Source organism: Knoellia subterranea KCTC 19937, from assembly GCF_000768685.1.
Taxonomy (GTDB): Bacteria; Actinomycetota; Actinomycetes; order Actinomycetales; family Dermatophilaceae; genus Knoellia; species Knoellia subterranea.
In genome coordinates this window covers 1-56666 of sequence record NZ_AVPK01000012.1, presented here as the reverse complement: position 1 = coordinate 56666, position 56666 = coordinate 1, and the positions used below count along the sequence as shown (strand labels likewise).

The 56666-nt window shown below is 68.1% G+C and carries 55 protein-coding genes and 2 riboswitches (1 of these 57 running past the window's edge); of the genes, 34 read left to right on the top strand and 21 right to left on the bottom strand.

The genetic code is table 11. The annotated features are described in order from the left end of the window. Positions 1–477, top strand: the 3' portion of a protein-coding gene (locus N803_RS15685; RefSeq protein WP_035907048.1) for a hypothetical protein. The gene continues 405 nt to the left of window position 1, outside the view; only the last 477 of its 882 coding nucleotides appear in the window; its start codon lies beyond the left edge, outside the window; it ends in the stop codon at positions 475–477. A 92-nt stretch (positions 478–569) separates the two neighbouring features. On the opposite strand, the gene N803_RS15680 is transcribed toward N803_RS15685, so the two are convergent. Further along, positions 570–923 (bottom strand): VOC family protein, encoded by a 354-nt coding sequence (locus N803_RS15680; protein ID WP_035907046.1) that lies wholly within the window; start codon positions 921–923, stop codon positions 570–572. Positions 924–1366: 443 nt separating this feature from the next. On the opposite strand from N803_RS15680, the gene nrdR reads away from it, so the two are divergent. The 3 genes from nrdR (at position 1367) to N803_RS15665 (ending at position 6060) form a co-directional block, all read left to right on the top strand. Further along, a complete protein-coding gene (gene nrdR, locus N803_RS15675) occupies positions 1367–1882 on the top strand; it encodes a transcriptional regulator NrdR (RefSeq protein WP_035907044.1) in 516 nt (171 codons plus the stop codon). Positions 1883–2015: 133 nt separating this feature from the next. Then, positions 2016–4997 (top strand): vitamin B12-dependent ribonucleotide reductase, encoded by a 2982-nt coding sequence (locus tag N803_RS15670; RefSeq protein ID WP_035907043.1) that lies wholly within the window; start codon positions 2016–2018, stop codon positions 4995–4997. 145 nt (positions 4998–5142) lie between these two features. Next, positions 5143–6060 carry an HNH endonuclease gene (locus N803_RS15665; protein ID WP_245617328.1) on the top strand — a complete coding sequence of 306 codons (918 nt, stop codon included), beginning with the start codon at positions 5143–5145 and terminating at the stop codon, positions 6058–6060. Between the two features lie 7 nt (positions 6061–6067). On the opposite strand, the gene N803_RS15660 is transcribed toward N803_RS15665, so the two are convergent. The 3 genes from N803_RS15660 to N803_RS18625 form a co-directional block, all read right to left on the bottom strand. Continuing rightward, positions 6068–6358: a hypothetical protein gene (locus tag N803_RS15660; protein WP_035907041.1), complete on the bottom strand. Its 291-nt coding sequence runs from the start codon at positions 6356–6358 to the stop codon at positions 6068–6070. A 38-nt stretch (positions 6359–6396) separates the two neighbouring features. Beyond that, positions 6397–7227 (bottom strand): protein NO VEIN domain-containing protein, encoded by an 831-nt coding sequence (locus N803_RS15655; RefSeq protein ID WP_035907040.1) that lies wholly within the window; start codon positions 7225–7227, stop codon positions 6397–6399. A gap of 92 nt (positions 7228–7319) precedes the next feature. Beyond that, entirely contained in the window at positions 7320–7592 is a 273-nt protein-coding gene (locus N803_RS18625) for a hypothetical protein (RefSeq protein WP_052112372.1), read from the bottom strand. A gap of 382 nt (positions 7593–7974) precedes the next feature. Here N803_RS18625 and N803_RS15645 point away from each other — a divergent pair, with 382 nt between their 5' ends. The 6 genes from N803_RS15645 to N803_RS17690 all read left to right on the top strand — a co-directional run bounded on the left by N803_RS15645 (position 7975) and on the right by N803_RS17690 (position 12843). Beyond that, complete coding sequence (locus tag N803_RS15645; RefSeq protein ID WP_052112371.1) at positions 7975–9249, top strand: vWA domain-containing protein; 1275 nt, start codon at positions 7975–7977, stop codon at positions 9247–9249. 358 nt (positions 9250–9607) lie between these two features. Beyond that, positions 9608–9742 carry a hypothetical protein gene (locus tag N803_RS19060; protein ID WP_281175018.1) on the top strand — a complete coding sequence of 45 codons (135 nt, stop codon included), beginning with the start codon at positions 9608–9610 and terminating at the stop codon, positions 9740–9742. Positions 9743–9754: 12 nt separating this feature from the next. Then, complete coding sequence (locus N803_RS15640) at positions 9755–10447, top strand: DUF2306 domain-containing protein (RefSeq protein ID WP_052112370.1); 693 nt, start codon at positions 9755–9757, stop codon at positions 10445–10447. 8 nt (positions 10448–10455) lie between these two features. Beyond that, the gene (locus tag N803_RS15635) at positions 10456–11346 is read left to right on the top strand and encodes a GNAT family N-acetyltransferase (protein ID WP_245617325.1); all 891 of its coding nucleotides are present in this window, start codon (positions 10456–10458) and stop codon (positions 11344–11346) included. A 178-nt stretch (positions 11347–11524) separates the two neighbouring features. Further along, complete coding sequence (locus N803_RS18425) at positions 11525–12271, top strand: hypothetical protein (protein WP_035907038.1); 747 nt, start codon at positions 11525–11527, stop codon at positions 12269–12271. Beyond that, positions 12271–12843, top strand: coding sequence for a class F sortase (locus N803_RS17690; RefSeq protein ID WP_052112369.1), 573 nt, complete (start codon positions 12271–12273; stop codon positions 12841–12843). The genes N803_RS18425 and N803_RS17690 overlap by 1 nt, the downstream gene beginning before the upstream one ends. 163 nt (positions 12844–13006) lie before the next feature. Here the strand turns inward: N803_RS17690 and N803_RS18620 are convergent, their stop codons facing one another. From N803_RS18620 to N803_RS15605, 4 genes are all read right to left on the bottom strand, one after another. Further along, entirely contained in the window at positions 13007–13927 is a 921-nt protein-coding gene (locus tag N803_RS18620; protein WP_169743114.1) for a hypothetical protein, read from the bottom strand. Continuing rightward, on the bottom strand, positions 13897–14562 hold the full coding sequence (locus N803_RS15615; RefSeq protein ID WP_035907034.1) for a DUF6318 family protein: 666 nt from the start codon (positions 14560–14562) through the stop codon (positions 13897–13899). Before N803_RS15615 ends, N803_RS18620 begins: the two co-directional genes overlap by 31 nt. Before the next feature lie 171 nt (positions 14563–14733). Next, positions 14734–15342, bottom strand: a complete 609-nt coding sequence (locus tag N803_RS15610; RefSeq protein ID WP_035907031.1) for a vWA domain-containing protein — start codon at positions 15340–15342, stop codon at positions 14734–14736. A gap of 191 nt (positions 15343–15533) precedes the next feature. Next, a complete protein-coding gene (locus N803_RS15605; RefSeq protein WP_035907028.1) occupies positions 15534–16130 on the bottom strand; it encodes a hypothetical protein in 597 nt (198 codons plus the stop codon). A 188-nt stretch (positions 16131–16318) separates the two neighbouring features. Between N803_RS15605 and N803_RS15600 the strand changes: the two genes are divergently transcribed. The 3 genes from N803_RS15600 to N803_RS17685 all read left to right on the top strand — a co-directional run bounded on the left by N803_RS15600 (position 16319) and on the right by N803_RS17685 (position 20086). After that, positions 16319–17608, top strand: coding sequence for a sensor histidine kinase (locus N803_RS15600; RefSeq protein WP_169743113.1), 1290 nt, complete (start codon positions 16319–16321; stop codon positions 17606–17608). Beyond that, a complete protein-coding gene (locus N803_RS15595) occupies positions 17605–18258 on the top strand; it encodes a response regulator transcription factor (protein WP_035907026.1) in 654 nt (217 codons plus the stop codon). The genes N803_RS15600 and N803_RS15595 overlap by 4 nt, the downstream gene beginning before the upstream one ends. A 214-nt stretch (positions 18259–18472) precedes the next feature. Next, positions 18473–20086 (top strand): HNH endonuclease signature motif containing protein, encoded by a 1614-nt coding sequence (locus tag N803_RS17685; RefSeq protein ID WP_052112367.1) that lies wholly within the window; start codon positions 18473–18475, stop codon positions 20084–20086. A gap of 99 nt (positions 20087–20185) precedes the next feature. On the opposite strand, the gene N803_RS15585 is transcribed toward N803_RS17685, so the two are convergent. Both N803_RS15585 and N803_RS15580 read right to left on the bottom strand, forming a co-directional pair. Next, positions 20186–20836, bottom strand: coding sequence for a DUF6498-containing protein (locus N803_RS15585; RefSeq protein ID WP_035907023.1), 651 nt, complete (start codon positions 20834–20836; stop codon positions 20186–20188). Then, the gene (locus N803_RS15580; protein ID WP_035907022.1) at positions 20833–21630 is read right to left on the bottom strand and encodes a ceramidase domain-containing protein; all 798 of its coding nucleotides are present in this window, start codon (positions 21628–21630) and stop codon (positions 20833–20835) included. The genes N803_RS15585 and N803_RS15580 overlap by 4 nt, the downstream gene beginning before the upstream one ends. A gap of 335 nt (positions 21631–21965) precedes the next feature. Between N803_RS15580 and N803_RS18615 the strand changes: the two genes are divergently transcribed. Then, positions 21966–22463 (top strand): thermonuclease family protein, encoded by a 498-nt coding sequence (locus tag N803_RS18615; protein ID WP_169743112.1) that lies wholly within the window; start codon positions 21966–21968, stop codon positions 22461–22463. 36 nt (positions 22464–22499) lie between these two features. Here the strand turns inward: N803_RS18615 and N803_RS15570 are convergent, their stop codons facing one another. The 3 genes from N803_RS15570 to N803_RS15565 all read right to left on the bottom strand — a co-directional run bounded on the left by N803_RS15570 (position 22500) and on the right by N803_RS15565 (position 23793). Beyond that, complete coding sequence (locus N803_RS15570) at positions 22500–22694, bottom strand: hypothetical protein (RefSeq protein ID WP_156969823.1); 195 nt, start codon at positions 22692–22694, stop codon at positions 22500–22502. Between the two features lie 66 nt (positions 22695–22760). Further along, positions 22761–22937 (bottom strand): hypothetical protein, encoded by a 177-nt coding sequence (locus N803_RS18415; protein ID WP_156969822.1) that lies wholly within the window; start codon positions 22935–22937, stop codon positions 22761–22763. Positions 22938–23223: 286 nt separating this feature from the next. Next, on the bottom strand, positions 23224–23793 hold the full coding sequence (locus tag N803_RS15565; RefSeq protein ID WP_035907017.1) for a PadR family transcriptional regulator: 570 nt from the start codon (positions 23791–23793) through the stop codon (positions 23224–23226). A gap of 16 nt (positions 23794–23809) precedes the next feature. Here N803_RS15565 and N803_RS15560 point away from each other — a divergent pair, with 16 nt between their 5' ends. Both N803_RS15560 and N803_RS15555 read left to right on the top strand, forming a co-directional pair. After that, positions 23810–24628, top strand: a complete 819-nt coding sequence (locus tag N803_RS15560; protein WP_035907015.1) for an alpha/beta hydrolase — start codon at positions 23810–23812, stop codon at positions 24626–24628. 71 nt (positions 24629–24699) lie between these two features. Further along, positions 24700–25428, top strand: coding sequence for a SprT-like domain-containing protein (locus N803_RS15555; protein WP_035907062.1), 729 nt, complete (start codon positions 24700–24702; stop codon positions 25426–25428). An 18-nt stretch (positions 25429–25446) separates the two neighbouring features. On the opposite strand, the gene N803_RS15550 is transcribed toward N803_RS15555, so the two are convergent. Then, positions 25447–26148, bottom strand: coding sequence for a hypothetical protein (locus N803_RS15550; RefSeq protein WP_035907013.1), 702 nt, complete (start codon positions 26146–26148; stop codon positions 25447–25449). 46 nt (positions 26149–26194) lie between these two features. Here N803_RS15550 and pdxH point away from each other — a divergent pair, with 46 nt between their 5' ends. Then, a complete protein-coding gene (gene pdxH, locus N803_RS15545) occupies positions 26195–26875 on the top strand; it encodes a pyridoxamine 5'-phosphate oxidase (RefSeq protein ID WP_035907012.1) in 681 nt (226 codons plus the stop codon). 46 nt (positions 26876–26921) lie between these two features. Here the strand turns inward: pdxH and N803_RS15540 are convergent, their stop codons facing one another. Then, positions 26922–28223 carry a hypothetical protein gene (locus N803_RS15540; RefSeq protein ID WP_035907010.1) on the bottom strand — a complete coding sequence of 434 codons (1302 nt, stop codon included), beginning with the start codon at positions 28221–28223 and terminating at the stop codon, positions 26922–26924. A 189-nt stretch (positions 28224–28412) separates the two neighbouring features. On the opposite strand from N803_RS15540, the gene rocD reads away from it, so the two are divergent. Beyond that, a complete protein-coding gene (gene rocD / locus N803_RS15535) occupies positions 28413–29660 on the top strand; it encodes an ornithine--oxo-acid transaminase (protein WP_211253536.1) in 1248 nt (415 codons plus the stop codon). Positions 29661–29757: 97 nt separating this feature from the next. Here the strand turns inward: rocD and N803_RS15530 are convergent, their stop codons facing one another. After that, positions 29758–31065: an alpha/beta fold hydrolase gene (locus N803_RS15530; protein WP_084764603.1), complete on the bottom strand. Its 1308-nt coding sequence runs from the start codon at positions 31063–31065 to the stop codon at positions 29758–29760. A 41-nt stretch (positions 31066–31106) separates the two neighbouring features. On the opposite strand from N803_RS15530, the gene N803_RS15525 reads away from it, so the two are divergent. Both N803_RS15525 and N803_RS15520 read left to right on the top strand, forming a co-directional pair. Further along, on the top strand, positions 31107–31469 hold the full coding sequence (locus N803_RS15525) for a hypothetical protein (protein ID WP_035907008.1): 363 nt from the start codon (positions 31107–31109) through the stop codon (positions 31467–31469). Further along, positions 31462–31893 (top strand): hypothetical protein, encoded by a 432-nt coding sequence (locus N803_RS15520; protein WP_035907006.1) that lies wholly within the window; start codon positions 31462–31464, stop codon positions 31891–31893. Before N803_RS15525 ends, N803_RS15520 begins: the two co-directional genes overlap by 8 nt. On the opposite strand, the gene mgrA is transcribed toward N803_RS15520, so the two are convergent. Beyond that, on the bottom strand, positions 31882–32952 hold the full coding sequence (mgrA, locus tag N803_RS15515; RefSeq protein WP_156969821.1) for an L-glyceraldehyde 3-phosphate reductase: 1071 nt from the start codon (positions 32950–32952) through the stop codon (positions 31882–31884). The genes N803_RS15520 and mgrA overlap by 12 nt on opposite strands. 84 nt (positions 32953–33036) lie before the next feature. Further along, positions 33037–33151, top strand: a riboswitch (SAM riboswitch). 17 nt (positions 33152–33168) lie between these two features. On the opposite strand from mgrA, the gene N803_RS15510 reads away from it, so the two are divergent. The 5 genes from N803_RS15510 (at position 33169) to N803_RS15490 (ending at position 40945) form a co-directional block, all read left to right on the top strand. After that, entirely contained in the window at positions 33169–34503 is a 1335-nt protein-coding gene (locus tag N803_RS15510) for a bifunctional o-acetylhomoserine/o-acetylserine sulfhydrylase (protein WP_035907002.1), read from the top strand. A gap of 118 nt (positions 34504–34621) precedes the next feature. Further along, positions 34622–34909: a hypothetical protein gene (locus tag N803_RS15505; RefSeq protein WP_156969820.1), complete on the top strand. Its 288-nt coding sequence runs from the start codon at positions 34622–34624 to the stop codon at positions 34907–34909. After that, a complete protein-coding gene (locus tag N803_RS15500; RefSeq protein ID WP_156969819.1) occupies positions 34906–36189 on the top strand; it encodes a putative T7SS-secreted protein in 1284 nt (427 codons plus the stop codon). Before N803_RS15505 ends, N803_RS15500 begins: the two co-directional genes overlap by 4 nt. Continuing rightward, positions 36129–39965, top strand: coding sequence for an ATP-dependent RNA helicase HrpA (hrpA, locus tag N803_RS15495; protein ID WP_052112366.1), 3837 nt, complete (start codon positions 36129–36131; stop codon positions 39963–39965). Before N803_RS15500 ends, hrpA begins: the two co-directional genes overlap by 61 nt. Positions 39966–40036: 71 nt before the next feature. Continuing rightward, a complete protein-coding gene (locus tag N803_RS15490) occupies positions 40037–40945 on the top strand; it encodes a PAC2 family protein (RefSeq protein ID WP_035906997.1) in 909 nt (302 codons plus the stop codon). A gap of 91 nt (positions 40946–41036) precedes the next feature. Here N803_RS15490 and N803_RS15485 read toward each other — a convergent pair whose 3' ends face one another. After that, positions 41037–42734: a DNA polymerase gene (locus N803_RS15485; RefSeq protein ID WP_035906995.1), complete on the bottom strand. Its 1698-nt coding sequence runs from the start codon at positions 42732–42734 to the stop codon at positions 41037–41039. A gap of 131 nt (positions 42735–42865) precedes the next feature. Between N803_RS15485 and N803_RS15480 the strand changes: the two genes are divergently transcribed. From N803_RS15480 to N803_RS15455, 6 genes are all read left to right on the top strand, one after another. Next, positions 42866–43624 carry an EcsC family protein gene (locus tag N803_RS15480; protein WP_035906991.1) on the top strand — a complete coding sequence of 253 codons (759 nt, stop codon included), beginning with the start codon at positions 42866–42868 and terminating at the stop codon, positions 43622–43624. Positions 43625–43628: 4 nt separating this feature from the next. Further along, positions 43629–44042 carry a YkvA family protein gene (locus N803_RS15475; RefSeq protein ID WP_035906990.1) on the top strand — a complete coding sequence of 138 codons (414 nt, stop codon included), beginning with the start codon at positions 43629–43631 and terminating at the stop codon, positions 44040–44042. A 93-nt stretch (positions 44043–44135) separates the two neighbouring features. Next, on the top strand, positions 44136–45182 hold the full coding sequence (locus N803_RS15470) for a DUF4192 family protein (RefSeq protein ID WP_035906988.1): 1047 nt from the start codon (positions 44136–44138) through the stop codon (positions 45180–45182). Between the two features lie 96 nt (positions 45183–45278). Further along, positions 45279–45389, top strand: a riboswitch (SAM riboswitch). Between the two features lie 15 nt (positions 45390–45404). Beyond that, the gene (gene metX / locus N803_RS15465; RefSeq protein ID WP_035906984.1) at positions 45405–46538 is read left to right on the top strand and encodes a homoserine O-acetyltransferase MetX; all 1134 of its coding nucleotides are present in this window, start codon (positions 45405–45407) and stop codon (positions 46536–46538) included. A 136-nt stretch (positions 46539–46674) separates the two neighbouring features. Next, complete coding sequence (locus N803_RS15460; RefSeq protein ID WP_035906983.1) at positions 46675–47049, top strand: universal stress protein; 375 nt, start codon at positions 46675–46677, stop codon at positions 47047–47049. A gap of 297 nt (positions 47050–47346) precedes the next feature. Next, positions 47347–49032: an RNA polymerase sigma factor gene (locus N803_RS15455; protein WP_035907057.1), complete on the top strand. Its 1686-nt coding sequence runs from the start codon at positions 47347–47349 to the stop codon at positions 49030–49032. 183 nt (positions 49033–49215) lie between these two features. On the opposite strand, the gene N803_RS15450 is transcribed toward N803_RS15455, so the two are convergent. From N803_RS15450 to N803_RS15440, 3 genes are read right to left on the bottom strand one after another with little or no spacing between them, the layout of a single operon-like run. Then, on the bottom strand, positions 49216–51525 hold the full coding sequence (locus N803_RS15450; RefSeq protein ID WP_035906979.1) for a transglutaminase TgpA family protein: 2310 nt from the start codon (positions 51523–51525) through the stop codon (positions 49216–49218). Further along, the gene (locus N803_RS15445) at positions 51522–52820 is read right to left on the bottom strand and encodes a DUF58 domain-containing protein (RefSeq protein WP_052112365.1); all 1299 of its coding nucleotides are present in this window, start codon (positions 52818–52820) and stop codon (positions 51522–51524) included. The genes N803_RS15450 and N803_RS15445 overlap by 4 nt, the downstream gene beginning before the upstream one ends. A gap of 8 nt (positions 52821–52828) precedes the next feature. Beyond that, positions 52829–53806 (bottom strand): AAA family ATPase, encoded by a 978-nt coding sequence (locus N803_RS15440; protein ID WP_035907055.1) that lies wholly within the window; start codon positions 53804–53806, stop codon positions 52829–52831. Between the two features lie 396 nt (positions 53807–54202). On the opposite strand from N803_RS15440, the gene mraZ reads away from it, so the two are divergent. The 3 genes from mraZ (at position 54203) to ftsL (ending at position 56601) form a co-directional block, all read left to right on the top strand. Continuing rightward, positions 54203–54634: a division/cell wall cluster transcriptional repressor MraZ gene (mraZ, locus tag N803_RS15435; protein ID WP_035906976.1), complete on the top strand. Its 432-nt coding sequence runs from the start codon at positions 54203–54205 to the stop codon at positions 54632–54634. Between the two features lie 192 nt (positions 54635–54826). Next, positions 54827–55807 carry a 16S rRNA (cytosine(1402)-N(4))-methyltransferase RsmH gene (rsmH, locus tag N803_RS15430; protein ID WP_035906972.1) on the top strand — a complete coding sequence of 327 codons (981 nt, stop codon included), beginning with the start codon at positions 54827–54829 and terminating at the stop codon, positions 55805–55807. Then, entirely contained in the window at positions 55804–56601 is a 798-nt protein-coding gene (ftsL, locus tag N803_RS17680; RefSeq protein WP_052112364.1) for a cell division protein FtsL, read from the top strand. Before rsmH ends, ftsL begins: the two co-directional genes overlap by 4 nt. The last annotated feature ends 65 nt before the right edge of the window (positions 56602–56666 follow it).

Here is a 56666-nt window from a genome sequence, read left to right as displayed (position 1 = left end):
CTGGGCAACGCCAGCCTCGCGCTCGCGACCCTCGACGTGTATCGCTATCTCCGCAACCCGGGCATCCAGACCATCATCGAGGGCGGCGTGCGCAAGGCCTTCGATTCGGCGGGGGAGTTCGTTGTCGTGGGTCACTCACTCGGGTCGGTCGTGGCCTACGACGTCCTGCGCCGACGGGCCGCCGCGGAAGGGTGGTCTGCGCCGCACTTCGTCACTGTGGGCAGCCCACTGGCCGTCGGGACGATCGTCGAGGCGCTCGCGCCGATCGGAACGCCCGACGGTGTCAGGACGTGGTTCAACGCCTACGACCCGCAGGACGTGGTGTCACTCCACCCCTTGGACGAGGCCCACTTCCCGGTCACGCCCGCGATCGAGAACGTCACGGTCCACAACGGCACCCCGAACCGGCACGGCATCGTCGGCTACCTCTCCGATCCCACGGTCGCCTCCCGCATCCACGCCGCGTTGACGGACTGATTCGGCGGACGGAACAGCAGCTTCGCCGCCGCGGACCATTGCAGGTATGCCGTCCGCGCGACTCGCGCGGCCGGCATACCGGCGTCCGTGGTTCAGTCGGCAGAGCCAGCGATGCAGAACTCGTTGCCCTGCGGATCCGCCAGCGTGTGCCAGCGGAAGTTCTCGTCGCCTCGGCGTCCGACCAAGGTGGCGCCCCTCGCGAGGAGCTGCTCAGTGGCGCCCTCGAGGTCCTCGGTGGTGAGGTCGAGGTGGATGCGGTTCTTGCCCGGCGTGGGTTCCTCGACCTTCTGGAAGGCCAACAGCACGGGCAGGGAACCGCCCTTGACGATGACGTACCAGCCGTCGTTGGTCTCGGTGATCTCGGCGCCGGTCACCTCCGCCCACCAGGTGGCGAGGCCCTCGGCATCGGTCGTGTCGGTCGTGATCATTCCCAGTTTCAGCGTCATGAGGTGGACCGTACGGGCGGGCACTGACAGGACCTGGTCGCGGGCACGGTGTGCGGCAAACGTCGCCCGGTGAGGGAGTGCTACGCGCAGGCCCGTCGCCTGTGTGGGCGTTTGCCGCACCCGGTGCGCAGGTTGGGCCGGAGAGGAGGAATAGGCGAGTTGGGACGTGCGGTGCGGGTGGTCCTGATACGCCTCTGAGGGGGCAAATCCGGGGAGGTTGGGGGCGACACGCCGGGACACGCCGAGGACACACAGAAGTTCGTGGATGGGGTTGCGAGGCCTGTGTCACAGGCGCATACTGGCTACTACATCTAGTGGTTACACCGATGTAGTTCATCCACATATGGTTCACAGGGGCACGGGGGTTCTCCACACGTTGTCCCCAAGTGGTCCCCAGATTCATCCCCAATCGGCGACCCATCGGCGCGAAAGGAGCCCGGTTCATGCACTGCCCGTTCTGTCGTCACACCGACTCACGCGTCATGGACTCGCGCGCCACCGACGACGGCTCGAGCATTCGCCGCCGCCGTCAGTGCCCCGAGTGCGGCAAGCGCTTCACGACCGTCGAGACCGCGGCACTGTCCGTCGTCAAGCGGTCCGGAGCGACGGAGCCGTTCAGCCGGGCCAAGGTCCTCGTCGGCGTCCGCAAGGCCTGCCAGGGCCGACCGGTCACCGAGGACGAGCTCGCCCTCCTCGCCCACAAGGTGGAGGAGTCGATCCGCGGCCTCGGACAGGCCGAGGTCGACGCCCACGAGGTCGGGCTCGCCATCCTCGAGCCGCTGCGGTGCCTCGACGAGGTCGCCTACCTGCGGTTCGCCAGCGTCTACCAGGCCTTCGACAACCTCGAGGACTTCGAGCAGGCGATCACCCTGCTGCGCGTCGAGCGCGAAGCCCTCGGCCACGAGCCTGAACGTATGCCGTCCGGTCGCGAAGGCGACCCGGCCGCCGGTCCCAGCTGACCGGCATACGCGAAAAGAACGTCGCATCACCAGCACCATTCGATCGCTGGCACGGACTGTCAGTGGTCGCTGATTCACTCAATAACAGGTCACAGAACGCCCGGGTTGAGCCGGGCAGAAGAGGGAGATGGCAATGACCGAGACCGCCGGAGCACGTGCAGGTGCCCGTAAGAATTCGGCCAAGGGGAGCAACGGCATCAAAGTCGAGCGCATCTACACGACCCCCGGAGTCCACCCCTACGACGAGGTGACCTGGGAGAAGCGCGACGTCGTCCAGCAGAACTGGAAGACCGGCGAGACGATCTTCGAGCAGCGCGGCGTCGAGTTCCCTGACTTCTGGAGCGTCAACGCCTCCACGATCGTCACGACGAAGTACTTCCGCGGCGCCGTCGGCACGCCCGAGCGCGAGCAGGGGCTCAAGCAGCTCATCGACCGTGTCGTCCTGACCTACGTCAAGGCCGGCAAGGAGCACGGCTACTTTGCCGCTGACACCGACGCCGAGATCTTCGAGCACGAGCTGACCTACGCCCTGCTGCACCAGGTGTTCAGCTTCAACTCGCCGGTCTGGTTCAACGTCGGCACCAAGTCGCCGCAGCAGGTCTCGGCCTGCTTCATCCTCTCCGTCGACGACTCGATGGACTCGATCCTCAACTGGTACAAGGAAGAGGGCTTCATCTTCAAGGGCGGCTCGGGCGCGGGTCTCAACCTGTCGCGCATCCGCTCCAGCAAGGAGCTCCTGTCTTCCGGTGGCACGGCCTCCGGCCCGGTCTCGTTCATGCGTGGCGCCGACGCGTCCGCCGGAACGATCAAGTCCGGTGGCGCGACCCGTCGTGCAGCCAAGATGGTCGTCCTCGACGTCGACCACCCGGACATCGAGGAGTTCGTCGAGACGAAGGCGCGCGAGGAGGACAAGATCCGCGCGCTGCGTGACGCCGGCTTTGACATGGACCTGGGCGGCAAGGACATCGTGTCCGTGCAGTACCAGAACGCCAACAACTCGGTGCGCGTCAACGACGAGTTCATGCGCGCGGTCGAGGAGGGCACCGAGTTCGGTCTGCGCTCGCGCAAGGACGGCTCCGTCATCGAGACCGTCGACGCTCGCGAGCTCATGGGCAAGATCGCCAAGGCCGCGTGGGAGTGCGCCGACCCGGGCATCCAGTACGACGACACGATCAACGATTGGCACACCAACCCGGAGACGGGTCGCATCACCGCGTCGAACCCGTGCTCGGAGTACATGTCGCTCGACAACTCCTCGTGCAACCTGGCCTCGCTCAACCTGCTGAAGTTCCTCAAGGACGACGACACGTTCGACGTCGCGACCTTCCAGAAGGTGACCGAGCTCGTCATCACGGCGATGGACATCTCGATCTGCTTCGCGGACTTCCCGACCGAAAGCATCGGCGCAACTACTCGTGACTACCGCCAGCTCGGCATCGGCTACGCCAACCTCGGCGCGCTCCTCATGGCGACGGGTCACGGCTACGACTCCGACGGTGGCCGCGCGCTCGCCGCGTCGATCACCTCGCTGCTCACCGGTGCCGCCTACAAGCGCTCCGCCGAGCTCGCCGGTGTCGTCGGTGCGTACAACGGGTACGCCCGCAACGCCGACGCCCACAAGCGCGTCATGCGCAAGCACGCCGCGGCCAACGACGCGATCCGCACCATGCACACCATGGACAAGGACATCCACCGCGCCGCGACGAAGGCGTGGGACGCCGTCGTCAAGGTGGGGGAGAAGAACGGCTACCGCAACGCCCAGGCGTCGGTGCTCGCCCCGACCGGAACCATCGGATTCATGATGGACTGCGACACCACGGGCATCGAGCCGGACTTCTCGCTCGTGAAGTTCAAGAAGCTCGTCGGTGGCGGCTCGATGCAGATCGTCAACCTCACCATCCCGCGGGCCCTGCGCAAGCTCGGCTACACCGAGGAGACGGTCGAGGCGATCGTCGAGTTCATCGCCGACAAGGGTCACGTCATCGACGCCCCCGGCCTCAAGACCGAGCACTACGAGATCTTCGACACCGCCATGGGCGCCCGGGCGATCTCGCCGATGGGTCACGTGCGGATGATGGCGGCGACTCAGCCGTTCCTCTCCGGCGCCATCTCCAAGACGGTCAACCTGCCGGAGACGGCCACGGTCGAGGAGATCGAGGACGTCTACATCCAGGGTTGGAAGATGGGCCTCAAGGCGCTCGCGGTCTACCGCGACGCGTGCAAGGTTGGTCAGCCGCTGTCCGACGGTGGCTCGACCGCCAAGGACGCCGAGGCGGGCAAGGCTGCCGCTGGTGCCGAGGCCGGCGAGACCAAGGTCGTCGAGAAGGTCGTCTACCGTCCGACGCGTGAGCGTCTGCCGAAGCGCCGCAACTCGCAGACGACGTCGTTCGCGATCGGTGGCGCCGAGGGCTACATGACGGCCGGCACCTACGAGGACGGTCGCCTCGGTGAGGTCTTCCTCAAGTTCGGCAAGCAGGGCTCGACCCTCGCCGGAGTCATGGACGCCTTCTCCATCGCGATCTCGGTCGGCCTGCAGTACGGCGTGCCGCTCGAGACGTACGTCGAGAAGTACACGAACATGCGCTTCGAGCCGGCCGGCATGACCGACGACCAGGACATCCGGATGGGCCAGTCGCTCGTCGACTACGTCTTCCGCCGCCTGGCGCTCGACCACCTCGACTTCGAGACCCGGTCGTTCATGGGCATCCACACCGCCGAGGAGCGTCAGCGTCAGCTCGAGACCGGGTCCTACGCCCCGGCCACGGTCGACTCGGATGACGCCGAGGCGATCGAGGACGAGATCGAGTCCTACTCGCAGGGAGTCGGTGCGGCCTCGCCGAAGAAGACGGCTGCGGCTGCTCCGGCCAAGACCGACGAGGTCGCGGCTGACGAGGCGGGCGAGTCCGAGGACCGCGCCGGTGAGGTCAACTTCGGTGCCGGTGCTGCCTCCGCTCGTGAGGTCTCCGGTGACGTGCACTCGTCGGCCGAGCTCCTGGAGAAGTTCCAGGGCAAGTCGGCAGACGCACCGATCTGCATGACCTGCGGAACGAAGATGCGCCCCGCCGGTAGCTGCTACGTCTGCGAAGGCTGCGGATCCACCAGCGGCTGCAGCTGATCGAAAGCATCGAAGGGCCCGAGACGGAACACCGTCTCGGGCCCTTCTTTCGTTGTCGATTCGGCCGGCCCGCGATGTTGAGCACTGACCCGAGATCTTTTGCAGAGCGCCAGGCGTCAATGTCTGAGATGGCAAGCTGTCCGGTATGGCCACGACGTGGAGCGACGACGTTGATATAGCCCTCCGGCGTGAGGCGATGGCTTGGCTGGCTCTGCGGACCAATGACGGACTCGATGCATTGACGACAGAGGAGATCAAGGAGTTTCGATTCCGGGGTCAACCGATGCCTCTCATGGATCCACAGCGGGGTATTCGGAAACCAGCCGTCCTCGATGCGGCACTGTCATTTCGAACCGTCTATAGGCCTGAGGGCGCGGATCGCCCCTATGAGGACTCGCGCGGTGAAGACGGATTGATCCGCTACAAGTACCGCGGCACCGACGCGCAGCACCCGGAGAACCGTGCTCTTCGTGCAGCGATGGATCAGAGGCTCCCGCTGATCTGGTTCTTCGGCGTAGCGCCCGGGGTCTATCACGCGGCATTTCCAGTCTTTATCGTCGGTGAACATGAGGCAGGTCTGGAGTTCCTCGTAGACGCTGTCGCGGGAGGTGCGCTGCAGCCGGACTCCCAGCTTGAGGACATGCTGAAGCGCTACGTCACCGTCGAGACGCGTCGGCGCCTGCATCAACCGATTTTCCGGGCCGCCGTAATGCACGCGTACGGGACGCGTTGTGCCGTCTGCGCGTTAGGGCACAGCCCACTCCTCGATGCCGCCCACTTGGTCCCGGATCGAGATGAGGCCGGCGTCGCTGCCGTGCGAAATGGGTTGGCCCTGTGCAAGATTCACCATGCGGCGCTCGACTCGTACATCCTCGGGATTCGTCCCGATCTGGTAGTCCAGATCCGAGAGGATCTACTTCACGAGATCGACGGGCCCATGCTGAAGCACGGTTTGCAGGATTTGCACGGCGGTCGCCTCATGGTCGTTCCCTCGGCCAGACGCGACCGACCTGACAAAGACCTGCTTGAGGCTGCGTATGAGCGTTTCCACGCTGCGGGCTAGAAACCCCTCAGGCTCCATGTGTTTCGACTTCTTCGATGAAGTCGAAGGCCACGGACTTCATACGGTCGTACCAGATGCCGTCGGCCTCGTCGTCCGTCAAGCAGAGGCTGGAGCTGGACCCTGCCGCTGCGGAAGGATGACTGTTGGCAGTGTTGAACCTCGCTACCCACGAGTCGACCTCACGAGACGTGAGGTTGGGACAGATGATTCGGAGCCGGTCCGGGAGTTCAGGGAGTCCGACGTAGGGGAGGGCCTCGTCGACGAACCGATCCCACAGGTCTGCACGTTGAGATGCCATGCCCTCACCCTGGTGCTCGGTTCCGACAAATGGTCGAGCTACGCGGGTATTGCCTCGTACTGGGCCGGGCGTAGCTGGCAACTCTCGGCCACATCGCCAGCCAACTCATAGAGCCCACGCTTCGGCTCGTCGAAGTCGAAGACACGGTAAAGGTGGAACCGTTCGGACTCTTCCTGACTGAATTTGACCTCGTTGCTTGAAATGAGCATCGGCCACAAGGGCCCTCGCCGCGTCGTCTTGACCTCGATGAACTTCTCTTCACCTTGGAAGTTGAAGGATCTGATGTCGTAGCCCAGCCCATCGCCCTCTTCGACGCTTACGTGCCTGACGCTTCGTGCGAGCTTCCCCAAGCCAGCATCAGCAAGCCGCTGTCGCTCGAGTTCGACGACAGCCCGCTCGCCGGCCAATCCAAGGGCTCGATTCGCGGCGTCGACCTGAACAAAGTCGACCTTGGCGGCCCGCCTTAAGAATCCGTGGTGGGCACTGAACTCCACCTTCGGGGGATCCGTGAGGTTCCACGAGAAGTCGCCTCGTGGCTCTGGCACACGGCCAAACTCTGCCAAGGCCGTTGCGCGCAGCGATGGCGCCGCGTCAACATGCGCCAGAACCGCGTCGCGAAGCGAATCCTGGAAATTGGACGCAGCCTTATAGCCCCGGACATAGGGGTGGCCCAACTCGATGAGGACCGCGGAGACGTTTTGGAACTTGTACTCGACAGAACCGCGAGAGCGACCTATCTGCTGTCGAACACGTTCGTTGATCACGCTCTTAGTGAAGGGTTCGCCACGGAGCTCGCGCTCCAGCATGTCGAGGTAAGCGGCAACGATGACCTCGTTCTCCAAGGAGCTCCATGCCTCGCCCGCAGCCACGTCGTCACTCTATTGCGAAGAGTCCTGCCTGGTTGCGCGATTCGACATTGCCACCGGCAGCTGACGTCGGGGTGCTGAGGGTCCTCCTTGGGTCAGGCAGGCGGCAGTGTTGCCGCGATTCGTCGATGAAGGTCGGCGATCGCGTGCGCTTGTGGTCCGTCCTTAGCCAGCAATGCGTAGAGCCGCTTGGGCCACGTCACCAGCACGCCTCGCGTTGTGAAGTCTCCGTCGATCAGGGGCCAGTCTGACTCGATGAAGCAAAGCACGCCCGTTACGGGGACGGACTCGCCCACGACGCTGCGAACGACCTCGACCTGTTTGAACATCGAGTCAACGAGCTTGTGTTGGCTGCGCCCGCCGACCACCAGCGTCTCCGTGCGGGGTCGGATGAGGCCGCCGCGGTCCGCGCGATGCTGATGACGGGGAGTGCGAGTTCGGGATTCTCTGACTCGCTCCAATTTCCGAAAACTCGACGCCACCGCGAAGTCCCGGTCCTATCCTGAAGGTGGGAAACAGGGGGCACGGGATCGGCTGGAGAGCCATCGCCCTCGGGGGACCTCGGCCAGCCAGGCCGGTACGCAGGCGAAGCCATGGTCGCCACGACAGTCACGACGCGGCGCCGACCTGCCACTCGAGCCCCAGGCCGGGGAGGCTCGTTCGACAGCAACGCACAACAGAGCTGAGGACGATGCAATGTTTGTTCGCGCACGAAAGTCAGTACTTTCCCTCGTCGCCACCGGAGCGCTGGTGGCCCTGCCCGCCTCCGCACTCGCGGCGGGTGTCAGCCCGTCCACGGTCGACCAGTCCGTCGACCCGGGCACGACGATCCACGTCACGAAGACAGTCTCCACACCGGAGATTCCGCCGAAGCCCGACATCGTGCTCGTCGTCGACTCGACGGGTTCGATGGATTCGGCGATCAACAACGTCAAGGCCGCGATGACGTCCATCGTCGGCGACGTCCAGACGGCCCAACCCGAGGCACAGTTCGCCGTCGTCGACTACAAGGACGAGGGCGATGGCGCGGGGGTCTTCACGCGTCGCACGGATCTCACGCCGACGCCGGCGACGGCCCAGGCCGCGATCAACGCGGTCAGCGCGTCCGGTGGTGGCGACACCCCGGAGGCCCAGCTCAACGCGCTCTGGCAGATCGGCAACGGGGGAGACCAGATCTCCTTCCGGCCCGGTTCGTCGCGCATCGTCGTGTGGTTCGGCGACGCGAGCGGTCACGACCCGAGCCTCGGTCACAGCCTCGCCGACGCCACGACCTCGCTGACCGACGTGTCGGCGCGGGTCATCGCCATCAACGTCGACAGCGGATCCGGTGACGGGCTCAACGCCACGGGGCAGGCCACGTCGATCACCGGCGCGACCGGTGGCACGTTCATGCCGAACGTCGACCCGAGCGGCGTCTCCACGGCGATCCTCGACGGCCTGTCGAACCTGCCGGCCGAGGTGACCGCCAACACGACGTGTGACACCGGCCTGTCGGTGGCCTTCACCCCCAGCCTGCCCCAGACCGTGCCGAGCGGCACCGACGTCGTCCTCGACGAGGCCATCACCGTCGCGGCCGACGCCCCGCAGGGATCGACGCTCACCTGCACCACGACGTTCCTCATCAACGGTGCCGAAGCCGGCGACGAGTTCGTCCAGACGGTCAACATCAAGGTCAACGACGTCACGCCGCCCACCATGGCGTGCGGTCCCGGCGTCAACCCCGACGGTGTGACACCTGGTGGTTGGCAGAACGCCGGTTTCTTCCAGATGGTGGCGTCCGACAACCTGCCCGGCGTCACGGTCAGCATCAAGGACAACGTCACCGGAACGACCTTCGGGCCGTACGACCCGGGGACGTACTTCAAGCTGACGCAGGCCCCCGGCATCGCGGCCTCGACGGTCGTTCCCTTCGAAGGTGCGGTCGACTGGCACTTCACCTTCAAGGGTGACGCCACCCTGACGGCCACCGACGCGGCGGGCAACACCGCCACCGCCACCTGCTCGGTCCCACCGAAGAAGAAGTAAGCCACAGCGCTCGTCCAGGGAGCGAGCGCCTCCCCGCCCAGCGGCATACGGAATGAAACCTCCGTATGCCGCTGGGCCACCTTGTGTGGTGGGCCGCGTGTGCGTGGGTCGCCCCTGCCTTGGTCGCCTCTGCCTTGGTCGTCCGGGAATCACCACGGCGGTCACATCATGTGGTGATGTGCGGTCACCCTTCCTTTTCCTAGGTTCGACCTGTCCCGGAAACCGCTGGGACACACCGCAACCCGGAAGGCAGAGGACCCGCCATGCACATCCCGACCACTCGACTCGGACAGGCCGGCGGCATCGCCGCGGCCACGGCCGGCGCGATCTTCGTCGCGTCCAGGTCAACCACCCGCCGATGGAGCTTGCGACCCTGGCGACGACCGACTGGTTCGTGCGCAGCGCCGCCAAGGCCGTCATGGCCGTGCTCGCCCTGGCGGGCATCACCGACATGTATCTGCGCCAGCGCAGCCGAATCGGCGCATGGGGCTAGGCCGGCTGGATCGTGCTGACCCTCGGCTACCTCTCCATGTTCGCGACTGAGGTGATCGCGGGGTTCGTCCTCCCGACCGTTGCGGAGACGTCGCCGGAGTACGCAACGGACGTCGTCGCTGTCGCCTATGGCGGCCAGGCCGTGGGTGACGCGCGGCTCACCGACTCGCCCGTGGCGGTCGTCGTGCACATCGTCTCGGCAGCGGTCTATGCGCTCGTCGGGTCGTTGCAGTTCGTCGGCGCGCTGCGTCGCCGTCACCCGGAGTGGCACCGGCGATCGGGACGCATGTTGGTGGTGGCGGGGCTGGGCGTCGCCGGGTCCGCGTTGTGGTTGACGTTGTTCTTCCCGCCGCAACCCGACTCGGGAGTGCTGCTGTTCGTCCTGCGTGTCCGCTTCGGGTCGGCGATGATCGCGGGGCTGGGGCTCGGCGTGCGGGCCATCCGTCGGGGTGACGTGGCCACGCACCGGGCGTGGATGACGCGGTCCTATGCCATTGCTCTGGCCGCGGGGACACAGGCGTTCACCGAAGGGATCGGCGGGGCAGTGTTCGGCGATGGGGCGCTCGCGCTCGATGTGTCGCGTGGAGCTGCGTGGGTCATCAACCTGGCTGTCGCCGAGTGGATCATCCGGCGCGAGCCCCTCGGTCACGGTCGGTTGTCGAAGCCTCGACCCGGGGCGCGGCTCATCGTGGGGCAGCGGGGGTGAGGGCCACCGTGGCTGCGACGTATGAGTTCCAGGTGGCCGGCCACCTCGACGAACACTGGTCAGGGCGGCTGGGCGGACTCGAGCTCCGTCACGACGGCGACGGCACGTCGGTGCTCAGCGGGGCGCTGGCCGATCAGTCCCAGTTGCACGGCGTGCTCGCGGGCTTGCGTGACGTCGGAGCGCCGCTGTTGGCTGTGCGCATGGTCTCGGAGCCAGCTGGTGCGAAGGACAGCCGTGCCGCCTCCGTCGGCGGTGCCCCGTCCATCGATAGCCCTGTGTTCGTCGACGGCGCTGTGTCCGTCGATGGCGCCGCGGCGGTGGCTGCCGCGGGGACGCCTCTGACTGGGCTCTCATGGCCGAAGCAGACCGAACGGCTGACCCTTCGCCCGGCCCGCCCCGAGGACGCCGATGCGGTGTGGGCCTTCCGGCACCTCGACTCCGTGTGCCAGTGGCAGAGCGACGGCCCCATGGCGATCGAGGCGTTCCGGGCGCGATTCGCCGAAGCCGACCGGATCGCCGTCACGCTGGTCGTCGAGCACGACGGTGAGGTCATCGGTGACCTCATGCTCCGGGTCGAGGACGCCTGGGGCCAGACGGACGTGGTTGACGACGCGAGGGGCACCCAGGCGGAGCTGGCGTGGACTCTGCACCCGGCATACGAGGGGAAGGGTTTCGGCACTGAAGCGGTCCGCGCGATGATTCGGATCTGCCTCTCCGAGTTGGGGATTCGGCGGATCGTGGCATTCTCCTTCGCGGACAACGAGCGGTCATGGCGTCTCATGGAACGGGTCGGGATGCGGCGCGAGCTTCATGCGGTGGCGGATGCCTTGCACCGTTCGGGGGAGTGGCTCGACACGTATGGCTACGCGCTGCTCCGCGACGACGCGGCGGTCGACTGACGGCGTAGTGGCGCCGGGGGCTGTCGCGCCGAGGTGGCGACACGCCGTTGGTGCCGATGTGACAAATGTGACTCATGTGACGTATGTGCTGCTAGCGTCCGCCGTGGAACCGAGAAGGCCTGCAGGGGGCCGACCGGCCCTTGAATTCCCCTTGGGATTGGCACGGAGGAGCACGCACATGGACGACCTCGAGATCACGAAGCTGACGAACACCATCTGGCCGACGGAGGACACCCGCCGTGCCCGCGGAACGCGACGCAGGGTGCTTCGGCGCATCAGCGCAGGCGGCTTCGCGATGACGTTTGCCGGAGCGGGAGCGACGGGCGTCGCCCTGGCCGGCGCGGCGTATGCCGACCCCAACCCGAACATCACGATCTGCCACGCGACGGCCTCGGCGACCAATCCGTTCAACGTGCTGACCATTGATGCTGCGGCCATCACCACCCAGGGGCATGACCAGCACCAGGACCGCCGCGATGTCATCCCGCCGTTCACCTACGTGGCCGAGAACACTGGTGAGACGGTGACCTATCCCGGGCTGAACTGGGAGTCCAACTGGTCCGTCGACTCCGCTGGAGTTGCGCAGCTGCGTGAGGGCGACGAGGTCACCGTGGATCAGTGCAAGGGCAAGACGTCGACGGAGACGCCGACCCCCAGCCCGACGCCCACTGCAACGACGACGCCCACGCCGACTGTGACCGTGACGCCGACGGTGACTGCCACGCCCACGGAAACGCCGAGCGGGACGTCGACGCCGCCCGGAACCTCCACGCCGTCCCAGACGCCGACGAAGCCGGTCGTCGAGACCGACGGTGTCGACCCGGCAGGCATTGACTTCCGGCTTGTCGGCAGCGGAGCGGCCCTCATGCTCGCCGGCGGCTCTGCCCTCGTCCTGGTGAACCGCCGCCGGGGCCTGCACTCCTGATGTCGCGGCGCCCACTGCGGCTGGGTGCCCTGGGAGCCGTTCTCGTCGGAGCGTTCCTCGTCGTCCTCGGTTTCACAGCCGGGGGAGGAGGGGGAGCGTTCGACGAGGCGTCCTCGAAGTTGTCCGGTGCCGTCGGGCCGCGGCTGGAGATTGCGTCCATCGGTGTCGCCGTCGATCTCCGCGGTGGGACGGTCAACGCTGATGGGCGAGTCAACCCTCCGGCGCGCACCGCGATGTGGTTGCAGGGCTATGACCGCGTCCGACCGGGGGCTGTCGGAACGGCGGTCGTCGCCGGGCACCTTGAGCACTCCGGCGCCAAGGACGTCTTTGCCCGACTCCCCGAGCTGCGGGTCGGGGACCGCTTCGCCCTCGTCGCGGGAGATGCGGACCTGACGTTCGAGGTGACGCGCACGGACGTCGTCGACAAGGTCGAACTGACCGGGGACGACACAGTGTGGGGCCCGAACACGTCGAGCCGTCGGATCGTGCTCATCACGTGCGACGACGAACTCGGCTATCGCAAGGACGGGCATCGCGTCGCGAACTACGTCGTGGTCGCGGAAGCCGCCTGAGGGATTTGGGCTTGGCTAGCTGGGCACGCTGGGTCGCCGCGCTCGTCACACGCAGGGGTACTCAGCAAATGACGTGCCTTTGCTCCACCTGGTGAAGCAATTATCGCAACGTAGATAGCCAATCCTGCTCAGACCGTCCGGCAGGCCGGGTGCCTCACCGGACTCAACCGTTGTTGTAGAGGCGCGCCTTGGCCTCGGCGACTTCGAGGTTGGACGCGGTTCCTTCGATCGTGACGGTGTCGGGAATGTCGATCCAGGCTCCGCCGTCGACGCGGAATCGTCCGGAGTAGGTGACGTTGATCTGAACCGGGGCGATCATCCTCTGTCGGTACGTGTGGATCACGTCACCGGTGGGGTAGGGGCCACCCAGGGACTCGACCGGTCCGCTGGCTTCGCCGTCGCCGTAGATGTACGTCGCACTGACGAAGACCGGTTCGATCTCGACGCGGCGACCAACCAGAGTCGTGGTGTCGGCCTCGCCCGGCTCGAAGCCCGCCTCGGGCCACTTCAGCTCGTAATACGTCGGCAGGTTCACGAGAGTCTTGAGTCCGACAGGCTGGATCGACGCCGTCGGCTTGGCGAAGACCGTGTCGTGGAACTCGTTGAGGATCATCTGCATCGTGAGCACGTTGGTTGCCCCGGGGACGAGCGACGACAGACACGTCCAACCAATCTCGCGCCAGGCGGCCCCGGCTATCGGCTGCCCGGTTCGATCGACTTCGCGCTGCCAGACGCGAACGGCCGGACCCGACGCGCCGCCACTGGCACCGGTGGGGTTGCAGACCGCGAACTCGGCCGTGCAGCTCGGATCCGATCCGCCGGATGCGCCCGGGGGAGTGTTCGAGCAGAAGGAGGAGGAGCCGTACTGATACCACGGCGGTGTGGACGACGCGTTGGCTGCGTTATGCGTCTTGCTACCGAGCTTGTTCAGTTCACCTTTGCCCAAGCCACTCGTCTGCAGACCGTCGTCATCGACAGAGCCGAAGATGTCGTCGCCCGTTGCCGCATGCGCTGCACCCGCAGTAAGCACAACGAAGGATGCAACAGCAAAGGCTAGGCCGCGGCGAGCCCATTCATGAACCATTGCCCCTCCTTCCAGACGAGCACCGCGATCTGGCTGCGCTGCTTTCGCTCCTGGGAGTCGACGATGTTGCCGGCCTTGTCGACGACGCTTGTCTTGTTCTGCGTCAGGGTGAACTCGACCATCACGGGGTCGGCAGGCAAAGCAACGCGCATGCGCAATGCGCTCAACGGCGCTGTCGGTGCGGACTCGGCTCGATGGCCCTTTGTCGCGTACTCAAGCGCAGTCGCTTGAAGTGAGGTGCAGCTCTTGCACTCATTCGTCGAGAGCGGGGGCAGGAGGGTCGTGTCAGGCGCACGGTGTGCGGCATTCACCGTCTCGAAGAAGAAGCGGACGAACGCGATGGCGCCCTCGTCGGTATGCGCGCGGGCGGCGGCGGGGATGCTGACTGCCGTGGAAGCGCTGGGCGACGTCGTCGCGCTCGAGCTGGGAGAACCGCTCGGGCTCGCAGATCCCGTCGCAGGACTTGTCCCCGTGGCCGACTTCGTCGGCTCCTTCTCACCGCCGTTGCACCCCGCCAGGGCGAGCGTGGACGCCAGAGCCAAGGCAACGGCATACGTCATCGTCGTGCGTGACTTCATCGTGCGGAACCCCTCCGTGGTGCGGTGCCGGCAGGCCGCAAAGAGGGCGCGCAGCATCGTGACTTGCTACCCAGAGTAGAGAAATCCGGGGAATCCGCCACTTGGCACGGGGCCCGAACCTTCGCAAACACGTCATGTCAGGCAGTGTGCCGCGATTCGCCAAACCGGCCGCGAAGTTATCCCCAGCCCCCTGGCAACCCCGGACGCCGCCTGGCCAAGCCGCCCGCCTCAGCTGCCGGTGACCTCTTCGGGCATCTCGAACGCACCCGCCACGGGCGCCTCGCGATAGACCTTGAGTGACGCGGACATCGACTCGAACACCGCCTTCTTGCCGGCCTTGCTGTTCGCGAAACGTGTCGTCCGGACTCCGAGCTCGCGACCCTGCCATGCGGCATCGTCGGCGCCCAGGAACTGCACCTCCCAGGCGAAGTCCTCGCGCTGGACGCGCAGTAGTTCACGGACCCGCTCCAGCGTGTACTCGTGCGAGGAGTTCTCGTGTCCGTCCGTCACGACGACGAGCAGAACCCTCCCGGGCCGCTCGGACTCAGCGAGGGCAGCGAGGTCCTCACCAGTGCGCACGACCTCCATCCCGACGGCGTCGAGCAGGGCCGTCATGCCGCGCGGCTCGAGCTCGTAGGTGAACGGCGTGTCCCGCATCCGCTCGATCGTGTCGAACTCGCTGTCGAACTGCGACAGCGTCACCGTGAGCTTCCCGTCGAGCGAGAACTGCTCTGCGAGAAGGGAATTGATCCCTGCCTGCGCCTCGTCACGATCGGTCGACATGCTCCCGGAGCGGTCGACCACGAGGGTCAGATGGGTGTAATCGGGTTGGGTCATGACGACCTCCAAATGCTCGGCGCGCACCAGGATGCACGGCGTTGGTGAAGACGACCAGCCCCCTGCGACCGGTCGTTGTCCAGTGTGCCTGCGACCACTGACAGTGGCCGTTTCGGTGAGTCGAGGGGAGGTACGCCGTCCGCTCGAGGCGAGCGGACGGCATACCGAAAAGGGTTGTCCTGAAAGGCTGTTCAGAAGGTGTCGTTGATCGTGATGCGGTCGTATCCGCTCGGCTTCTTCTCCGTCCCGAAGCAGTTCAGCGTCACGGTCTGGCCGGGCAGGATCTGATCGGATGTGCAGTCGATCGTGGCGAGGACTTCAGAGCCCTTCATGTACTTGATCTGCACCAGCGCCCCGTCGCGCTCACCCCGGTTGTTCGTCACCTTGAGGTTCTTGAGCTCCATGCCGAAGTCGTTGCTCGTCACCTTCCAGCCGGCGGCGTAGGCGAACTTGCGGATGTCGAACGCCTTCCCCTCCACGATCGTCACGGGATTCGCCTCGTTGCCGGCGTCATCGGGGTCGACGGCGTTCTCCGCAGGGGCGGTCGCAGGGGTCGCGGCCGCAGGCGCACCTGACGTGGCGGTCGTCGGCTCGGACGAGGCGCTCGGCGTGTCCCCTCCACCGCCGAGAGCTCCCGCCAGCCCACCGACGACGACGAGGCCGAGGATGCCGGTGAGGATCTTGTGCCTCATGAACCAGTTCTTCTCCTTGACCGGCGGCGCCGGCGGGTAGGTCGGCTGCCACTGTCCGGGCTGCGGATTCTGGGGCTGGATCGGCTGCTGGCTCATGCTGTACTCCTTGGCTCGCGGCCGCTGTCCGGCCGGTTCTCGTTGACGGACCGAGTTCATCGCGTATGCCGGGTTGCGGTCTCCCACAGGGCGGCTCGCCTTGCGGAGCCGTTCGGGGGAGATGGGGTATGCCGTGTCGAGCCGTTCGGGGGACGTGGCTGTCGGTGCCGCGCTCTACTTTTCACCCCATGACCACTGTCGCCGCCTCGCAAGCACCGCCACGCGCGGTCACGTGGGCTCCCCGGCTGCTGCGGCCGAGCTGGCGCATGTGGCTCGTGTATTTCCCGCTGTGCCTGTTCACGTCGGTCCTTGCGATCTCGACCTTTGACGTGCGGCACAACGGTCGGCCGATGCCGACGGCGTCGAATCTCGCGATGGGCGTCTGGCTCGTGGGGCTGCTCGCAGCGGCTGCTCTGCACTGGCGACGCCGCTGGCCCGAGGCGTTGGTGGTGGCGACGAGCCTGGTTCCGCTGATCTTCCCGCTCGATCCGGTCCCGTCGCTCATCGCGTTGGGCTCGCTGCTCGTGCGTCGTGTCGACCGCGTCGCAGGTGTCCTGATCGGTTTGGTGACCGTCTCGACGTACGTCGCGATCTGGCGTGACTCACGGGGCACGTCGATCCAGGATTCGTTCTTCCAGACGCTGTGGTCCAGCGACACCGGCGCCCGCTTCGAGCCACTGTCCTGGTGGGTCGTTGCCTTGATCACCGCCGGACTCGTGGTGGTGTGCGTGGGGCTCGCCCTGCTCATCCGGTTCCGGCAGGGCTTCACTCAGGCGTCGGCGCGCGTCGAGGACCAACAGGTCGTGGTGGACGCGCTCAGCGACGAGGTGGGGCGGCAGGCCGAGCGCGAACGCATCGCGCAAGAGGTGCATGACGCTCTGGGACACCGGTTGTCGCTGCTGTCGCTCCACGCCGGTGCGCTCGAGGTGAACGCCGGCGAGGACCAGCGGGTGGCCGACGCGGCCAAGCTGTTGCGGGTGAATGCTCAGCAGTCGATGGTGGACCTGAGATCGCTGCTTGCCGTTCTGCGACAGCCGGATTCACCTGACGTGGCCGCGGTGGTGCCGACGCTGGCCGACATCGCCTCGCTCGTGGATGACACGGTCTCGACCGGGGTGAACCTCGTGTCGACCGTGCAGATCGATGGGCTGGGCGGGCTCGCCGAGACGACGAGCCGCAGTGCCTACCGGATCACCCAGGAACTGCTCACCAACGCCCGCAAGCACGCGCCGGGCATCGGTGTTCGGGTGCTGGTTCGTGCGGCCCCCGAATCGGGCGTACAGATCGAGGTGGCCAACCACCTCCCGGCCGAAGCGGCACTGGAGTTTCGCCCCGGCTCCGGACTGGACGGCATACGCCATCGGGTGCAGGCGCTCGACGGCGATTTCCGGTGCTTCGTCGACCAGCGACGGGTGTTCCGGGTTGCCGTGCGGCTGCCGTGGGTGCCGGAGGGATCGGTTCGGGAGGAGAGAAGATGACGATCCGCGTTCTGGTGGTCGACGACGACGCGCTGACGTGCGGGGCGCTGCGCAGCATCCTCGGATCGGCCGACGACGTCGAGGTCGTGGCCAGCGTGGAGGACGGCGACGAGGTCATGGAGGCCGTGCACCGACACCGGCCCGACGTGATCCTCATGGACGTCCGGATGCGTCGGCAGGACGGCATCAGTGCAACGGCGGCTCTGCAATCGCTGACCGACCCGCCGCGGGTCATCGTGCTGACGACGTATGAACACGACAACGCGGTCATGCGTGCTCTGGAGGCGGGGGCGACGTCGTTCCTGCTCAAGTCGGCCGGTCCACAGGAGATCATCGGGGCGGTGCGCGCCGTCGCGGCCGGGGACAGCGTGTTGTCGCCGGGGCCGGCGCGACAGGTCATCGAGCAGTTGCTGTCGGATCCTGCGCGGGAGCGTCGGGTGGCGGCCGAGGGGTTGGTGGCAACGCTCACTCCTCGCGAGGTGGACGTCGTCCGCGCGGTCGGTCATGGCATGACGAATGCTGAGGCGGCGCGGTCCCTGTTCATGGGCGAGGCGACGGTGAAGTCACACCTGTCGAGCGCGCAGCTCAAGCTGGGTGTGCAGAGCCGCACGCAGGTCGCGGTCCTCGCTGAGCGGGCTGGCCTGCTCTGAAGCCTGATGTGGCAAATTCCGTTGTGGGAGTGGGGATTCGCGGTGCGACTCGGTCGGTGAGGTCGTGCCTTCGGGACTGTCAGTGGTGGATGTCAAAGGTGGATGGCGCGGTGGTTGTCAGAGGTGGATGACACGGTGGGTGTCAGTGGCCGATGCAAGAGTCGTTGTCAGAGGTCGCCGATAGGTTTGAAGCAGTAGCCCAAGGGAGGGAACCATGAGCGAATCAGCAGCTCCGCTCGCGCACCTGCGCGAGGTGCTGACTGCCGCTCATGACGGCCTGGCGGGGGTGGGTTCCGCCCTCTCGTCCCTGTCCTCGGGCGACCTTGCCGAGTTGATGACGCTTGTCGACGGTGTGCGAGCACAGACCGAGGCTGCACAGGTTCGTGTCGTCGCCGAGGGGGCGCACCGGGGGGACTTCACCGCAGCCATGCGGGGCGAGGGCACGGCGCACGGCTGGGTGCGGATGCATGCGCCGTCGCTGAGGCAGGGCGGAGCGGGGCAGCTCGCTCAGTTCGCCCAACTTGTCGCGGCGGCCACTCCTTCGGGCGAGTGGGTCAACGGGGCACCGCGGGCGGGTTCCTTCGCGGATGAGGAGCAGCCCGAGGGGAAGGTGTGGAAGCGGGTTGCCGCCGGCGAGGTGGGAGTCTCCCTGGCGCTGACGACCCTGCGCGAGATCGAGCGGATGAAGGACCTCCTCAAGCCCGAGGCGATCCCGACGGTCACGGACGGCATCCTCGATGTCGGTCAGTTCTGGGGGCAGGGGGAGGCCCGCAAACTCCGGCCGCGCCTGTTGGCGAAGCACGGCCTGGAGGGTGCGTTCGACAAGAAGCAGAAGAAGTTGGCGCCGGGCGCTTTCCTCACGAGCCCCATCGTGGAGGAGGCCGAGCTGACCGAGTATCGGATGGCGATGACCCCCGAACAGGCTGCGCGACTCGAGGCGGCCATCGGGCCACTCTCGAAGCCCGCCCCCAATCCGGACACGGGTGAAGCCGACCTCCGCAGCGCCGGGCAGCGCCGCGTCGAGGCCCTGACCGCGGTCCTTGCCGGCCGCGCTGGTGAGGATGCAGATCACGCCGAACCCGGCGGAGCGCCCACCGTCGTCCACGTCTCCATGACGCTCGCCGAGCTGTTGGCCGGCCTGTCCCAAGGGGATGGTCACGGCAGCGGTGCCGGCAGGGTCATGGGCTCACGAGCTCAGCAGACGATGCTCGCCCCCTCGACGGTGCGGCAGATGGCTTGTGACGCAGATGTGGTGCCGGTCGTGCTCGGTGCGGACGGTGAAGTGGTTGACCTGGGGCGCGTGACCCGACTGTTCACGCGCGGACAGCGCAGGTGGCTGTGGCATCGGGACGGCGGCTGTACGTTCCCGGGATGCACGGCTCCGGCGGCCTGGACTCAGGCGCATCATCTGGTGCACTGGGTCGACGGCGGAGCCTCCGATCTGACCAACGCCGCCCTGTTGTGCCAGCGACACCACACACAGGTCCACCAGCAGAGGCTGATCGCGACAGTCCATCCTCCCGACGCGGATGGCCGGTCCGTGACCTGGGACCTGGGCCCAGACTCGTATGACCGTGAGTTGCCCGAACGTCTCGCCGAATTCGCGCGAGCCAAACGGGACGCCGCTGAGAGGCGACGGCGCCGGAGGAAGCTGGACACCGGTCTGCCCGAGGGCTGGGGGAGTGCCATGTCCGAGGAAGACCTTCTCGAACTCGGTGACGAGCTCCTCGCCGAACACGAACTGTTCGAGGACGCTTTCGACCCGGACGAGCACGACGCGTGGGCGACTTGGGGTGCGCACGACGACCTCTGGGCGCAGCCTGCCTGAAATGCGGCGGTGCTCCATGGGCCGCCCGGGCTCCAGATGGGGTCGGCGCGGGCGCTTGCTCGACTCAGCTGCCTGATGCCCGCAGCCAGGCTGAGCAGTTCAGGCAGCCACGCGGGAGTGGAGCTTCACCGCCCATAGCGCCATGCCCAGGTCAATGACGGTCTGGGCGAGTACGAGACCGACAGCAATGGCGACCAGCTGCCACTCGGACCCGTCACCGAGGTAGGCCGACGCCCCGAGGACGGTCGCGAACAGGAGGGGAGCGAATCGCAGATACCCCGGCAGCACGACCTGGCCTTCGGTGACGACATAGCGGCCGCCTCGAGTGAACCAACCGTCGGCCAGCGACCAGCCGTGTGCCAGGACGAGCGCGATCGCCATGGGCAACAGGCCAATCCATCCACCGCTCGGCCCGGCGTGAACCAGCAGGATGACCGCCCATACCCCGCAGACGAGGCACAGGATGCCGATCATGATCGAGTAGTGGAGCATCAGGAACGTGGTCGCCTTGCTCCGCTTCTTCATCGTGCGGAGCCGAATGAGCGTCCCGGCGATGGACAGCGCCATCCCGAGCACCGTGTACGCCAGTAGGTCCGCGAGGTGGATCGCCCCCGTGAGCAACGGGATGATCGGCAGCAGGGACCCGCCGATGATCAGCGTGAACTGCACCACGGTCGCGGCGAGAGGCGACAGTCGCGACGCGATGGATTCGAGCAGGCCGAGGCCGAGGACACGAAGGATGGGATTCACGGGGACATGCTCGCCCAATAGCGATACAGAAACCACGCAGCCCCGGCATCCATGGCGTGCCACACCGCGTGAGGCTGCAGCCAGGACTCCGGGTCGCACAGCGCGCCACCGTCCTTGCCCATGCTCCAGATGGCGAAGGCCACCGCCAGAGTGACGACGGACGCCACGCCCCAGCGGAGGTCCAGTCGCTCCGTGCCGCGCCGCCGCAGCACCAGCTCCACGAAGAGCCCAGCGAGCAGCATCGACGCGAATACCGCGTTGCCCATCGTCATGAGTACGGGCACGTCGACCGACTGGAACTCAGCCACGGTGCAGACGCCGAGGCCTGCGCCGAAAAGTGCGACGAAACCGGACGTGCCGAGGGTGAGAAGTCGTGAAACGGCATACGCGAGAGCGAAACTCGCGAGGAAGTACATGCTGTAGAGGTCGAGGTGACCGCCGAAGGTGCTCTCCGATGCGTGCATCGCGGCACTTCCCGGGCCGAGGAGGACGACGAGGATTGTGTATGCCGTCGCGAGACTCCTCGGCATCCCTCCGGATCCGTGTCGGGTGACGCGATGGGCGATGGCGAGTCCCGCGATGACGAACCCGAGGTTGCTGAACGTGTTCGCGGGTTGTCGGACGACGGCATCACGGGCGGCCTCGCAGAAGGCACCGCCACGGTCCACGGCAGGACCGAGCCAGCTCTGTGCCAGGGCGATCCCGAGCAGGGCCATGGACACGGCCGCTGCCACGGCGGCAAGAAGCAATGGCGCACGACGTCGTTCCGTGCCGCGGGTGGTGGCCCATGCCATGTCGCCCAAAGTAGCCCCTGGGCTCATTGCTCGGGGTCCTGCTCATGCTGCTGCTGAAGCGTCGTGACGCATGGCGCTGCGCCTACGCTGACGGCATGGGTCGAGGGCGAGCGTGGCTGAGTCTCGTCGCAGGAGTTGCCGTGATCGCCCTGGCCTGGTGGATCCTCAATCGCCCGGTCGGACCCGGAGCCGACTCGACCGCAGCGACGTCGAAACCCTCGTCAACAGCTGCATCGACAACTGCATCGACAACAGCGACAATTCCAGCGAATTCGATTGCGGCGCAGGCGCATTGGACGATCGATGGCGACACCATCGACATTTCAGTGAACGGGGTGGTGGAACGTCTGCGCCTCCTCAACATCAACGCCCCGGAGAAGCGCTCCGGAGCCATCCCGGCCGAGTGTCTCAGTGGTGAGGCAGCAGGGGTCCTCATCGAACTCGCGCCGCGCAACACGCCATTGCGGGTCGTGCGCCACGGCAAGGATCGCTACGGCCGGACGCTGGGCGAGGCCTGGCTCTCCAACGGCACGATGCTCGGCGCGGAGGTCGTGCGACGCGGTCTCGCAGCACCTCTCACGGTCGGTGGTCTCGCGGCGTATCGGCCCGTCATCGATGCTGCGCGCGACGAGGCGGCAGCTGCGCATCGCGGTCTGCACGGCACGGTTCCCGCCTGCACCGTTCCGGCTCGAGTGGCGGAATTGAAGCCTCGGGATCCCGCAGCCGCAGCAGTGCTCGCCGACCTCGAGTCCCGCACGCCGTCGGCCGGGGTCGCTGCGCTCACCGACGCGCACCGCGCCAGCCTCGTGGCGACAGTGATGTCGCGAGGCTGACGCGGCGCACGTTGCGAGCGATGAAACCAGGTGGACTCAGTCGTCGTTCTCGTCGAGCAGTTCGACGTCCTCGGTCGACAGGATCCAGTCGACCGATTCCAGCTCGTCAAGGTTGATCGATGGATGCGCTGCGTTGGGGTCCGTGAGATCGAAGACCACGTCGTTGGCCGGTTCCCACGTCCTGGTGTCGAGATGACCCTCAACCTCCTCGATGGGAACGAATCCGGTCACGAGCCCGCAGGTGCAGACTCGCCCGTTCGGCTTGTTCTCGAACGCCACCCGATGGATGCCACGTTCCTACGCGTCGAGGATGGACAAGTAGTCGAGGAGGAACACGGCGGCGAACTGCGCCCCGACCGACTTGTTGCCGTGGCGGATCTCCCGGTTGAGCATCAGCGTCTCGAGAGGTGCGTTGATGACACGGATGTCGTAGGTGTGGCCGAGGTAGTCGACCGGCTCGAAGTTGACCAGCATGGAGCATCACTCCCTGGGTTGTCCCGTCTTGGTCGCGCACCGCCGGGTCAATCGCGCTGGCGACCCGGGTCTTCTCCGGAGGGCACCGTGTCGGGTGACGCGGTTGCCGGTCGGCCACGTCCGGAGGCGTGTGGCCGACGAACCACCACCGGTGAAGGTGGTGCTCTGGACCCGATCGCGATCGTCTGGATCGCGATGGCAGCAATCTAGACGAGACGTCCGTCAGCGACTGGGCGAGGTCCCCCGCACGGGCCGAGGAGAACCCCGATCACGCTGCCGCTGGGCTTCAACGAGGGGCGGACTCGAGGCGTTGGCGCATCCGGTCGCACCACTCGAGGGCCGCCCGACGGGTCAGGACTCCACCCTCGAGCGTCAGAACGCTGGCGAACTTCGGGTGCGTTGGATCGACGGCTTCCGGGTCACCTTCGAGGTCGGCGAGTTCTTGCTCGTATGCCGTGAGCCGGTCTTCGTGTCCGCGCCGCACCTGGGCCACGAGGTCCAGGGCGGCCTGCCGGTCCACGAGCCAGATGTTCCAGAGCCGGAGTGTCTCGAGGTCGCGAACGGGTTGCGGTTCGAGTTCGGCAACCACCCACTCCCGCAACGCTTTTCGGCCACGGGCGCTGACGGCATACCTCTTGGTTGGTCGTGGACCGGCACCCTCGATGACGGTGTGGCGGACGAAGCCGCGGTCCTCGAGCCGCGCGAGCTCTGGATAGATCTGGCTGTGGTTGGCGCTCCAGAAGTAGCCGACGGGCCGCTCCATGCGCCTGGCCAGTTCGTAACCCGTGCTGGGCTTCCGTGCCAGCAGTCCCAGGAGGGCGAATCCCAAACTGCCCGTGGACTCCTCACGCTGCATATGTCAATGTTGACATATGAAGCGCTGGAGCCTCGTCATACTCGTCCTTACCCTGTCCGTGTCGGGCTGTGGCTCCTCAGCGGACTCGCCCACGGGTGCCGCAGGAACACAGGCGTCCTCACCGAGTGCGGCGAAGGCGTCGACGCGCCCCTGGCCCGCGACGGTCGAGGAGCGCTGCAAGATCCCGGCGCAGGGTGAGATCGCGAAAGTCCCGGCGACCGGCGGGACGCTCAGCGCCGGGGTCCTCGGCAAGGGCACGGTGGGCGCCGTGCTGCTGCACCAGACCTCGGGATCCGGGTTCTGTGGGTGGGCCACCTACGGGCAATGGCTCGGCGCCAAGGGCGTCAATGTGGTCATGCTCGACCTGTGCAACTACGGCCAGTCGACGTGTGACGACGCCCTGGTCAAGGACTGGACGGCGCAGGTCAAGGCCGGCGTCGACTTCGCCCGCGGTCGTGGAGCCACGTCGGTGACGCTCGTCGGCGCCTCGCTCGGCGGAGTCGTCGCGATGGGTGTGGGGGAGGAGGCGGGAGCCGACGCGATCGTCAACCTCTCCGGCCCGTCCGAGTGGGAGGGCGTCCCCGACGCCGTGGATGCCGCGCGGGCGACGACTGTGCCGCTGCTGGTCTCGGCGGCCGAAGCGGACGACGGCATCGACGCAGCCGAACTGCAGGCAGCCGTCCGGGCGAGTCCGTCGGCTCACAAGGCATACGTGCCCATGGACGGGCAGGCCCACGGATGGACGGGGATCAGTGACGGCATGAGTGTGGACCCGGTCTTCACGCCACTCGCGACGACCGTGCTGGGGTGGATCCAGGGGAAGTACGCGAGCTGAGCCCGTCGGCGGACAGACGCTGTGTCCTGACTTCCCGGGGACTGTCAGTGGTGGCTGGCAGCATCGGATCCATGGAGATGACAGCAGCCCTCGCCCTCGGGCGACGTGTGCTGCGCGAGCACGGTCTGGAGCACTGGACCCTGACGACCGATCAGGCCAAGACCCGAGCCGGCGTATGCCGTTTCGCCACCCGCACGATCTCCCTCAGCGCCCCGTTGACTCGCCTTCACGACGAGGCCGACGTTCTCGACACGATCCTGCACGAGGTCGCCCATGCGCTCGTCGGACCCGACCACGGACACGACGAGGTGTGGCGCGCCAAGGCCCAACAGATCGGCTGCTCGGGGGAGCGCACCGTTGACGCCGATGCTCCGCGCGTCGAGGGACCCTGGCGGGGTGAGTGCCCGCAGGGTCACACCTACACGCGGCACCGTCGACCGGGGAGCGTTCTCAGCTGCCTGAGGTGCAGCCCGGAGTTCGACGCCACGGCACTGCTCGCGTGGACCTACCGTGGGAAGCGAGTCGACATGGGTGAGGCCTACCGCGAGGAGCTCGACGGCATCATCGCCCGACACGGCGCCGAGGTCGTCCGACGTGCGCAGCCGGTCCCGGTGGCCGAGCCGGTGATGGCATCGTTCCCGATCGGCTCGATGGTGCGGATCGTGGCCGATGGCGTCATGAACGGTGTCCTCGGTGAGGTCGAGGCGTCGTTCCCGACCCGTAGTCAGGTCCGGGTGGGCGATGACCTGTATGCCGTGCCCAACGAGCTCCTGGCCCTCGCCGAGCGCCTGGCCAGCTGACGCAGTTGCATCGCACGGTCACGGGGTGGGGACGATCCCGTTCCGGCCCTGCCAGAAGCCGTGCTCGGACAGGGGTCGGAAGCGCAGGGTCGTGAACTCGCTGTGGAAGTCCTCGCGTTCGCGTTCGACCATGGCCCGCGCGTGCCGTTCCGGTGCCTGGCCCCCGCCGCGGCCCTCCACCATGTCCCGCATTGCCGAGACCGACTCCCAGACGGAGAACGTCGAGAACGTTCTGGGTGGCCGCACGGCGGCGAGTGCGAGGGTCTGGCCGGGGTGATCGCGCACGAGCCGTTCGACCGGCCGGCCCCAACGGAAGAACCGCGCGAGTTGAGGCAGCTTGAGGTGGGCCAGGGTGACGGCGACGACCGGCTCGTCGTCATCCATCGTGTCCGCGTTGAGGGGCAGTCGGTGCAGTCCGGTGACGGCACCCCAGCGGCGCACGAACTCCAGCCGTACGTGCCAACCGCGAGCGAGGTGCTGCCCGACCGGGTCGCCCGCGAGATAGTCGTCGAGAGCAGCCTCCGACTCCCACTGGGCAAAGACCGCGTGGCGTCGAAGTTGGAGACGCTCGAGTGAGATTGCCGGCGCTCCGAGCGTCATGAGCGACAAGTGCTCGATGTGCTGGAGCCCGGCTGTGCCGGGGTCATTGCGATGTCCGACGAGAACGCGGGCAGCCGTCGTCGGTGGTACTTCGGCGAGGTGGAAGCTGTGGATCCCCATGGTCAGGCCGACGCTACCGCTGGCCGGCGGGCTTAGGCTCGCTGGCGTGAACGACGTGACGCGGGTCGACTACACCGGGACCGGGCTCTCCGAGGAGGACGTGGCCGCGACGCCGTGGCTCCAGGCCCAGCAATGGCTCGACGACGCGGTCGAGCGCTCGCAGGTTCGAGACGATGTCCCCGAACCCCACGCGCTGTCCGTGGCAACCGTCGATGCCCACGGCGTGCCCAACGTCCGCACGGTGCTCATGCGCTTCTTCGACGAGCGCGGTCCGGGATTCCTCACGAACACGTTGTCGGCCAAGGGAACTGAGCTCGCGGGCAACGATGCGATTGCCGCGTCGCTGACGTGGCCGGCCATGTTTCGGGCGATCCGTTTCCGCGGTCGTGCGGTGCTGCTGGACCGCGACGAGGTCGACGACTATTTCGTGACGCGGCCGTGGGGCTCGCGCATCTCGGCGTGGACGTCGAGGCAGTCGCAGCCAGCCACGTCGAGAAGCGAGCTCGAGGCGGCATACGAGAAGTTCGCGGCGCAGTGGCCCGACACCGGAAGCCCCGACGACGTCCCGACGCCGGACTTCTGGGGCGGCTACCGGATCACGTGCGACGAGGTGGAGTTCTGGGGTGGCCGCACGAACCGGTTGCACGACCGGCTGGTGTTCAGCCGGGTCGGCGACGGCTCGCTCGACGACGCGGGTGCGTGGTCGCTGAGCCGCCGCCAACCCTGATCAGCCAGATCATTCAGGCAGTGCAGGTGGTCACGGGTTCAGCGCGTCACGCGTTCGCGAAGTAGAACGCGCCGCTGCCCTCGGCCCGGAGGATGCCTCCGTGCTCGTTGACGACCTCGACGGGCAGTCCGCCGGAGGCGATGTCCTTGCCGGTCTGGCCGTCGATGACGACTCCCGACGGTGAACCGTTATTGTCGACGACGGCATAGACCTGACCGTGGAACTGCGTGACGTGGGAGGGCGCGATGCGGTCCTTGGTGAAGAGGTCCCACACCACGCGCCCGGTGGCGAGGTCGTAGCCGCGCGCACCCGACCCGAGGCACATCGCAACGGCCTTGCCGGGGGTCGTCGTGCACTCGGCGTTGGCGCCCTGGATCTCGCTCGGACTCGTGACGCCGGGGAGCTCCTTGCGGACGGTCCCTGCCTTCGGATCGAGCAGGAAGCCCCTGTCCTCCTCACCAGAACCCCAGTCGTTGGTCGTGGTGAGCACTCCGGCGTCGGTGCTGCCGATGACCTCGAACTTGCCGACGTCGTCCCCGACCGTCGCGAGGGTCTTGCCATCGGTCAGGGACACGACGCGCCCGAACCGTCCCTCGAACTCGACGTCGACGACCGTCCCGATCGCGTCGTTGGCGGCGGTGATGCCACCGTCGCGGTCCAACACGGTCTTGCCCGTCGACGCGTCAAGGATCCACGTGTGTGCCCCTTCGCTGGTGGAGCGGTTCCAGACCACGACCCGGTCACCGACGAGCTGGCGGACGCCGCCGCCGATGCCCTGAGCGCCCAGGTCCGCGGTCCACTTGGCCTTGCCCGTGGCGATGTCGACGGCCACGGCCACACCGCGTTCGCCACCCTTGGTCGTTCCCGAATCCGGTGTGCGAACGCTGTATGCCGCGTAGACGGTCTTCCCGTCCTCGCTCACCACGGGCGGGAGACCGGGGCCCGGGTTGCTCTTGCCCTGAGGGGGAGCTGCCTCCACAGGGGAGTCCAGGACCCATGCCTGGTCCTCCTTCATGACGTCCACGGCAGTGAGCTGCTGGGTCTCGGGGTCGTACGAGATGACGAGAGTCCCGGACAGGGCGACGGGCGTCATGGGCTCGGAAGGGGACGAGGCGTCACCCTTCACTGAGTGGAGGACGATCCCGCCACGAGGCTCGAATGCCTTGGGCGGGTCGAACGTCGGCACCTTCGCGCCACCTCCCTGCGCGTCGCCGCCCTCGCTGGTGGCCGTCCCGGCTCCCGTCGAGCCGCTCGCCCTACCGGAGCCTTCGTCCGAACCCCCTGCCCCGCAACCGGCCACCAACAGCGCGGCCACCCCCACCGTCGCCCACCTGCGTGCGTGCCCCATAACCATCCTTCGCGTGTCGAGTTTCGTGTGTGCGCCCCCAGCCAACCCCGGGACGCCGACCATCCTCAATGGGGAGGACTCCCCGGGAGGGTGAGCGTCCGGCATACGCGACATCCGTGACCGAGTCGGGCACGGCGGAACGCGCCGATACAGTGAACTCAACCACACGACGAAGGAGTGAAACCCGCCATGACGCCCGAGACGACCGGCACCACCCCCGCCGGCAGCACCGCGGTTGGAAGCACCGAGCAGCACATCGAGACGACGGAGCGCTACGCGGCGCACAACTACCACCCGCTCCCCGTCGTCATCGCCAGCGGTGAGGGTGCGTGGGTCACGGACGTCGAGGGCAAGCGCTACCTCGACTGCCTCGCCGGCTACTCCGCGCTGAACTTCGGCCACTCGCACCCGCAGCTCGTCGAGCGCGCCCGCCAGCAGCTCGGCACGCTGACGCTCACGAGCCGCGCGTTCTTCAACGACCAGCTCGGTCCGTTCTCGCAGGTGCTCGCGGAGCTCACGGGCAAGGACATGGTCCTGCCGATGAACTCCGGCGCCGAGGCCGTCGAGACGGCGCTCAAGGTGAGCCGCCGTTGGGGCTACGAGGTCAAGAACGTCCCCGAGGACCAGGCCAACATCATCGTCATGGAGGGCAACTTCCACGGCCGCACGACGACGATCATCAGCTTCAGCGACGACAAGGTCGCGCACGACAACTACGGCCCCTACACGCCGGGCTTCCGGACGGTGCGCTACGGCGACATCGACTCGGTTCGTGCCGCGATGGACGACTTCACCGTCGCTGTGCTCTTCGAGCCCATCCAGGGTGAGGGTGGCGTCGTCGTCCCGCCGGAGGGCTTCCTGCGCGACCTGCGCGACCTCTGTTCGGAGCAGAACGTCCTCATGGTCGCCGACGAGATCCAGTCGGGTCTCGCGCGCACCGGCACGACGTTCGCCTGCGACCTCGAGGAGGTCGTGCCCGACATGTACATCCTGGGCAAGGCCCTCGGCGGCGGTCTCTACCCGGTGTCCGCAGTCGCGGCCAACACCGACGTCCTCGGTGTCATCACGCCGGGTTCGCACGGCTCGACCTTCGGCGGCAACCCGCTCGCTGCCGCCATCGGACACGAGGTATGCCGGCTGCTCGCCACAGGTGAGTATCAGGACCGCGCGCGTCGGCTGGGTGAGCGACTCCTCGCCGGGCTCGAGCCGTTGGTCGGCAAGGGCCTCGACGAGGTCCGCGTCCGCGGTCTGTGGGCCGGCCTCGACGTCACGCCCGGTGGCCCGACGGGTCGCGAGCTGTGCGAGCGGCTCATGGAGCGCGGCATCCTCGCCAAGGACACGCACGGCATGACGATCCGTCTCGCCCCGCCGCTCGTGATCACCGAGGACGAGGTCGATCAGATCGTCGCCGCGGTCACGGAGTCGCTCTCCGCCTGAACCATCTCGGGGCCGTGCCTCCGTCCGGCCACGCCGGGCGCGTCGCACGTGACGCGCCCGGCGTGGACGTTTCAGCTACCGTCGGAGTTCTCCCCGGTCAGGCTGTCGGCTCGTCGTCCCAGGCGGCGGCGGCGATGAGCCAGTGATCCTCCGTGCGAACGAACTGGATCGACTTGCCTCCCTGCCCGGTGAACGAATTGCCCTCCTGCACACCGCTTTTGGCGTAGCGACCGAACCAGTGTGCGACGTTGCCGAAGATGTCGACCTGTCCATGTGTGGGCCACTCGCTGAACTCGAAGAGGGAGCCGCCTTCGGAGAGCAGCGTGCGTCGGGGTTCGATGAACTCCTCGACGCCGTAGTTGCGGATGGAGCCTCCGACGGTGGACACGATCCGGGCATCCGGCAGGAACATCTCGCGAAGCCGGGCCATGCGCTCGTCGAGTCCGGGACCGCTCGTGAACGCGGCGAAGAACTCCGCGACGAGCCTCTCGATGGCCTCGACCTCGGTCGGGGCGGCATCGGCCCGTCGGGCATTGGCTGCGATGGCGTCCGCGATCTCGCCGCGCCGACTGCGCGGTAGGTCGTGACCCATCTCGGGGAACATGAGGAGCCGCGACCCCTGGATGGCCTTCGCCGTCGCGACGCCACCGCTGGGCAGGACGAGCGGATCCCGGAGTCCATGCACGACGAGGGTGGGCACGGTGATGGTGCGCAGCCTCGGCGTCCGGTCGGGCGAGGCATTGATGGCGTTGAGCTGACGATCCCGGCTCGCGGCGGAGATGCCGCCCCGCTGGAGGTGCAGCTCCGCGAGGGCACCAACCTCCTTCTCGTCGAACTCGTCCCCGGCGATGATCCGGAAGGCATTGACGCCTGCCGCGATCGCCTCCTCGCGGGTCGTCGGCGGAGCGGCCCGGACCTGTTTGACGAGGGCCGGCAGCAGGCGGGCCGACGTGCGCCCGAAGCGCCGGTGTCCGGTGTTGGACATGATCGAGCAGAGCGAGCGCACGAGGGATGGATGGCGCAGGGTGAGTTCCTGCGCGATCATCCCGCCCATCGACATCCCGACGACGTGCGCCGACGTGATGCCGAGATGGGCGAGGAGGCCAGCGGCATCGTCGGCGAGGTCGCCGAGTGTGTAATCGCTCGTCGCGAGTCGCCGTGAGGCCAGCCCCTTGGCGACGACGGCTCGGGTCGGCGGCGGGGCCGGCGTCTGCCCGGACAGGCCCATGTCGCGGTTGTCGTAGCGGATGACCCGGAACCCCCGCGCGGCAAGGAGCTCGACGAAGTCCTGTGGCCACGCCACGAGCTGGGCCGCCATGCCCATGATGAGGAGAAGCGGTTCACCGTCGTCCGGGCCGTCCATGACGTACTCGACGACCTGGTCCCCGACCTGGGCAGAAGTCATGCCGTCATCCAACCAAATCGGACGCACGTAGGCTGTCGGCCGTGTTCCTCCTGCTCACCCAGATCCTTGTCGCCGTGGCGCTCCTGCTCACGGTCGTCGCGACCGGTTTCGCCCTGTTCGACAAGGTCATCGGCAACGTCGTCCTCGGCCTGGCCGTCCTCGTCGAACTGGGCGTCCTGATCCAGCTCGTCCGGGGGCTCTTCGCCATCCCGGTGCTGGACGGGTCGGGGCACAAGGCGACGTTCGCGGCCTACCTCATCACCCTGCCGTTCGTGCTCGCCATCACGGTCTACAGCGCGATCAAGGACAAGACGCGGTGGGCGATGGGCTCGATCGCCGTGGGCGCGTTCGCCGTGGCCGTCATGACCCTCCGACTCCAGCAGATCTGGGACCTCCATGGCTGAGCCGACCAACCAGACCGGGCGGACAGAAAAGACCGGCTCCGCCAAGGGGCCAGGTCGCATCCTCGTCGCGGTCTACGGAGTTCTCGCGCTCGCGGCGACCGGACGCTCGATTCTCCAGATCGTCGAGTACTTCGACCGGGCGCCGCTGGCGTACGTGCTGTCCGCGCTCGCGGCCGTGATCTACATCGTCGCCACGGTCGGGATGGCTCGCGGTGACCGCACGTCGACCCGAGTCGCTCTCGTCGCGTGCACCGTCGAACTCATCGGTGTCCTCGTCGTGGGTGCGATGTCGTATGCCGTCCCCGACGCCTTCCCGGACAAGACCGTCTGGTCGCACTTCGGTTCCGGGTACGGCTACGTGCCGCTGGTGCTGCCGGTGCTGGGCATTTGGTGGCTCCGCACCGCGCGACGCTCAGCCGGCTGAGGACTTCGCCCAGAGGTTGATGCCGGCGTCGACCGCGTGCTTGTCGATCTTCGCGAGTTCGTCGTCGGAGAAGGACAGGTTCTTGACGGCCAGGAGGTTGTCGTCGAGCTGCTCGACACTGGACGCCCCGACGAGGACCGAGGTGACCCGGGAGTCCTTGAGCAACCACGCGAGAGCCATCTGAGCGAGTGTCTGACCGCGCTTCTTGGCCATCGTGTTGAGGGCGCGAACGTGCTTGAGGGACTCCTCGGTCAGCAGATCGGGAGACAGGCTCTTGCCCTGGCTGGCCCGTGACCCCTCGGGGATGCCGCCGAGGTACTTGCTCGTGAGCATGCCCTGCGCCAGCGGCGAGAACGCGATGCAGCCGACGCCCTCCTCGCCGAGGACGTCGAGGAGGCCTGCGCCGCCGCCGGAGGCAGTTGCAGACTCGACCCATCGGTTGAGCATCGAGTAGGACGGCTGGTGGATGAGGAGTGGCGTCCCGAGGTCGCGGAGGATGGCGACGGCCTCCCGGGTGCGCGGTCCCGAGTAGGACGAGATGCCCACGTAGAGCGCCTTCCCCTGTCGCACAAGGGAATCCAACGCGCCCATCGTCTCCTCGAGCGGAGTCGTCTCGTCGAACCGGTGGCTGTAGAAGATGTCGACGTGGTCGAGGCCCATGCGCTTCAGGGACTGGTCGGCGCTGGCCAGGATGTACTTGCGGCCGCCGCCACCCTGGCCGTAGGGCCCGGGCCACATGTCGTAGCCCGCCTTCGAGCTGATGACGAGTTCGTCGCGGTAGGGCCGGAAGTCGCGGGCGAACAGCGTGCCGAAGTTGCGCTCGGCGCTGCCATAGGGCGGTCCGTAGTTGTTGGCGAGGTCGAAGTGCGTCACGCCCCTGTCGAAGGCCCGCCGAAGGATGGCCTGCTGACGCTCCAGCGGCACATCGTCACCGAAGTTGTGCCACAGGCCCAGACTGATGGCCGGCAGGTCGAGACCGGACCGCCCGACCCGGCGGAACGGCATACCGGCGCGGTAGCGGCCAGCGGCCGCCTTGTACTCATCGGCGTGGAAGGTCATGCGACCCATCATGCCCCGCGATGCCAGTCCACGAACCGAGACGGTTCTGCCAGCCCGGTTGGTTCACGCGTTAACGTTTCTGCAGGTCATGAGTGCCAGCGCGAAGCCCCGGCTCGCTGGCCGGCAACCCTCCAACCGCGGTGGGGTGCCCCGGGTGAAGACCGGGCGAGGCGTCAATCGGCGTCCGCAAGCACGGCATACCCAAGGAGCATTGCCATGTCCGACGACACTTCCGCTACCCCGAACTGGTCCTTCGAGACGCGACAGATCCACGCGGGGCAGGAGCCCGACCCCACGACGGGCGCCCGCGCACTGCCGATCTACCAGACGACGTCGTACGTCTTCAAGGACACCGAACACGCGGCAAACCTGTTCGCGCTCAAGGAGTTCGGCAACATCTACACGCGCATCATGAACCCGACCCAGGACGCGGTCGAGCAGCGCATCGCCTCGCTCGAGGGCGGCGTCGGCGCCCTGCTCGTGGCGTCGGGGCAGGCTGCCGAGACGCTGGCGATCCTCAACATCGCCGAGGCCGGGGACCACGTCGTGGCGTCGCCGTCCCTCTACGGAGGCACGTTCAACCTCCTCAAGCACACGCTGCCGAAGTTCGGCATCGAGGTGTCCTTCGTGGAGAACCCGAACGACCCCGAGTCGTGGCGAGCAGCGGTGCGGGACAACACCAAGCTCTTCTTCGGCGAGACGATCAGCAACCCCAAGATCGAGATCCTGGACGTGGAAAAAGTTGCGGCGGTCGCGCATTCAGCAGGGGTGCCGCTCATCGTCGACAACACCGTGGCGACCCCGTTCGTCCTGCGCCCGCTCGAGCACGGCGCCGACATCGTCGTGCACTCGGCGACGAAGTATCTCGGTGGCCACGGGACGACCATCGCGGGCGTCATCGTCGACGGCGGGTCGTTCGACTTCGGCAAGGACCCGGAGAAGTTCCCCAACTTCAACACGCCGGAGGAGAGCTACCACGGGCTGGTGTTCGCACGTGACCTCGGCGTCGGGGGAGCGCTCGGCGCCAACCTCGCCTACATCCTCAAGGCTCGTGTGCAGTTGCTGCGTGACCTGGGCCCGGCCGTCGCGCCGTTCAACGCCTTCCTCATCGCGCAGGGCCTGGAGACCCTGAGCCTGCGCATCGAGCGGCACCTCGACAACGCCAGGAAGGTCGCCGAGTTCCTCCTGGGGCACGACCAGGTCGAGTCGGTGCGCTGGGCGTCCCTGCCCGGTGACGAGTACTACGAGCTGGCGCAGAAGTACACCCCGCGCGGCTCCGGTGCGGTGCTCGCCTTCGAGATCGCCGGTGGAGCCGAGGCGGGGCGCCGCTTCGTCGAGGCGTTGACGCTGCACTCGCACGTCGCGAACCTCGGTGACGTGCGGTCGCTCGCCATCCACCCGGCGACGACGACGCACTCGCAGGGCCCCGACGAGGACCGACTGGCTGCGGGCGTCACGCCTGGCCTGGTGCGGCTCGCCGTCGGAATCGAGCACATCGACGACATCCTCGCCGACCTCGAGCAGGGCTTCACCGCCGCCAAGACCGGCTGAGCCGGAGCGGACGGCGTCGTATGCCGTCCGCTGTGTCCCACAGGGCCCGGCGCCTTCGCGTCCGGGCCCTGTGGATAAGTCTGCGGCGGGTCGCGCCATCCGGCCTACCGTCTGAGACATGACACGGATGACGGTCGGTGCCGACGTGATCGCGGCGATGGGGGTCTCGCTCGGCGAGATCGCACGTGACCTCGAGGCGACCAGGAACGGCGAAGAGGATCGCTGGGCCCTGGGGTGTGGCGAGACCTCCGCGGCGTTCGACCACCTCCTGTCGGGGTGGCGACTCAATCGGCTGCGGCTCGCGGCACAGCTGCAACTGCTCGGTGAGAAGGCGCAGACGGCGGGCACGGCCTACCTCGAGACGGAGAACCTGACCCAGCGAATGGTCGGGGGTGAGACCCGGTGATCGGCCAGACGCTCCGGCCCATTGAAGGCCACCCCGATTCCGCGCGAGCCCTGGCGCGCGCCCTCCGGGAGGGGGCGGCACGACTGGCGACGGTCAACGGCGTTCTGGTGGGGATCAAGGCCGGGGCCAGGTGGGACAGTTGCGCTGGGGAGATGTTCGAGGCGGCGGTGCAGGAGTCGCCACCTGTCATCGACGCCCTCATCGATCGCTACGCAGGCGCGTCGGGGGCGCTCCAGTCCTTCGCCGAGGAACTCGAGTCGGCGCAACGACGCTGCCAGGCAGCCATCGAGCGCCACGCGGCCGCGACGGATGAGTACCTGCGTCTCGAGGGGCTACTCGTCGCTGCGCAGGGCACCCCTGACGAGGCCCTCGTTCTCCGTCGGCACAACCACGCGATGTCCGCCGTCGTGTCGGCGGAGCGGGACCACCGAGCCGCGTGGCAGTCCTTCACCGAGGCAGACCGTCGGACGGCGGGTCGCCTGCGGGCGCTCGCGGCCGATGTCCTCGACGACCCGACGTCCTACGCCGCACTGGCCACGATGCAGGAGTTCTCCGGCGAGATGTCCTCCATGCCGCCTGTGCTCGGCAATGCGCCCGGTCTCAAGCAGCTCGGGGCTGCGGGTGAGGTCTCGGGGTTCATCAGTGGAGTCGGGCTCCGTGCCTTCTACGGGGAGGGCAGTTGGAAGACTGTGGGCATCAACGCCGTCGGGACTGTCGGGACGGGCGCAGGAGCTGTGGTCAAGCGGGGGAGCGTCGTCGGCGCACATCCGGTGTCGCGACTGGACACCAGGGCACGCGACTACGCGGGGGAGAAACTCTCGACCCGGCAGCGTTTCTTCATCGGCACCCGCGAGCAGTTGCACGCAACCTTCCCGAAGGCGTCCCAGCGCCTCGATCCCTCGATGCAACCCAGCCGGCGGATCATCCTCGACGGCAGCGACCTCCCCACGACACCGACGGCAGGACTGCCCCTGGCCGACAAGGCTCGCGTCCTGGCCGAACGTGCGAAGGTCATGGCGCGACGCAAGGCCGACGCCGTGCTGCTCGACGACTGGCGCGCTGCCTCCGCGGGCGGCCCCACCGCACAGAGGATGTTCGTCGCGGGCGTCACCCTGGAGAAGGCCACGCCGCAGGCGGAGTCACGACTCGTCAAGGCAGTCGAAGCTGGCGAGGAAAAGCCGGATGAGGGCACCCAATGCTCCGACCTATCCTTGAACCCGTGCCAGAGCGAGGAGGGAGACCAGTCCGAGACCGCGGACCCGTCGACCCCGCGCAACTGAGGTATCCCGAGCAGCTCCCCGTCGTCGAGCGACGCGACGACATCCTGGCCGCGATCCGTGACCACCAGGTCGTCGTCATCGCCGGTGAGACCGGCTCCGGCAAGACGACGCAGCTGCCCAAGATGTGCCTCGAGCTCGGCCTCGGCGGCACGGGCCAGATCGGTCACACCCAACCGCGCCGGATCGCTGCCCGCAGCGTGGCCGAACGCATCGCCGAGGAGATGGAGGTCGAGCTCGGGGACCTCGTCGGCTACCAGGTGCGGTTCACCGACCACAGCAGCGACCGCACCCGCGTCAAGGTCATGACCGACGGCATCCTGCTCGCGGAGATGCAGCGGGACCGCGACCTGCGCCGCTACGACACGATCATCATCGACGAGGCACACGAGCGGTCGCTCAACATCGACTTCATCCTCGGCTACCTCAAGTCGCTGCTGCCGCGCCGGCCCGATCTCAAGGTCATCATCACGTCGGCAACGATCGACCCCGGGCGCTTCGCCGACCACTTCTCGACGGATGCTCGCGGGGCCACTGTGCGTGAAGTGCCGATCATCGAGGTGTCGGGCCGCACATACCCAGTCGAGGTCCGCTACCGACCGCTCGTCGAACGCGACGACAACGGCGCCATCGTCGAGGAGCGGGACCAGGTCACGGGCGTCGTCGAGGCCGTCGAGGAGTTGTGGACCGAGACCCCGCCGGGGCACCTCGCCACGGACATCCTCGTGTTCTTCTCCGGAGAGCGGGAGATCCGCGATGCCGCCGATGCCCTCAACGGCCTCAACCTGCCCCACACCGATGTCCTGCCTCTCTACGCCCGTCTCTCGGCCGCCGAGCAGCACCGGGTCTTCACGCGGGGGAGTGGCCGACGGATCATCCTCGCGACCAACGTCGCCGAGACGTCGCTGACGGTCCCCGGCATTGGCTACGTCATCGACACCGGCACGGCGCGCATCTCTCGCTACTCGCAGCGCACCAAGGTCCAACGGCTCCCCATCGAACCGATCTCGCAGGCGAGTGCGGCGCAACGTTCGGGTCGATGCGGCCGTGTCGCCGATGGCGTTGCCATCAGGCTCTATTCGGAGGAGGACTTCGAGTCACGACCCGAGTTCACCGACCCCGAGATCCAGCGGACCTCGCTGGCGGCGGTCATCCTGCAGATGACGGCTCTCGGACTGGGTGACATCGGACGGTTCCCCTTCGTCGATGCCCCCGACCAGAAGCAGATCGTCGATGGCGTGCGGCTGCTCGACGAACTCGGCGCCCTGCGCGACGACAAGGGGAGGCGCGGCGAGAGGCGCCTCACGGCATACGGAAAGACGCTCGCGAGACTGCCACTCGATCCGCGCATGGGTCGGATGATCATCGAAGCCGGACGACTCGGTTGCACCCGCGAAGTGCTGGTCATCGTCGCGGCTCTGTCCATCCAGGATCCGCGAGAGCGTCCGGTCGACAAGGAGGCCCAGGCGCAGCAGCAGCACGCGCGCTTCAAGAGCGAGACATCCGACTTCGCGGGCTTCCACGCGCTCTGGCGCTACCTCAAGGAACAACAGAAAGCGTTGTCCGGCAGCGCTTTTCGTCGCATGTGCAAGGCCGAGTTCCTCCACTATCTCCGGATCCGGGAGTGGCAGGACCTCCACCAGCAGCTGCGCACAGCGTGCAAGCAGGCGCGCATCGATCCCGACCGCAGCACGTCGGCGAAGGACACCGAGCCGGACTGGGACGTCGTGCACAAGGCGTTGCTCGCCGGCCTCCTTTCGCACGTCGGCGTCCGTGACGAACAACGGCGCGAGTATGCCGGTGCGCGGGGTTCGCGTTTCGGCATCAATCCCGGGTCGGGCCTGTTCAAGAAGCAACCCGATGTCGTCATGGCCGCGGAGCTCGTCGAGACCACGCGGTTGTGGGCCCGGGTCAACGCCGCGATCGACCCCGAGTGGGCCGAGGAGGTCGGCGCACACGTGGTCAAGCGGACCTACAGCGAGCCGCGATGGTCGAAGTCGCAGGGGAGTGTCGTCGCGTCCGAGCGGGTGACGCTCTACGGGGTGCCGCTCATCGTCGACCGCACGGTGCAATACGGCCGGATCAACCCCGAGGAGGCGCGCGAGCTCTTCATCCGACATGCGCTGGTCGAGGGGGACTGGGACACCCACCACAAGTTCTGGAAGGCGAATGCCGAACTCCTGCAGCGCCTTTCGGAGTTGGAGGAGCGTGCCCGCCGCCGCGATCTCATCGTCGACGACGAGGTGGTCTTCTCGTTCTACGACGCGCGCGTCCCGCCTGACGTCACGTCGGCGCGGCACTTCGACCGGTGGTGGCGAGGTGAGCATCGGCGCCGTCCCGACCTGCTCACCTTCACCGAGGAGCTCCTCACCCGGGACGACGTCGACGCAGTGTCGGCCCAGGACTACCCGCGGACGTGGCAGCAGGGGGACCTCGACCTCGACGTGACCTATCAGTTCTCACCCGGAGATGCCGCTGACGGCGTGACGGTCCACGTGCCCACGGCCATCCTCAACCGGGTGACGGCGGAGGGTTTCGACTGGCAGGTCCCCGGGTTGCGCGAGGACCTGGCCATTGCCCTGCTCAAGTCGTTGCCCAAGGCGACCCGACGCCACTTCGTCCCCACGCCGGACCACGCCCGGGCAGCACTCGCCGGAGCCGACCGTGCCTCGGGTGCCTCCTTGACCGACGACCTGGCACGGGTTCTCAAGGACCGCACGGGCGTGAGCATCGGTGCAGGAGAGTGGGATTGGGCTCGCGTCCCCGACCATCTGCGGATCACCTTCTCCGTGGAGGCGCCCGGCGGGAGGGTCATTGCGCGGGGCAAGGACCTCGATGAGCTGCGGCCGAAATCGCAGGGTGCCGTCCGTCAACGGATGGCCAGGGCAGGCGCGTCGATCGAACGCACGGGACTGACCGACTGGACGATGGACGACGTGCCGCGGACCTTCGAGGGGCGCTCCGCAGGTCACACCGTTCAGGGCTTCCCGGCCCTCGTCGACGAGGGTGCGAGCGTCGCCCTGAGGGTCCTCGACCACGCCGGTTCGGCGACGGCGGCACACCGGGCCGGTGTCCGCCGACTGCTTCTCCTCAACACGACCGCGCCGTGGAAGCGCGTGCTGGCCCGGCTGAGCAACGCCCAGAAGCTCGCCCTCGGACAGAACCCCCACGGATCGGTGCCGGCGCTTCTCGAGGACTGCCTGGCGGCCGCCGTCGACTCGATCGTTGCCGAACACGTGCCGGCCGAGGTCCGCACCCGGGCCGAGTACGACACCGCCCACGCTGCGGTGCGCACCCACGTCGTCACACGCGTCCTCCAGGTCATCGAAGCCGTGGAGCCGGTGCTTGCGCTGGCAGGTGACGTGCGCCGCCGCCTCGATGCGCTCGGCACCAGCGCAGCCCGCCAGAGCCTGGCGGTGACCCTCGCCGATGTGAGGGCACAGCTCGACGGCCTCATCCGCCCCGGGTTCGTCGCGGACAGTGGTCTGGCCCGCCTCCCGCATCTCCAGCGCTACCTTCGCGCCATGCTCCAGCGGCTCGAGCGGGCCGCAACGAACGCGCGCGAAGCGCAGCTGCAGGCACAGATCGACGGGATCGAGACGGCATACGCCGATCTGCTCGACGCGCTCCCGGCGACGGACAGGCGGGCACCCGAGGTGACCGACGTCGCATGGCAGATCGAGGAGTTGCGGGTCAGCCTCTTCGCGCAGTCACTCGGGACGGCGCACCCGGTCAGCGAGAAGCGGGTACGGGCGGCGATCGCTACCCTGATTCCGTGAGCCCGGCCGGGAATCTCGGCGCGGCCAGCCACGTTCCATCCTTCACGTGACCCCCCTGAGAGGCTGTTCCCGTGCAGAACCCGTCTGACCTGTATCGCTTCGAGACCGACGCGCCGATGCCCACCCGCGAGCCGGGTGCCCTCATCGTGCTGCTCGGTGCGTTCATCGACGCCGGCAACATCCAGCGCATCCTCGGAACCCACCTCGTGGACTCGAGCGACGCCGAGGTCGTGGCGACCTTCGATGTCGACGCGCTGATCGACTACCGCGGTCGACGCCCCGCGATGGTGTTCGACACCAACCGGTGGGAGAGCTACGCCGACCCGTCGATGGTGCTCTACCGGATGCGGGACCGGGACGGACAGACCTACTACCTGCTCACGGGTCCCGAGCCGGACTTCCAGTGGGAGCGCACGATCGAGGCGATCCGTCAGCTCATCCAGATCCTCGGGATCAACCTCGTCGTCACGAGCCACGGCATCCCCATGGGCGTGCCGCACACGCGCCCCGTCGGCATGACCGCGCACGCGACCAACCCGCGGCTCGTCGGGGGCAAGGAGTCGCCCTTCGGCCAGGTGCAGGTGCCGGCGAGCTTCCCCGCGCTGCTCGAGCTGCGCCTCGGTGAGGCCGGGCGCGACGCTCTGGGCTTCGCGATCCACGTGCCGCAGTACCTCGCGCAGGCGGAGTGGGCCGAGGGTGCGCTCGCGGCCCTCAACGCGATCACGGACGCCACTGGCCTCAACCTGCCCAACGACGACCTCATCGCCAAGGCAGGCGTCAACAACCGGGAGATCGCCAGCGAGCTGGCCGAGAACGCGGATGCGGGCCAGATCGTCAACGCCCTGGAGCAGCAGTACGACGCCTTCGTCGAAGGTCAGGAGCGGCCCAGCCTGCTCGCGACCGAGGCGCAGGACCTCCCGTCGGCCGACGAGCTCGGTGCAGACATCGAGGAGTTCCTCCGCAACGTCAGCGACGACTGACACCTCGACTTCTTGCCCTGTTGGGACACGATGAGCGGGCCTTCGGCCTGGGAATCGTGTCCCAACAGGGCAAGAAGTCGGCAGTGGGGCGTCAGTCCTTGGCGTCCGACCAGCGCTCGATGACCGACGTGTCGGCGACGAACCGCACCGGCGCACCGGCAGCCCACCGCCGTGAGGCATCGGCCAGGGACTGATTCACCAGCTCAGCGACGTCGCCGGCTCTGTCAGCGGGGGCGTGCACGAGCAACTCGTCGTGCAGGCACAGCACGATCTCCGCGCCGAGAGGTCGTCCGAGTGCCCGGACCGTCGCCGCCCACGCCTTGAAGAGCTCCGCGGCAGCGCCCTGGATGATCGCGTTGCGTGCGAAGCGCCCCCGGGCCGCGTCGAGCGCCGGATTGGTTCCGACGGGCGACTGCGCCAGGAAGCGACCGGTCGGGATCAACCGACCGCCGAAGGTCCGCAACGGCTCCCCGCGCACCCCGGTCTCGTAGGCCCGGTCAAGCAGCCCCATCGCCACCGGGTAGGCCCGCTCCAGCCCGCGCAGGGCCTCGCCTGCCGCGCCGCTGCGCTGGCCATACATCGCCGCGAGCACCGCCACCTTCGCGACCGGTCGCTCGACCCCGAGCCGCGTGGCGACGGGTGCGTAGAGATCGTCGGCGCGGGTCGCCTCCGCGAACACGGGATCTCCGGAGACGACCGCGAGGACGCGCGGCTCGATCTGCCCGAGGTCAGCACGCACGAAGACGTGTCCCGGATGCGCGGCCACGCCCGGACGCAGGGCCGCGGGCAGGTTGTGCAATCCGTTCTCCGCCGTCATGCGCCCAGCCGCGCCATCGCAGGAGGTCCAGCCACCCCGCAGTCGGTCGTCGGGGCCGACGCACTCGTCGAGCCACCGGTAGCCATAAGTGGTCGCGATCCGCTCGGCCTTGCGCCAGGCGAGGAGCGCGTCCACCACCGGATGCACCTGGCGGTAGCCGTCGAGGACCCACTTGCGGGTGTTGGGCACGTCGACGCCGACCCCGACGAGCATGTCGCGCACCTGCTGCGGGTTGCGCAGGTCGGTCGACTCCCGCCCGGGAACGTGGCGGAGCACCTCGAGGTCACGCTGCCGGCGCGACTCGCGGGCCGCCTCCTCCGACGCCGCGCGTGGCCCGGCGAAGTCCCCGATGAGCCGCTCCATGACGGGTCGGTTCACCGGGAGCCCACCGCGTTCGAGTTCGAGGCACATGAGAGCCGCGGCGGATTCGGAGTGGATGGTCGCTGTGGCTCGCGGACCCACGGATTCGGCCCGATCCCGTTGTCGCACAGCGCATTCGAGCGCCGCGGCTGCCCACATCGCCAGGTGCTCGTCGCTCTCGAGCCACCCGGAGGTGGCGTCGGCGCGCAGGTGGCCGTCCGCTCGGACGAGGTCGTCCGGTCCGATGCCGTCACCTGCCGAGAAGTCGAAGAGGTCACCTGCGGCTGGGGTCGGCATGGACGACGTGGGTATGCCGTGTGCTCCCGCCCACACGCGACCCGGCTCGGCCTTCCACCCGCCGTGGAGGATCCGGTGCGCCTCGGCCAGGTCCCAGGCCCGCGCGAGGGGTGAGCCGACGGCGGCAGCCAGCTCACCGGCATACCGGGCAGACCACCAGACCCATCGCGGACGGGACGCGGACTCCCAGGCGGCCATCTCGCGAGCGACGTCCGTGACGCGTCCCGTGGCGCGACGACCCGTGCCGACGAGTGCGGCGCGACCGTCGTGGACGACGGCCGCGACGAGGTCGGCAGGGCCGCCGGGATGGGCCATGGAACGCAGCCTAGGTGAGCGTGCAGACACCCCGTCGAGCACTGTGACGGGTCGTCACCATGGCAGGATCGGACACGACAGCACTTCGAGATTGCCGCTCGGTAGCCCCGAGCGGCCACAGGAGGTCACCAGTGGGACTCTTCGGATTCGGCAAGGACGACGCCAAGGAAGCCAAGGACCAGATCGCGCAGACCAAGTCCGCGCTCGAACAGGCCCAGGAAGCGCCCAAGGACCAAGGGTTCGTCGGCAACAGCGCCACCAAGATGGTCGAGAACCTGCTCGACACCGGCATCGACGGCAAGGGCCCGTTCGACTCCGCCGCCAAGGTCGCGGCGAACGCGCTGAAGAAGAACGGCGGCAACGCCGAGGAAGCCGTGGACGACATCGTCAAGGGTCACCTCAAGCTGGCGGCCGCCAGTGGCTTCGTCACGAGCCTCGGTGGCTTCATCACGCTGCCGGTCTCCCTCCCGGCCAACGTCCTCGGCTTCTATCTCCTCGCGACGCGCATGACCGCGGCGGTCGCCAGCGTCCGCGGCCACGACATCACCAAGCCACAGATCCGCACGGCCGTGCTGCTCACGCTCGTGGGTGCCGACGCAGACGACCTGCTCGCCAAGGCCGGCATGGTTGCTCCAACGGGTCGGCTCACGAATCTCGCCGCCCAGCGGCTCCCCGGTCCGGCGCTCATGGTCGTCAACAAGGCCATCGGCTTCCGCCTGCTCTCGACCGCCGGCAAGAAGACGTTCTCCCGGTTCGGCCGCAACGTCCCGATCGTCGGCGGCGTCGTGGGCGCGGGCCTCGACGGCTGGCTGCTCAAGCGCATCGCGGACAACGCGCGTCGTGAGTTCTCGGTGAGCGCCGCGAACTCGGCGCAGATCGAGCAGGGCTGATCGCATGGCGATGCACGCGAAGGTCGCGACGTTCAAGAGCCTGGCGACGGCGATCAAGATCGCGACGCGCCCGGGTGGGCCATCCATGACTGAGCGAGCGCAGGCGGTGCCGCGCATGGTCAAGGCGGTGCGGTCGGGTGAATACAAGGGCACGTCGGTCGGTCGCTTGCTGCTCATGCTGGGCGCGGCCGGATACCTCGTGTCGCCGGTCGACCTCCTGCCCGAGGGCGTGCTCGGTGCGCTCGGTCTCGCCGACGACGCGGTGGTCGGTTCCTGGTTGGCGGCGCAGCTCGTGACCGAGACCGAGGAGTTCCTGGCCTGGGAGCGCTCGACTGGGCGGGGCAGTGGGCATGGCGCCGCGGTGCCGGGCGAAGTCGTCGACGACGCGCGTGACGGCGGGCCCGAGTTCCGGGGCTGATCCCGTCCACAGACCCACGAGGTATGCCGGGTTGTCCACATTTGTGTGAAGTGAGTCTTCCCGAGGTGGGCTGGATCTTCGGACAGTGAGGGCATGACCTCACTGAAGATCTCCACCACCGAAGAATGGCTCGCCGTCCTGCCCCACCAAGTGGGCCACCACCTCGCCCAGTGCGTTGCCGTCATGACGGTGACGTCCCGGGCCCTCGGCCCCGTCGCACGAGTCGACCTGCCACCCGAGAAGTACGTTCGGCAGATGGCGGACGGACTGCTCGACGGACTCCTCCGGGTCAAGCCGCAGGCCGCCATGCTCGTCGGCTACGAGGACGTGCCGGGGGAGTCACGGTCCATGCTCCACGCAGTGCACCATGGCCTGCAGGCGGCAGGTGTCGGCATCATCGACCACGTCGTGGTCCGAGACGGTCGATGGTGGGGCTGGTGCTGCCGCCCGGTCGATGAGCTCGACGGTCTGCGGCCCGACCATGTCGACGGGCACGCCCTCGTCGACGACTCGTGCGTGCCAGCGGCGGCGGCCTTCATCGCCAACGGCAGTGCACCGCTCGCCAGCCGCGACGCCGTCGGGGCCCTCGTCGAGGAGGATCCAGGGTTGAGCGCCGGTGTCGCGGAGGCTCTCTCGGCGATCTCCGGATCTGATCCCGTGCCAGAACTGTGGGGTCGGCTGCTCGCTCCCGTGGGGGAGCGCGGCGACGCGTTCCAGGTCACCGATCAGGAGCTCGCGCGGATGCTGTGCTCGCTCGCGACCAAGCCGTGGCGGGACGCCCTCGTGGCGTGGATGTCTCCCGTCATGTTTCCCATCGAGAAGGTCGACGAGGTGTCGCGGCGGGCGCTGGACCAGGCGGTCCCTGCCGGTCCCGCGGGTTCGTCGGACGCATCGAAGATCGTGCTCCGACGGCTTCTGGGTCTGGCCCGACGCGTCCCGGACGCCTTCCCCCAGGAGGCCGCAGCCATCAGTACCCTGGCTGGTTGCGTGGCCTGGGGAGTCGGCAACGGGTCGACCGCCGCCGACGCCGTGACCCGGGCACTGCGGGTCGTCCCCGAGTATCTGCTCGCGACGTTCCTCGAGCGGATGGTCGCGTACCAGTTGCGCCCGCGACACACGTGGCCGGACGTCGCGGCCTGACGTGTCGGTCTGACGTCGCGGCCGGGTGCGGACAGCTCTCTCACGCTGCGGACAACCCTCCCGCGGGAGCAGCGGTCGGTTCTAGACTTGTGCGCAGGTCAAGAGTCCCAGCGCCAAGCCCCGGCTTGCTGGGCGGCAACCCTCCTCGCGGTGGGGTGCCCCGGGTGAAGACACGGCCCTGTCGGTTCCGACGGGCAAGCGCGACACGAGGAGCTCCTTGCGATGACCATCACCGACCTCCCGACGGCGTCCTTCTGGCGCCCCGGCGATCCGCCGGGTGACCGTCTCTTCGCTTCGGTGGGCGCCCTTGACCTCGAGCGGGGCGGGCACCTCCCGGACGTGACCGTGGCCTACGAGACCTGGGGCCGGCTCAACGCCGCGCGCGACAACGCGATCCTCGTCGAGCACGCCCTCACCGGTGATGCCCACGTCGACGGGCCAGCCGGTCCGGGCCAGGCCACCGCCGGCTGGTGGGACGGCCTCGTCGGGCCGGGAGGTCCGCTCGACACCGATCGGTGGTTCGTCGTCGCGACCAACGTCCTCGGCGGCTGCCAGGGGACGACCGGGCCGTCGTCGGAGGCAGCCGATGGCCTGCCCTACGGCGGGAGCTTTCCGTTCGTCACGATCCGCGACCAGGTGGAGGTCGAGGCGCGCGTGGCCGATCTCCTCGGGATTCACCGGTGGGCTGGTGTCCTCGGCGGCTCCATGGGTGGCATGCGTGCGATCGAGTGGGCGACGAGCCACCCGGACCGGGTCTCGACCTGCATCGTGCTCGCCTCGACCGCCTATGCGACGGCGGACCAGATCGCGTGGTGCCAGCCGCAGCTGCTCGCGATCCGAAGTGACCCGAACTTCCACGATGGCGACTACTACGAGCGGGGTGTCGCACCCCTCGACGGACTGGGGATCGCGCGCAGGATCGCCCACGTCACCTACCGCCACGAGGGTGAGTTGGCCGAACGCTTCGGGCGGGACGCCCAGCCGGGCGAGGAGCCTCTCGGCCACGGTGGGCGCTTCGCCGTCGAGTCCTACCTCGACCACCACGCAGGCAAGCTGGGTGCGCGCTTCGACGCGAACTCCTACGTCGTCCTCAGTGAGGCGATGAACAGCCACGACGTCGGGCGCGGTCGTGGGGGAGTCGCGGCGGCACTGGCGGCCTTCACGGGGACGCTCGTCGTGGCAGGGGTGGACACCGACCGCCTCTATCCGGCTCGGCTGTCCGACGAGATCGCCGCGCTGCGGCCCGGCACCGTGTTGCGGCACATCTCATCCCGCTACGGGCACGACGGTTTCCTCATCGAGATCGACCGAGTTGGTGAGATCCTCCGCGAGGCGTTGGAGCCGGCCGGGTCGTGACGGTGCCAGCGGCCGTGGGCGTCCGCGGTGGGGCGCATCTGAGAGTCCCGGTGATGCGCCGTGTCAAGCGTCACAATCTCCGGTACGGTCCCCACAAGAGCCCACGGTTGGGCTGACCTGCTGACAAGGAGGAACAGTGGCCATCGTCGTCGGATACATCCCGACCAAGGAAGGCGCGGCTGCACTGACCCGCGCGGGCGAGGAAGCCCTCCTGCGCAAGACCGACCTGGTCGTCATCAACTCCAACCGCGACGGTGCTGGTGAGGACTCCGAGGAGTTGAGCAAGCTGGGCGAAGACCTCAAGGCCCAGGGGGTCACGGTCACCGTGCGCCAGCTCATCCGGGGCAACGAGCCCGCCGAGGACCTGATCGCCGTGGCCGACGAGCTCGATGCGGAGCTGATCGTGATCGGCCTGCGTCGGCGCACCCCCGTGGGCAAGCTGATCCTCGGTTCCAACGCCCAGCGGATCCTGCTCGACGCTCCCTGTCCGGTGCTCGCAGTCAAGAGCTGACGTCGCCCGACTCACTGGTCCTGTGCAAACCGCTGGCCACATCCGTGTGGCGCGAGAAGCGGTGCAGCACACCGTTGACGAATCGCCGCGGTCCCTCCCGGAATAGGGCTGGGGGCCGCGGCGATTTATAATGTAAGTGCACGCTCGAAGCAACGGTCGATCTTCACCCCTGTGGATCACCTTGGAGTGTGCGCCAACTCGACCAGCCGGTCAGTGCTCCGCCCACGCGTGAGCCTCACCGAGTGCTCCCGTGACGAAAGGTTGTCGGTGTCGCCTGTGCCCACGAACGCCTCCGAGATGCCCCTCCCCGCCGAGTTCGGCCACCCAGCCCTTCAGGATCTCGTTCGCACGGGTCACACCACCGGTCAGGTGACCGGAGAGCAGGTGGCTCAGGCCATCCTTGCCGCAGGCGTGAAGCCCAGCCGTGGTCGCACCGTCCTCACGGCTCTGGCTGCGCAGGGCATTGAGGTGAGCATGACGATGCCGGCAGGGGCCGTGGCTGCCACGAAGGCGACCGCCAAGAAGACCACGACCGCGGCCACCAAGAAGGCCGTCACCAAGAAGGCTGCTCCGGCGGCGTCGAAGAAGGCCGACGCCAAGGCGTCCGCAACCGACGACGACGCATCGGCCACGAAGCCCGCGACCAAGAAGGCAGCGGCCAAGACGGCTGCCACGAAGACCGCTGCAACGAAGACCGCTGCGACGAAGACGGCCGCCACCAAGACCGCGGCCACCAAGGCCGCCGCCACCAAGGCCGCCGCCACCAAGACCGCCAAGGCCACGCCGGCCAAGAAGGCCGCCACCACCAAGGCGGCTGCGGCTGCGGCTGCGGCACCGGCGGCCAAGGCTGCCTCCACGTCGACGGCCAGGAAGGCTGCCGCGAAGAAGGCGTCGGCTGACGCTGCTGCCGCGACGGTCGATGGTGCCGAGGTCGAACCCGAGGACGATGCTGACGAGTCCGAGGAGTCGTCCAGCACGGACGAGGCTCCCGAGACTGCGGCTGCTGCCGGTGGGTTCGTCCTGCGCGACGACGACGAGGAGGACGCACCCGTCCAGCAGGTCGTCACCGCGGGCGCCACGGCCGACCCGGTCAAGGACTACCTCAAGCAGATCGGCAAGGTTGCCCTCCTCAACGCCGAGCAGGAAGTCGAACTCGCGAAGCGGATCGAGGCCGGTCTGTTCAGCGAGGAGCGACTGAACTCCGGCGAGAAGATCGACATGAAGCTCAAGCGTGAGCTCTGGTGGATCGCGCAGGACGGCAAGAACGCCAAGAACCACCTCCTCGAGGCCAACCTGCGCCTCGTGGTGTCGCTGGCCAAGCGCTACACCGGCCGCGGCATGCTCTTCCTCGACCTCATCCAGGAAGGCAACCTCGGCCTCATCCGTGCGGTCGAGAAGTTCGACTACACCAAGGGCTACAAGTTCTCGACGTACGCGACGTGGTGGATCCGTCAGGCCATCACCCGCGCCATGGCAGACCAGGCCCGCACCATCCGTATCCCGGTGCACATGGTGGAGGTCATCAACAAGCTGGCTCGTGTCCAGCGGCAGATGCTCCAGGACCTCGGTCGCGAGCCCACCCCGGAGGAGCTGGCTCTCGAGCTCGACATGACGCCCGAGAAGGTCGTCGAGGTCCAGAAGTACGGTCGCGAGCCCATCTCGCTGCACACGCCCCTCGGTGAGGACGGCGACAGCGAGTTCGGTGACCTCATCGAGGACTCCGAGGCGGTTGTCCCGGCCGACGCCGTGAGCTTCACCCTCCTCCAGGAGCAGTTGCACTCGGTGCTCGACACCCTCTCGGAGCGTGAGGCGGGAGTCGTGTCGATGCGCTTCGGTCTCACCGACGGTCAGCCCAAGACGCTCGACGAGATCGGCAAGGTCTATGGCGTGACGCGTGAGCGCATCCGCCAGATCGAGTCGAAGACGATGAGCAAGCTGCGTCACCCGAGCCGCTCGCAGGCCCTGCGCGATTACTTGGACTGACGACGATCGGCGGAGGCAACGCAGCGGAGCGAGGCCCGTAGCCGGAAGGAGTCAGTCCCAGAAGGTTGGACTGACGACGATCGGCGGAGGCAACGCAGCGGACTGATCCGCCAACCTCAGACGCCCGCGCCCCGGGAGACACTGTGTCTCTCGGGGCGCGTCGTCGTTTCGGGACGGCTCGACTCAACGCCGGCGGAGGCGAGACCATGCCCGTCGTGGCCACGCGAGGGTTCCGTCGACGACGTCGCGCCATTGGCGGAGCCCGTCGGCAGGGATCAGCAGCGCGCGAACCCGGTCACCGCGCTGGCGCGCGGACAGTGCCGCACGCCAGACGGCGCGGGTGTCGGTGCTGACGTCGGGGATCTGCGCATGGGGCGGCGCGTAGCGCGCCTGCTCGACGGTCGAGACGATCCGGCCCATCGCGGCCTTGGGCTCGGCCGACAGAATGGCGTCGTGGGCGAGCCGGGTCCCGGCCTGCCGCGGTGTGCTCCCGTCGGGTGGGGCGATGCCGATGTCGCCGAGCCTGGAGATGAGCGAGGCCCAGTCGGCCTCGACCCGCTCCGCATCGTCACGGGCAGCCTTGCGCAGGCGCCGTCGACGCACCCAGGCCGCAACCGGCAAAAGGAGCAGCGACAGCAACGCGGCGACGATGACGACGAGGGTCAGCAGGTTGTCGGTGATCCATCGGAACGGGCCGCTCGTCGACGTCGTGGTGGGACCGACCGATCCGGTGTCGCTGTCGGGTCGTTCGCTCGCGGTCGGTGCCGGGGCGGAGCTGGACGCCGTGGGCGACGCCGACTCCGTGGGGCCGACCTCGGTGGGGATGAGGCTGTAGGTCGGCGCACCACCCGTACGGACACCGGGCGTGGGCTCGAAGCGGGTCCACCCGAGGTCCGGGAACCACAGTTCCGGCCAGGCGTGGGCGTCCGCCGCGCGCACGGTGTAGGAGGCATTGGCGAACGTGCCCGGGAGGAACCCGATCGCCAACCGCGCCGGGATGCCCTTGATGCGCGCGGCCATGACGAACGCGGACGCGAACTGGACGCAGTAGCCGGTGCGTGACACCAGGAAGTTCGACAGCGGGTCGGCCATCATCGTGCGGCCAGATACCGGATCGGTCGGCGTGGGCAGCTGGAGGGAGTAGGTGTACTGACTGCTGCGGAAGTGGGCCTGGAGCAGACGCGCAGTTTCCAGCGGGGTGGAACCCTCGGGCACGACGTTGTTGACGAGTTCCTGGAGCCGTTCGAAGCTCTCGCCGTCGATCTCGTTGTAGATCCCCTCGTCCCAGCCGCGTGGCCCCGGACCGTCCGTCGAGAAGTCGCCGGTCGTCGGTTGCAGCTGGTTGTAGTTCGCGGTGTATTCGCCGACGTTGCGGTCGACCTCGAAGCTGCCGACGAAGTTGGTGCGCAGAGGCACGTCTCCAAGGTCGACGTTCTGCAGCGGTGATGGCAGGGCGATCTGAGGTGCCTGAAGCCGGTTCTCGGTGACGTCGATCCGAACCGGGGTGCGCTTGACCGACGGGTCGCCATCCTGGGCGATGGAGTCGGGCTGAACGTTGCGCCCGGCGGTGAAGCCGGTACTCCACTCGCCCCGCCGGTAGTCCGTGAGGATCGCGACGCGCAGGGGATCCGGGCTGGTCGTCGTCGTCCGGTAGCTGATGACCGGCGTCTGCGACTGGTCCTCGAGGGAGCGTCGTAGGTCAACCGTGGTGTTGAGCGTGATCGAGCCTCCGCCGCGGGCGTTGTCCGCTCGGCCGAGGCCGTCGGCGAGGAAGGTCGTGGGCAGGTGCGGCACGACCATGGGCAGCACGATGGCCAATGCGAGCGTGCCCGCCCCGAGGAGCCGGGCCGTTCCGGCGACACCGAGAACGGGGTCGTGATCCGCGCCATCGGAACCACGCGGCACCGTGGTGCTCCAGCGCCGGACGACGCCAAGTCCCTGTGTCGCCAGCAGTGCCAGCCAGAAGGCGATCGGCAGGATGAAGTACTTCCACGAGAGCCCGTCACCGGAGTTCGTCGCCGACACGAGGTATGCCGTGAGGAGGGCGAGACCGGCCAGTGCGGGGGAGCGCAGGGTCACCCCCACGGCGTCGACCACGAGCGCCGTGAAGCCGACGAGGATCGTGATGGCCACGATGATGCCGCGTTCGGTCGGGACAGGAGCCGAGAAGGCCATGACCGTTTCGCGGGCCTCGCCGAGCAGGATGCCCAGGGCGTGCACGCTGTCCGGTCCGGGGAGGAGTCCGCCCAAGAGGTGGCCCCGTCCGTGCAACCACGAAATGGCGAGGAACCCTGCCACGGCCTGGCCGAGGATCACGACCCACGCCGACAGCGCGAGTGAGCGCAGGCCCACGCCGACGAGCGCGATCGTGACGATGACGAGGCCGGCGGGGCGCACCCACGTGTTGGAGTCGAAGAGGGTGAGGAGGGGAAGGGCGACGGCCAAGGTCGCGAGGGCAGCGAGGAGGGCTTCCAGCGGGCGGGTGCGGTTCATCGGGCACCCACCAGACTGCGGGATCCGGCCGCTGCAGCCCACGCGTCGGCGACGCCGAGTTGCGGGTCGACGCTCAGGACCGACCATCCGGCACCCGCGAGTGACGCCGTCGTGGCCGGCGGACCGACGTCCCCGCCCGGCGCGGCACCCGGTGCGCCACTCGATGCCGCGGTCGGTGTCGCAGTCCGGCCACCGAAGGACGCCGCGTTGATGACGAATGCCAAGCCGGGGCCACCGGGCTGACGGAGGGAGGCCAGCGCACGCGAGGCGTCGTCGTCGACGGCGCCGACGATGGCGACGACCAGTCCTCCCTGCGCGGTCGCGGCACTCGCCGCGTGGAGCAGGCTTCCGATGCCCTTGTCCTCGGAGTGGACGGTGCGGGCCAGGGTTTCGAGACCGCGGTCGAGGTCGGTGTCCTCGCGTACCCCCGACTCCGATTCGCCGTCGGGGGTGAGCAGGTGGACGGCGAAACCCATCTCCAGCAGGTGGGCCAGCGCGGAGGCGGCCATGGTGACTGCCCATTCGAGGGAGCCCGACGGACCCTTGCCTCCGTGTGCCTGTGCCCGGGTGTCGAGGAGCACGACGGCTCGACGTTTCGCCGGACGATCCTCCTGACGCACCATGAGCTCACCGGTGCGGGCGGTCGCCGGCCAGTGGATGCGGCGCAGGTCGTCACCGTCGCGGTACTCACGGATCGACTGGTCATCCTCGCCGTGCAGCGCGACCCGGTGAGGGACCGAACCTTCCGAGCCGAGGCCGCGGCCGAGCGCCCGACCATCGGCGAGGGCGACGACCCTTGGCAGGACGAGGAGCTCGTCGTGGGTGCTGACCGAAGCGTGCCGGAGCGTGAGCCCGAAGGGGTCCTGGACCCGGACGCCGAGCGGACCGAGTCGGTGAGCTCCGCGCGCGTGGGCGCGGACGGCATACTCCACATGCGTTGATCCGCCGGCTGCGAGCGACGGGAGCACGAACCGTGGTCGGTCGCCGAGTGAGTAGTCGAGGTGTTCCTCGGCGAAGAGCATCGGCGAGCGGGTCGTCGACGGGTTGGACAGCGTCATCTGGACGACCGCCGGCTGGTCGATGGTGACGCGCGAGGGCTGGGCCTCGCGGTCGACGACCAGGTCGAGGTCGTGCCGGCGCCCGAGGAGCCCCGAGAGGATGGGCAGTGCGCCGAGCGCCGTGCCGATCCGGCTGAGGTCGTGCTGGCCGAGCGCCAGACCGGCCAGAACGAGCACGATGCCCGACGCGAGGAACGCGGCGCCGCGCGTGGTGAGTGAGTCGCGGAATCGTCGCATGGCGCGACTCAGCGCGTCGGAGCAGGAACGCGGACCCGCTGGAGCAGGTCGGTGAGCACGTCGGCGGCGGTGCGGTGGGCCAGCTGGCTCTCGCCCGTGAGCATGAGGCGGTGCGCGAGCACGGGAACGGTCACGGCCTGCACGTCATCCGGCAGAACGTGGTCGCGACCGGCCAGGGCGGCGTGGGCGCGGCTGGCCCGCAGGAGGTGCAGGCTGGCTCGGGGCGAGGCGCCGAGGCGCAGCGCCGAACTCGTCCGGGTCGCCTGGGTGACGTCGACGACGTACTGCTTGAGGGCTGCGGAGGCATAGACGGAGCGCACGGCCTCGATCATCTGCGTCACGGTGCCGGCGTCGGTGACCGGTCGCAGGTCCTCGAGCGGGGAGCGGCCGCCGTGCTGGTCGAGCATGTCGACCTCACTGCGCGCAGACGGGTAGCCCATCGAGATGCGAGCCATGAAGCGGTCACGCTGCGCCTCGGGCAGAGGGTAGGTGCCCTCCATCTCGATCGGGTTCTGTGTCGCGAGCACCATGAACGGGCGCGGCAGCGAATAGGTGGTGCCGTCCACCGTCACCTGCGCCTCCTCCATGGACTCGAGGAGGGCGGACTGGGTCTTGGGTGAGGCGCGGTTGATCTCGTCACCGACGACGACGTTGGCGAAGATCGCGCCCGGCCGGAACTCGAAGTCCCGCACGTCCTGGTTGTAGACGCTGACGCCGGTGATGTCGCTCGGCAACAGGTCGGGCGTGAACTGGACGCGGCGCACCGAGGCGTCGATGCATCGCGCGAGCGTCTTGGCGAGCATCGTCTTGCCCACGCCCGGGACGTCCTCGATGAGGACGTGGCCCTCGGCGAGCAATGCCGTGACGACGGTGCGGACCGCGGCCGGCTTCCCCTCGATCACCGAGTTCATGGCGGTCTGGAGCGAGCTCGCGACCTGAAGCACGTGGTCGAGAGCGGCACCGGAGCGGGGGGTCTCCCTGCTCATCTGTCGCTGGTCGTGGGTCTGGTGGACGTCGTCGTGTGCCGACACCGGTGGCTCCTCGGGGTGCACCCGCAGCCCTGCGCAACGGGGTCTTCGATCTTGCCCCACATTGCTCCACTCGGGGAGGGATGGGGCGGGAAAAGGTGAGGCTCCCAGCGTTCGTTCAGGTTCCGCCGGCGCCGCGGGGCGGCATACACGCCGGTATGCCGGGTGCTCATGTGCCCGAATCACGCTGTGGTCTGCGAATGTGCCCCACTTTCCACCACCTACTCTGACCTGCGGAAAAAGGAGGGTTTGAGGTTGATAACGACTTGATTTCGGTTGGAGGTGGAGTAAAGTGGAGGACACCGGAGCGAAGTGTTGGCCCGGTGGGTCGAGTCAGAAGGGGTGGTGAGTGCGGTGTTTCTCGGTACGCACACGCCTCGCCTCGATGACAAGGGCCGGCTGTTCCTCCCCGCCAAGTTCCGCGAGCGCCTCTCGACCGGCCTCGTCGTGACCCGTGGGCAGGAGCGCTGCCTCTACGTCTTCCCCATGGACGAGTTCGTCAAGGTCACGCAGCAGATGCAGGAGGCGCCGACGACGAACCGCGCGGTGCGCGACTACATCCGTGTCTTCCTGTCCGGGGCCAGCGACGAGATCCCCGACAAGCAGGGGCGCGTCACGATCCCCGCGCACCTGCGTCAGTACGCGGGTCTCAACCGCGAGTGCACCGTCATCGGCACCGGCTCGCGGGTCGAGGTCTGGGACACCGAGGCGTGGAACGACTACCTGGCCAGCACCGAGCAGGCCTACTCCGAGCAGTCCGAGGAGGTCATCCCCGGACTCATGTGATCCACCCCGGCCCTCGGCCTCCAGCCGACCGGTTCCCGACACGACTTCCCCCGTGCCGGGCCCCGGACGGATGGGGACCAGGGGCCGGGGAGCGCCCACCACTTCGCACCACCCCTCGCACCACAGCCGAGTCGCACCACTTCGCACCACCGCAGCGCTGGAGAACAGCCACCCACCACGAAGGAGCAGCAGATGTCGTCACGGGGAGCCGCGCACGAGCGGCACGTTCCCGTGCTCCGCGACCGCATCGTCGACCTGCTGGCCCCTGCCCTCACCGATCCGGGGTCGGTGCTCGTGGACGGGACGCTGGGCATGGGCGGCCACACCGAGGCCTTCCTCGAGCACTGCCCGGAGGCTCGGGTCATCGGGATCGACCGGGACGAGGAGGCGTTGGCCCTGGCGGGCGAGCGCCTCGCGAATTTCGGGGACAGGTTCGTCGGAGTCCACGCGGTCTACGACGAGATCGCCGACGTCGTGGCTGAGCACACATCCGGGGCCGTGCAGGCCGTGCTGTTCGACCTCGGGGTCTCCTCGCTCCAGCTCGACGAGGCGGACCGCGGGTTCGCCTACGCCCAGGATGCTCCGCTCGACATGCGGATGGACCAGGGGCGGGGTATCACCGCGGCGGAAGTGCTCAACGGTTACGCGCCGGGTGACCTCATCCGGATCCTGCGCGACTTCGGAGAGGAGCGCTTCGCCAAGCGCATCGTCTCCGCGATTGTTCGCGAGCGCGAGAAGGAACCGTTCACCCGATCCGCTCGACTGGTCGAGCTCCTGCGCGAAGCCGTCCCGGCCGCGTCGCAGCGCACCGGGGGCCACCCGGCCAAGCGAACCTTCCAGGCCCTGCGCATCGAGGTCAACGACGAGCTCGGCGCGTGGGAGCGCGCCATCGTCGGCGCCGTCGACTCGCTCGCGGTGGGTGGCCGGATCGCCGTCCTCTCCTACCACTCGCTGGAGGACCGCATCACCAAGCGCGCGCTCGCGGCCGGTGCGACCTCGAGCACCCCACCCGGTATGCCGGTCGAGCTCCCCGAGCACGCGGCATACCTCCGTCTGCTGACCCGCGGCTCCGAGGAGCCCTCGGCCGCGGAGCAGTCCACGAATCCTCGATCCGCATCGGCCCGCCTCAGGGCCGCAGAACGTACCCGTCCGACGAAGGGAGCACGGCGATGACTCAGACCGCCGCCCGTCCACTGACCCGGTCACTTCCCCGATCCACCGCCCGCACGGCGCGCCCGCGTCCACTGCGTGTCGTCCGCGAGCAGCCGCAGCAGGGGCAGCCGGCTTTCGTGGCGGCCTGTCTCGCGCTCCTCGTTGCGGGCCTCCTCGGGGTCCTGATGCTCAACACGGCGATGGCCAAGGGTTCCTTCGTTCTGGGCGACCTCCAGGACACCTCCAACGAGCTCTCGGCTGCCGAGGAGGAGCTCAACCACGCCATCAATGCGCAGGGCGCTCCGGCTGAGCTGGCGCGTCGTGCCCTGGACCTCGGAATGGTTCCGGCCACGAGTGCGGCCTTCCTCAGGTTGAGCGATGGGAAGGTTCTCGGCGTGGCGGAGGTGGCCGACACCAAGAAAGAATTTACTGTTGCCACACAAGGCAATTCGGCCGCCGCGGCAGCCCGCCCCGCCACGACTCCCCAGACCACGGTCCGGACGGTGGGCACCGTGACGACCACGACAGTCACGACGGTCAAGGGAGCCACCATCGAGGTCACGACGACGAGCGTCGACTCGGCCACCGGTGAGACGAGCACGACGACGGAGACCAAGGACGCTGCCCCGGCCGCTGCCACCCCGACCCCGGAGGCATCGGCCACACCGGGTGCGGCGAACGGTTCTCAGCCCTCGGCGACACCCTCTGCCTCCGAGTCGGCAGGCGCGACTCCAAACGCGACCGCCACCCCGTCGGGCAACGCCCCGAACACCTCGAACCCGGCGCCCTCCGCCAGCGCCACGACGACGCCGTGACGCCCCGCCGCGAGGACGGGCCCCGACGCCCCGGTGCAGCACCTCGCCGCGCCGGGGCGCCGGGC

Excerpts from the sequence above, each read along its gene's own strand:
- N803_RS15660 (WP_035907041.1), bottom strand. The coding sequence starts at position 6,358 with ATGGCATCTCAACGTGCAGACCTGTGGGATCGGTTCGTCGACGAGGCC.
- N803_RS15600 (WP_169743113.1), top strand. The coding sequence starts at position 16,319 with ATGACCACTGTCGCCGCCTCGCAAGCACCGCCACGCGCGGTCACGTGG.
- N803_RS15550 (WP_035907013.1), bottom strand. The coding sequence starts at position 26,148 with ATGGGGATCCACAGCTTCCACCTCGCCGAAGTACCACCGACGACGGCT.
- N803_RS15595 (WP_035907026.1), top strand. The coding sequence starts at position 17,605 with ATGACGATCCGCGTTCTGGTGGTCGACGACGACGCGCTGACGTGCGGG.
- N803_RS15445 (WP_052112365.1), bottom strand. The coding sequence starts at position 52,820 with ATGCGACGATTCCGCGACTCACTCACCACGCGCGGCGCCGCGTTCCTC.
- N803_RS18425 (WP_035907038.1), top strand. The coding sequence starts at position 11,525 with ATGGACGACCTCGAGATCACGAAGCTGACGAACACCATCTGGCCGACG.
- nrdR (WP_035907044.1), top strand. The coding sequence starts at position 1,367 with ATGCACTGCCCGTTCTGTCGTCACACCGACTCACGCGTCATGGACTCG.
- N803_RS15530 (WP_084764603.1), bottom strand. The coding sequence starts at position 31,065 with ATGACTTCTGCCCAGGTCGGGGACCAGGTCGTCGAGTACGTCATGGAC.
- N803_RS18415 (WP_156969822.1), bottom strand. The coding sequence starts at position 22,937 with ATGCTGGTCAACTTCGAGCCGGTCGACTACCTCGGCCACACCTACGAC.
- N803_RS15470 (WP_035906988.1), top strand. The coding sequence starts at position 44,136 with ATGACCTCACTGAAGATCTCCACCACCGAAGAATGGCTCGCCGTCCTG.
- N803_RS15670 (WP_035907043.1), top strand. The coding sequence starts at position 2,016 with ATGACCGAGACCGCCGGAGCACGTGCAGGTGCCCGTAAGAATTCGGCC.
- N803_RS15485 (WP_035906995.1), bottom strand. The coding sequence starts at position 42,734 with ATGGCCCATCCCGGCGGCCCTGCCGACCTCGTCGCGGCCGTCGTCCAC.
- N803_RS15505 (WP_156969820.1), top strand. The coding sequence starts at position 34,622 with ATGACACGGATGACGGTCGGTGCCGACGTGATCGCGGCGATGGGGGTC.
- rocD (WP_211253536.1), top strand. The coding sequence starts at position 28,413 with ATGACGCCCGAGACGACCGGCACCACCCCCGCCGGCAGCACCGCGGTT.
- ftsL (WP_052112364.1), top strand. The coding sequence starts at position 55,804 with ATGACTCAGACCGCCGCCCGTCCACTGACCCGGTCACTTCCCCGATCC.
- N803_RS15440 (WP_035907055.1), bottom strand. The coding sequence starts at position 53,806 with ATGAGCAGGGAGACCCCCCGCTCCGGTGCCGCTCTCGACCACGTGCTT.
- N803_RS15510 (WP_035907002.1), top strand. The coding sequence starts at position 33,169 with ATGTCCGACGACACTTCCGCTACCCCGAACTGGTCCTTCGAGACGCGA.
- metX (WP_035906984.1), top strand. The coding sequence starts at position 45,405 with ATGACCATCACCGACCTCCCGACGGCGTCCTTCTGGCGCCCCGGCGAT.
- N803_RS15455 (WP_035907057.1), top strand. The coding sequence starts at position 47,347 with ATGCCCCTCCCCGCCGAGTTCGGCCACCCAGCCCTTCAGGATCTCGTT.
- N803_RS15665 (WP_245617328.1), top strand. The coding sequence starts at position 5,143 with ATGGCCACGACGTGGAGCGACGACGTTGATATAGCCCTCCGGCGTGAG.
- rsmH (WP_035906972.1), top strand. The coding sequence starts at position 54,827 with ATGTCGTCACGGGGAGCCGCGCACGAGCGGCACGTTCCCGTGCTCCGC.
- N803_RS15615 (WP_035907034.1), bottom strand. The coding sequence starts at position 14,562 with ATGCTGCGCGCCCTCTTTGCGGCCTGCCGGCACCGCACCACGGAGGGG.
- N803_RS19060 (WP_281175018.1), top strand. The coding sequence starts at position 9,608 with ATGGAGCTTGCGACCCTGGCGACGACCGACTGGTTCGTGCGCAGCGCC.
- N803_RS15540 (WP_035907010.1), bottom strand. The coding sequence starts at position 28,223 with ATGGGGCACGCACGCAGGTGGGCGACGGTGGGGGTGGCCGCGCTGTTG.
- N803_RS15610 (WP_035907031.1), bottom strand. The coding sequence starts at position 15,342 with ATGACCCAACCCGATTACACCCATCTGACCCTCGTGGTCGACCGCTCC.
- N803_RS17690 (WP_052112369.1), top strand. The coding sequence starts at position 12,271 with ATGTCGCGGCGCCCACTGCGGCTGGGTGCCCTGGGAGCCGTTCTCGTC.
- N803_RS15565 (WP_035907017.1), bottom strand. The coding sequence starts at position 23,793 with ATGCAGCGTGAGGAGTCCACGGGCAGTTTGGGATTCGCCCTCCTGGGA.
- N803_RS15605 (WP_035907028.1), bottom strand. The coding sequence starts at position 16,130 with ATGAGCCAGCAGCCGATCCAGCCCCAGAATCCGCAGCCCGGACAGTGG.
- N803_RS15450 (WP_035906979.1), bottom strand. The coding sequence starts at position 51,525 with ATGAACCGCACCCGCCCGCTGGAAGCCCTCCTCGCTGCCCTCGCGACC.
- N803_RS15560 (WP_035907015.1), top strand. The coding sequence starts at position 23,810 with ATGAAGCGCTGGAGCCTCGTCATACTCGTCCTTACCCTGTCCGTGTCG.
- N803_RS15520 (WP_035907006.1), top strand. The coding sequence starts at position 31,462 with ATGGCTGAGCCGACCAACCAGACCGGGCGGACAGAAAAGACCGGCTCC.
- mgrA (WP_156969821.1), bottom strand. The coding sequence starts at position 32,952 with ATGACCTTCCACGCCGATGAGTACAAGGCGGCCGCTGGCCGCTACCGC.
- N803_RS15555 (WP_035907062.1), top strand. The coding sequence starts at position 24,700 with ATGGAGATGACAGCAGCCCTCGCCCTCGGGCGACGTGTGCTGCGCGAG.
- N803_RS15475 (WP_035906990.1), top strand. The coding sequence starts at position 43,629 with ATGGCGATGCACGCGAAGGTCGCGACGTTCAAGAGCCTGGCGACGGCG.
- N803_RS15680 (WP_035907046.1), bottom strand. The coding sequence starts at position 923 with ATGACGCTGAAACTGGGAATGATCACGACCGACACGACCGATGCCGAG.
- N803_RS17685 (WP_052112367.1), top strand. The coding sequence starts at position 18,473 with ATGAGCGAATCAGCAGCTCCGCTCGCGCACCTGCGCGAGGTGCTGACT.
- N803_RS18620 (WP_169743114.1), bottom strand. The coding sequence starts at position 13,927 with ATGGTTCATGAATGGGCTCGCCGCGGCCTAGCCTTTGCTGTTGCATCC.
- N803_RS15580 (WP_035907022.1), bottom strand. The coding sequence starts at position 21,630 with ATGGCATGGGCCACCACCCGCGGCACGGAACGACGTCGTGCGCCATTG.